Raw genomic sequence first — 57,165 nt, forward strand, 5'->3', positions numbered from 1 at the left:
GTCGGGGTTGTCGTAGGACGTGAACGCGGACTTCGAGCCGCCCTGCGGGTCGACGGCGAAGGACGTCCACTGGTCGGGGTCGGGGATGTCCATGGTCCACGCCGACAGCGTCATGTCGAAGTCGGAGGCCAGGCGCGCCTGCTTGTTGGCGGTCGGGTCGAGCTGCTTGATCTCCATCGTGATGCCGATGTCCTTCAGCTCCGACTGCATGATCTGCGCGACCGACGCCTGGTTGGGGTTCCCGGAGGCGATGAGCAGGGTGGTGGTGAAACCACCGGGCTCGGAGGACTGCGCGAGTTCGGCCTTCGCCTTGGCGACGTCGAACATCAGGCCGCCGGCCTTGGCGTCGTAGTACGGGGTGCCGGGCGAGAGCAGGGAGTTCGCGACCTCGCCGTTGCCGAACAGGACGGCCTTGACGAGCGACTGGCGGTCGATGGCGTAGGAGATCGCCCGGCGGACGTGGACGTCGTCGAACGGGGCGCGCGCCTGGTTGAAGGCGACGTAGTCGATCTGGGTCGAGGGGTAGGTCTCGGCCTTCACCCCGCCGGCGGCCTTGAGCGAGGCCAGGCTCGACCAGTCCGGGGTGTCGTCGATGTCGATCTGGCCGCCCTGGACCTGCAGCTTGCGGGTGTTGGCGTCGGGGACGACGTTCCACTGCACGCTGGACAGGTACGGCTTGCCCTTCTGCCAGTACTTGCCGTTGGCGGTCAGCTTGAGCGACTGACCCTTCTTCCAGCCCGACCAGACGAACGGGCCGGTGCCCACGGGCGCGGTGTAGAACTCCTCGGCGGTCTTGCCGCCGTAGTCCTTCGGGATGACGCCGTTGGAGAAGATGGACAGGTCCGCGATGAGCGGGGCCCACGGGTACTTGAGCTTGACGGTGACGGTGTGGTCGTCGGTGGCCTCGACGGAGTCGATGGCGGCGTTGACGAAGCCCCAGCCCGAGGCGCCGGTCTTGGTGTTCTCGTCGAGGGAGAACTTGACGTCCGCGGCGGTCATCGGGGTGCCGTCGGAGAACGTGACGTCCTGGCGCAGCGGGATCGTGTACGTGAGCTGGTCGTCGGAGATGGTGTAGCCCGTGGCCAGCCAGGGTTCGAGCTTCGTGCCGTCGGGGCTGGAGTGGAACAGGGGTTCCATGATCTGCTCCATCACGCGGATGGAGTTGTTGTCGAACGTCGTCGTCTTGTCCATGGCGATGATGTCCGCGGACCGCGCCATGGTCAGGTCGCCGCCCTTGACGGGTGCTCCTCCCGCGTCGGCGCTGTCGTCGCTGCCGGCCGCGCCGCACCCGCCGAGGGCCAGCGCCATCGTCAGGGCCAGTGCTCCGACCACTCCGAACCGTGTTCTCATCGGGAGCCTCACTCGTCTCTGCACCCGCGAGGGCGCCGGGGGTTTCGTGGTGGGACAGGGGGACGTGCACCACAGCTGCACCGCTGTAGCGATGGTTACAGTAGCCCCAGATTTTGTCCATCTTGTTACGTTCGGGATACGTCGGTGTCACGGTCGCGCCGCCCACCTCCCGTCCGGCCGGCTCGCCTGCGGGGCAGACTGCGCCCGTGGACCACGGACGACCGACCCGCCGAGCGCTGCTCGCCACCGGACTCGCCCTCGCGACCGCGGGCTGCACCGACGGCGGTGCGCAGAGCCCACCCACCCCGGGAGGCGGTCCCAGCAGCGGTCCCAGCAGCGGTCCCAGCACCCCACCGACGACACCCGGCTGGTCGGACCTGCAGGTCTCCGGCGGCCTCGCCCGCCCGGGCCAGGCCGGGTACGACCCCTCGACCCTGCTCTACAACCCGCGCTTCTCCCCCGCCCCGCAGGCGATCGCGCGCTGCCGCACCGCCGACGACGTCGCGGCGTGCGTGCGGTACGCGGGGCGGACCGGCACCGGACTGCGGCTGCGCGCGGGCGGGCACTCCTACGGGGGCTGGTCGGCCGGTGACGGTCTGGTCGCCGACCTGACCGGGATGGACGCGGTGGAACTCGCCGACGACGGCCGCAGCGCCCGGATCGGCGCCGGAGCGCGGCTCGTCGACGTCTACACCGCCCTCGGCGCGCGGGGGGTCGCGATCGGGGCGGGGTCCTGCCCGACGGTGGGTTTCAGCGGGCTCACCCTCGGCGGGGGCGTCGGGGTCCTGGCCCGCTCGTTCGGGCTGACGTGCGACCAGGTCCGCTCGATCGACGTCGTGACCGCCGACGGGACGTCCCGCACGGTCGACGCCGGGAACGACCCCGACCTGTTCTGGGCGCTGCGCGGCGGGGGTGGCGGGATCGCCGCCGTCACGTCGTGGACGGTCGCGGTGCGGCCCGCGCCGGAGGTGACCGTGTTCTTCCTGCGCTGGGACCTGTCGCAGGGGGCCGACGTCCTCGGGGCCTGGCAGCGGTGGTCGGCGCAGGCCCCCCGCGAACTGTGGTCGACGTGCAAGCTGCTCGTGAACCCCGCCGACGGGGACCGGGTGCAGGTCTCCGGGGCGTGGACGGGGTCCGCGGCGCTCGACCTGTCGGGCCTGCTCGCCGGCCTGCCGAAGCCCGCCGCGACCTCCCGCCGGGCCCTGGGCTACACCGACGCGATGCTCTACGAGGCCGGGTGCTCGGGGCTGGACGCGCAGGCGTGCACCGCGCGGGCGCTGGACGCGCAGCACCGGCAACCGTTCGCCGCGACCAGCTCGATGCTCGGCGCGCAACTGCCGCAGGCCGGGCTCGACGCGGCCCTCGCCGCGGTGCGGACGATCTCAGCGCCCGAGGGGACGGTCGAGGCGGGGATGTCGTTCGACGCCCTCGGCGGTGCCGTCACCGACGTCGCCCCGGACGCGACCGCGTTCCCCTGGCGCACGGCGCTGGCCACCGTCCAGCACACCGCCACCTGGACGGGGACGCGCACCCCGGAACCGTTCGACGCCGTCGTCGCCGGCACCCGGCGGGCGCTGGAACCCTGGACGGGGACCGCGGCGTACGTGAACTACGCCGACGCGGGGCTGCCCGACCGGGCCGCGGCCTGCTGGGGCGAGAACCGCGCGCGGTTGCGGCAGGTCGCGGCCGCGGTGGACCCGGACCGGGTGTTCGCGTTCCCCGGGTCGGTCACCGCGTGACGGTCGTGATCGTCGGGCACCCCGCCCCGGTGGGGTTCGTGTACTGCTCGGCGTCGGCGAACACGGCGTCGGACACGCTGGGCGTGCCCCCGACAACGACCACGAGGCAGGGCTGCAGGCGCTGGAGCTCGGCGCGGCTGGCGGCGGGCAGGCGGTCGCGCTCGGTGAGCAGGACCGGGCCGAGGCCGTTCGCCGAGGGCCCGACGGCCAGCGCGTCCGGCAGCGAGGTCCCCGACGCCAGGAAGACGACGGACGCGGTCCCGGGGCGCCACGTCAGGAAGGACACCTCGGCGGCCGTCTCGTAGCGGTCGCGACCGGAGACGCGGACGTTGCCCCTGGGCGACAGCGCGGACCGCGTGCCCGCCCCCGTCGTCGAGGACGCCTCGGCCGCCACGGCCGAGCGCAGCTGCCGCAGCGGCTCGGCGGCCCGGGCGCGGGTGCCGTCCGGCGCGGACGGGTCGTCGGCGGCGGAGGCCGAGCCCGCACCGGCGAGGACGGCGGTGGACAGGCCGACGGCGGCGAGGACGGCGACGGTCTTGGTGCGCACGGGGTCTCCGGACGGTTCGAGGGACGGGCCGGCGGTCGCCGTCCGTGCGACGAGGGTCGGGGAGCCGGCCACCGCACAGCCACGTCCCGGCTGCGCGCAGCGCCCGAACGAGGGGACGCGTCACCCGGCTCCGGGAACGCCCCGGGCGGAGCGTGGCGGCAGTTGACCGTCCGTGACTCCTCCGGGACCGTGCCGTCCACACCGCCGTGAGGCCGCCGCACCCCACCCCGGGGAGGATGCCCCCGTGAGCTCCAGGGAACTCGTCGTGCTCGGGACCGCCGGTCAGGCCCCCACCCGGACGCGGAACCACAACGGCTACCTGCTGCGCTGGGACGGCACCTCCGTGCTGTTCGACCCCGGCGAGGGGATCCAGCGGCAGATGCTGCACGCCGGGGTCTCCTCACCGCGCATCGAGCGCATCTGCGTCACCCACCGGCACAACGACCACTGCCTCGGGATCCCCGGGGTCCTGAACCGCATGGCGCAGGACGCCCCCGGGCGCTCCGTCACGCTGCACGGACCGGCCGACGCGGCCGTCCACCTGCGCAACCTCGCGATCGTGGCGCAGGCCCAGGTGCAGGTGGAGGTCGTCGGCGTCCCCGAGCTCGACGAGCTCGTCCCCGTCGCCGACGTCGCCGGCGCCCACCTGAGCGCCCGGGCCCTGGACCACCGCGTCCCGGCGATCGGATACCGGCTGGCCGAACCCCCCGGCACCACGTTCTCGGCCGCCGCGCTCGCGGCCGCCGGCATCAGCGGACCCGACGTCGGGCGCCTGCAGCGCGAGGGGGAACTGCGCGGCGTCCGGCTCGCCGACGTGAGCACCACCCGGCCCGGGCAGGTCTTCGCCTTCGTCATGGACACCCGCGTCTGCCCCGCGATCGGCGAGGTCGTCGCCGACGCCGACCTCGCCGTCCTGGAGTGCACCTACGCCCACCGCGACGTCGACCTCGCCCGCACCCGCGGTCACCTCACGGCCCGGCAGGCCGGCGAGATCGCCGCGCGCGCGGGCGTGCGGACCCTGCTGCTCACGCACTTCTCCCGGCGCTACGACACCGCCGAGCTCGGGCGGGAGGCGCGCGACGCCGTCGCCGCCCTCGGCGGCTCCACGCTCGTGCACGTCGCCCAGGACCTCGACGTCGTCCCGCTGCCCACCCGCGCGGCCCGGGGGTAGCGTCCCGGCATGAGCACCCACCCGTTCGACCCCGCCGACCCGCCCGTCCCCGAGCTGGAGGACGACGAGGACGTCCCTCCCCGCCCCGAGGAGGACGCCGCCGACGCCGCCCGGGACGACACCGGGGGACGGTGACGGCAGGCACCCGGACGGGGGACACCGCGTCAAGGCCCCCCGGGGCGCTCCCGAACCCCACAGGGAGGAGCGCGGCCACGGGGGCCGCCGGCAGCGGCGAGGTGGTCGGTCATGGACGAGCGGTGCACGGACCCGGCCGCCGAGGTCGAGCGGTTGCGCGCCCAGCTCGACGCCGAACGCCGGCAGGCCGCGAGCGAGCGCGCGAACCTCGTGACGCTCCTGGAGAACATCCCCACCGGCATCTGCGAGTTCTCCGACGAGAACTCCCTGGTCTGGGCCAACCGCGCCTTCCGGGACATGGTCGGCCTGGGGATGGACCGCCTCACCGGTGACGGCTGGCGGGCCACGGTCCACCCCGACGACGCCGGGATCCCCGCGCGGGCCGTCCGGACCCCCGGGGGTCTGCGCGCCGGCATCCGGCACGTCGACGTCGACGGCGGGATCCACCACTGCGACAGCACCGTCGTCCTGCTGACGTCCACCGACGCGCAGGGCCGCGAGGTCGTCCGCCCGCTGGTCAACGTCCACGAGGTCACCCCGATCCACCACGCCACCGAGGCCGCCCTCGCCGAGGAGCGCCGGTTCCGCGCCCTGTTCGACTCCTCCCCCATCGGCATCGCCGTCAGCGACGGCCAGGACGTCGTCAGCGACCTCAACCCCGCCTGGGCCCGCATGCTGCGCGTCGACCCGGCCCTCGTGCTCGGCCGGGTGTTCCAGGAGGTCCACCCCCCGTTCGCCGAGGCGCTCGACCGCGAGGCGATCCGCGCCGGCCTCGCCGCCGACGGCCGGTACGAGTGGCAGGGGTGGATGCCCCGGTTCGACGGGACCCGGTTCTGGGCGCACCTCGTCGTGTCGTACTCCGTCGACGCGCTCGGCAACCCGGTCGTCGTCTCCCAGGTCCAGGACCACGACGAGGTGCACCGGGGCCGCGAGGCGCTCGCCCACGCCGCCCGGCACGACATCCTCACCGACCTGCCGAACCGGGCGAGCATCCTGGAGACGTTGCAGGGCATGCTGACCCGCACCGCGGACGGCCCCGAGCAGGTCGGTGTCCTGTTCTGCGACCTCGACCGCTTCAAGGTCGTCAACGACTCGCTCGGGCACGCCGCCGGGGACGAGCTGCTCGTCGCCGTGGCCGACCGGCTGCGGGCGGGCCTGCGCGAGGGCGACCACGTCGGCCGGCTCGGCGGCGACGAGTTCGTCGTCCTGCTCGACGAGCTCACCGGCCCCCAGGACGCCGTCCGCGTCGCGGAGCGGCTGCGCGCCTCGCTCGAGGAGGACGTCGACCTCGCCGGGCACCCGGTGCGCTGCGGCATCAGCATCGGCATCGCCCTGTCGGACCCGGACGGGCCGCCCGCGACCGCGGCCGCGCTGCTGCGCGACGCCGACACCGCCATGTACCGGGCCAAGAACCGCAGCCGGGGTGGTTTCCAGCTCTTCGCCCCCGCGATGCACGAGGAGGCCGTCGCCCGCCTCGAGCTCGAGGACGACCTGCGGCGCGCCGTCGAGCAGGACGAGTTCGTCGTGCACTACCAGCCGATCGCCCGCCTGGAGGACGGGGCGCGGATGGCGTTCGAGGCGCTCGTGCGCTGGCAGCACCCCGAGCGCGGCACCCTCGGACCCGAGACGTTCCTCGACGCCGCGGTGGAGTGCGGGCTGACCCCGGCGATCGACTCCTCCGTGCTGAACCAGGTGGCCACGTTCCTGGTGACCCACCCCACCGAGATCGTCGCCGTCAACGTCTCCGCGCAGCGCCTCGACGGGACGTTCGGCGACGCCGTCGCCCGCGCCCTGGCCCGGGTCGGCGCCGCCGGGTACCGCCTCATGGTGGAACTGCGCGAGTCGGCGCTGCTGACCGACGACACCCAGCTCGCCGCGGAACTGCACGACCTGGAGTCCCTGGGCGTCACGGTCATCGTCGACGACTTCGGCACGGGCAGCAGCGTCCTCACGTCGCTGCACGAGCTGCCGGTCCGCGGGCTGAAGATGGGCACCGCGTTCACGGCGGGCCTGCCCGGCAACCGCCGGATGGTCGCGAGCATCCTCGGCCTGGCCGACGGGCTGGACGTGGAGTGCATCGCGACGGGCGTCGAGACGGCCGAGCAGGCCCAGTTCCTGCGCGAGGCCGGGTGGCACGCCGCGCAGGGCTGGTTCTTCGGCGGGGTGGCCCCGGAGAGCCACTGGTTCCCCGTCGTCCTGCCGCTGGACTGACCCCGCCCGCCCCCACGGCCCGCTCAACGCAGGCGGGCACCGTCCTCGGGGTCGAAGAGGTACACCCGCGCCGGCGGGGCCGTCAGCCGCACCGCGTCCCCGCGCCGGTAGTCGACCTCGGGTGAGGTCTGCACGACGACGGAGGAGTCCAGGCCCTCGACGCTGACGGTGGCGAGCCCGAACTCCAGCAGGTTCTCGAACACGACCACCTCACCGGGCACCGACGCCTCGTCGGCCCGCGCGATGCGGGCGTCCTGCGGGCGGACCCCGACCGTCACGGCCGTCCCCGCCGCGGCCCGCGACGCCGTGGGCAGGACGCCGTCGCGGCCCACCCGCACCGAACCCGCACGGTCCACGACCCCCTCGACGAGGTTGATCTTCGGTTCGCCCACGAAGTCGGCGACGAACCGGTTCGCGGGGTCGTCGAAGATCTCGTCGGCCGTCCCGAACTGCTGGATGACCCCGCCGTCCATGACGGCGAGCCGGTCGGCCAGGCTGAGCGCCTCGAGCTGGTCGTGGGTCACGACGATCGTCGTGTAGCCGAACTCGCGCTGCAGGACCTTCAGCTCGCGACGGACCCGTTGCCGCTGCGCGGCGTCGAGGTGGGACAGGGGTTCGTCGAGCAGCAGCACGGGCGGGTTGCGGACCAGCGCCCGGGCCAGGGCGACGCGCTGCTTCTGGCCGCTGGACAACCCCGCCGGCCGCAGGGGCAGCAGGTCGGTCATCTCCAGGCGCTCGGCGATGGCCCGCACGCGGGCGTCGGCGTCCTTCACCCCGCGCGCCTTCAGGCCGTACGACAGGTTCCCCTCGACGTCCAGCGGCGGGTAGAGCGCGTAGCTCTCGAACCCGACGCCGATGTCGCGCCTGCCCGGCGGCAGGTGCGGGATGGACCGGTCGCCGATGCGGATGTCGCCGGAGGTGACGGTCTCCAGGCCCGCGATCATCCGCAGCGTCGTCGTCTTCCCGCACCCCGAGGGCCCCAGGAGAGCGACGAGCTCACCGGGCTCGATGTGCAGGTCGATGCCCTTGACGGCGTGGAACGCCTCCCGGCCCCGGCTCTCGTACCGCTTGTGCAGGTTCTCCAGGACGAGCGCCTTGGCCGTCGTCTGCGTCAGGACGCTCATCGCGCCACCCTCTCCTCGACGGCCGACCCCAGCCGCACCGAGTCCTCCGGACCGGCGGCGGGGGCGAAGACGTGGACGTTCTCCAGCGGCAGGTGCAGGTCGACGACGTCACCCTCGCGGGCGCCGGCGTCGGAGTCGGCGACGACGATGACGTGCTCCGAACCCCCCGCGGGGCCGACGTCGACGCTGAACTCCATGAGCCGGCCCAGGCGCTCGGCCAGCGACACCCGGCCGCGCAGGGACAGCGCCCCCGCCCCGCCCGCACCCAGCTGCAGGTCGCGGGGCCGGATCCCGAGGCGGGCCCGCCCGGCGGGCAGGTCCAGGTGGTGCGGCACCGGGACGCTGAGGTCCCCCCCGGCGCCGCGCAGCACCCCCTGCTCGGCCACCACGTCGAACAGGTTGATCTCGGGCTGGCCGAGGGCCTTGGCGACGAACGTGTCCACCGGCCGGCGCCAGATGTCCTCCGGGGTGCCCACCTGGACGACGCGGCCCGCGCGCAGGACCGCGATGCGGTTCCCGAGCGCCAGGGCCTCCTGGTAGTCGTGGGTGACGTACAGGGAGGTCGTGTTCGACATCTCCCCGAGCTGCTTGAGCTCGGCGCGCATCTGGGCGCGCAGCTTCGCGTCGAGGTGCGAGAGGGGTTCGTCCAGCAGGTACACGTCGGCGGGCCGGACCAGCACCCGCCCGAGGGCGACGCGCTGGCGCTGGCCGTTCGACAGCTCCCGCGGGAACCTCTTGAGCAGGTGGGCGATCCCCAGCGTCGTGGTGACGGCCTCGATGCGCTGGCGCTGCTGCTCGGCCGTGTACTTCCCCGTGCGCCCGGACCGCAGCGGCGACGCGAGGTTGTCGAACACGGTCTTCTGCGGGTAGAGCGCGTAGCTCTCGAACGCCATGGCGACGTTGCGGTGGTAGGGCTCGACGCCCTCCATGGAGACACCCGCGATCTCGACGTCGCCGGCCGCGGTGTCGACGAGCCCGGCGACGCTCTTGAGCATCGTCGTCTTGCCGGCCCCCGACGGGCCGAGCACGACGAAGAACTCGCCGTCTCCGATGTCGAGGTCCACGTCGGTCAGGGCCTCGACGACGTTCTTGCCCGTGCCGTAGGTCGTGGACAGGTTCTGGATGCGCACGGTGGCCATCAGGCCTTCACCGCCCCGAACGACAGGCCCCGCACCAGGTACCGCTGGATGGTCAGCGCGAGGACGAGCGGCGGCAGGGCGCCCAGGAGGGCCGCGGCTGCCGTGAGGTTGTAGTACGCCTGCCCGCCGCCGCCGAGGTACTTGGTCACCGCGACGGTGACGGTCGTGGCCGCCGAGTCGGTGAGGATCAGCGGGAACAGGTAGTTGTTCCAGGCGAAGATGAACGCCAGCAGCGCGGCGGCCGCGATGCCCGGGCGCACCAGCGGCAGCGCGACGGTGAGGAAGGCGCGGGTGCGGGTGTACCCGTCCAGCAGGGCCGCCTGCTCCAGCTCGGGGGCGAGGTCGGTGAAGTAGGACCGAAGGATCCACACGACCAGCGGCATCGTCACCAGCTGCAGCACCCACACCATGCCGAGCTTGGTGTCGAAGATGTGCAGCGTGTTGTAGATGACGAAGAGCGGGACGATGACCATCAGCTCCGGCGCGAACCGGAACGACAGCATCTGGAACATGAGGTCCTCGGAGCCGCGGAACTTCCAGCGGCCCGCGGCGTAGGCGGCCGGGATGCCGACGACGAGGGAGACGAGGACGGCGCCCGCGCAGTTCAGGACGCTCGTGAGCAGGGCGTGCCCGAAGTCGACGCTCGTGAGGTCCTGACCGCGCTGGGACAGGACCGTCCCGAAGTTCGCGAGCGTCGGGGAGAACTGGAAGTACGTCGACGTCTGCTGCGCGTCGTTCTTGAGCGCCAGCAGGACCATCCACACCAGGGGGAACAGGGAGAACACGAACCACGCGAGGATCCCGAGGTCGGCGACCACCGAGCCCGGGGTCACCCGCTTCTGCCCGGGGGTCAGTTCCCGGGCGAACCGCGACGCCATCAGGCCCCCGCTCCCGCAGCACGACGCTGCGCCTTGCCCAGCACGCTCACGAGGTAGCGCGCGGTGATGAACACGATGATCCACAGCAGGAACATGTAGGTGCTGCCGCGGGAGTAGTTCAGGTTGGTGATCGAGTCCTCGAACGCGCCGATCTGCAGCGTGGTCGTCGTCACGCCGGGACCGCCGGCGGTGAGGACGTACACCGCGTCGAAGACCTTCAGGCAGTCCATGAACCGGAAGATGACGGCGACGAGGATGTAGGGCCACATCATCGGCAGCATGAGCCGGCGGAACATGTAGAACCAGTTCGCGCCGTCGACGTCGGAGGCCTCGAAGGGCTCCTTGGGCAGGGACCGGATGCCGGCCAGGACGAGGATCGCGACGAACGGCGTGTAGATCCACACGTCGACGAGGATCGTCGAGGCCAGCGCCCGGTCCTTGCTCAGCCAGTCGAACGTCGAGCCCAGCCCGAGGACGTGGTTCAAGACCCCGAACTGGGGGTTGAACATCAGCTTCCAGATCACGCCCGCGATGACGGGCGCGATCATCAGCGGGAGGATCAGGAGCCGTTCGAACGTCTTGCCGATGAGCGTGGACCGGTTGAGCAGCAGGGCGATGGCGACGCCCAGCACGGTCTCCAGCCCGGTGGCGGCCACCGCGTACAGCAGGGTCGTCCCGGCGCTGCGCCAGAACAGCGTGTCGCCCAGGACGCTGCGGTAGTTGTCGACCCCGATGAACGTCGGGGTCGGGTTCGTCGCCGCGTAGTTCAGCACCGTGTAGTACACGCCGTAGAAGAACGCGTACAGGATGCCGATGATCAGCAGGACCGCCGGCACCGACAGCAGGTACGGGCGCAGCTTGCGCCGCCAGGTGGGGACCCGGCGGACCGCGCCGGGACCCCGATCGGTCTCCTGCGAGGGCGTGCGGCCCCCGACGGTGGTCGCCACCGCTCCTCCTCTCCGATCCGCGGACCCGTGGGGGTCAGGCGTTGATCTTGGTGGTGTTGGCCTTGGCGAGCTCGTCCAGGCGCGACTTGGCGTCCGCACCGGAGTAGATGTCCTGCAGCGCGACCGCCCAGTCCTCGGTGGTCTCGAAGAACTTCGTCTGCGGCGTGAACTGGATCTTCGTGGAGTCGATGACCTTCTCGAAGGTCTCCAGGTAGCCGGGGAACCCGCCGAGGGTCTGCTTGAAGGACCCGTCGAACACCGAGGCGCGGACCGGGTCGGCGAACGTCGAGGCGGTCGCCTTGTTCATGGCGTCCTTGCCCGTGGCCCACTGCATGAACAACCAGGCGGCCTGCTTCTTCTTCGACGCCGCGTTCATGGCCAGCGACCACGTCCACAGGTTGGTGGCGTAGCTGCCGTCGGGACCGGCCGGGCCCGGGTACCAGGCGAGGTTGCCGGCCTGGGCGCTGGCCCCGGCCTTCTGCTTCGGGTACGTCGCGCTGTCCGCGTCGTAGACCATCATGGCGTTGCCGTTGCCGAGGTCACCGGTGCACTGCGGGTAGTCGTAGGTGGTCCAGGACGTCGGTCCGGCGTTCTTGGCGAGGTCGACCCACTTCTTGGTGAACTCCACGGCCTTGTCGGAGTTCATCGCCGCCGTGTAGGTGGTGCCCTCGGCGGTGTAGTCCTTGCCGCCCTCGCGGGTGAACTGGGTCATGAAGCCGGGGTGGATCGTCGCCCACGACTTCGACCCGCGGAACGCCACGCCGTAGCGGTTCTGCGACCGGTCGGTGAGGTCGGTGGCGAGCTGGATGAAGTCGTCGAACGTCTCCGGCAGCGCGATGCCGCGGGCGTCGAACTCCTTCTTGTTGTAGGCGACGACGTTCGTCTCGAACCCCCACGGGATCGCCCACTGACCGCCGGTGCCGAGGGCGGACCCCTTCTCGAAGTCCCAGCGGGTCGACGTGCGCAGGCCCTCGTAGATGTCCTCGAAGTCGTACTCGTCGTTGGTGGCGGACGAGTTCTTGATCCACGGGGTGAGGTCCTCCATCCAGCCGGGAGGGCCGTACTGCCAGATGAAGTAGGCGCCGGTCATGAAGACGTCGTGCGCCCCGGTCTTGCCCGCGAGCTCGGTGTTCAGCTTGGTGAAGTAGTCGGCCTCGGCGACGAGGTCGGCCTGGACCTCGATGCCCGTCAGCTCGGTGAAGTCCTTCAGCAGCGGCTGGAACGCCTGCTGGTACGGGTGCGGCGTCTGGAGGATCTTGATGCTCTGGCCCTTCAGCGCCTTCCAGTCGAAGGAACCGGTAACGGCCGACGCCCCGTTCTCGGGCGCCTTGCCGGCGTCGCCGCCGCCACCGCCGGTGCCGACCCCGCAGCCGTAGAGCATCGGGACCGTGGCGGCCCCGCCCATGGCGGCCAGCAGCGACCGGCGGGTGACCTTCTTCGTCGGGACGTGCAGTCCGCTCTCGGACCGCGTGAACTCGTTCATGGCTGACGCTCCATCGCGTGGGAGGGTAGGGTCCACCGTCCCGACGACCCTTCCGGTCCCGGGTGGTGTGGTTCGAGGGTCAGGGGATCAGGGGATCAGGGAGACCTTGACGGAGTTCGCGGAGTCGGCCACGAGGTCGAGCCCCTTCTGGAACTCGGCCAGCGGCAGCTGGTGGGAGCAGATCTCGTCCAGGGGCAGCCGGCCGGACTCGATGAGCCGCAGGGCCGCGGGCCAGGTGTTCTGCCCCAGGTGCGCACCGAGGACGTTGAGTTCCTTGTCGTCGGAGATGATCGACCAGTCGACGGTCACCGGGTCCTTGAAGACCGAGTACTCGACGAAGGTGCCGAGCTTGCGCAGCAGGTTCAGCCCCTGGGCGACCGCGGACGGGTGGCCGGTGCCCTCGATGTAGACGTCGGCGCCGTAGCCGTCGGTGAGCTTCTTGACCTCCTCGACGACGTCGACCTCGGTGATGTTGAACACGGTGTCGGCGCCGCACTTCTTCGCCAGTTCCAGCTTCTGCGGCAGCGCGTCGAGGGCGATGATGCGCTTGGGGAACTTCGCGGCGGCGCCGGCGATCATGCCCAGGCCGATGGGTCCGCACCCGGCGACCACGACCGTGTCGTCGAAGCGGATGCCGGCGCGCTCGACGGCGTGCAGCGCGCACGACAGCGGTTCGGCGTAGGCGACCTGCCACGGCGGGACGTCCTCGGGCGCCTTGTGGACCAGGGCCTCCTTCGGCAGCACGAGGTACTCGGCCATCGCCCCCGGCGTGCGGCGCTTGAAGCCGAACATGTCGTGCGGCTGGCACATGTGGTAGTCGCCGCGGTTGCAGTACCGGCAGTTCCAGCAGGGCACGATCTGCTCGGCGACGATCCGGTCGCCGACCTGCACGCCCCAGCGCTTCGCCGCCTCGTCGTCGATGGCCGCGATGCGCCCGGTGAACTCGTGCCCGGGCACGGTGTCGGTCTCGGCCCACGCCGGGCGGTTCTCGTCGCCCCAGAACTTCGCGGCGCCGTGGTAGCACTTGAGGTCGCTGGCGCAGATGCCGACGGCCTCGACCTTCAGCAGGGCCTCACCGGGGCCGGCGACGGGCACGGGGACCTCTTCGAGCCGGTAGTCGTGCGGTCCGTGGACGATCACGGCCTTCATCGTGTCTGCCATGAACTGCTCCTTCGCAGCGCTCCGGACGGGGGCCGGGCGGGGTGTGGGTGGTTCGGCTGTGGTCGACGGCTCGTCGGCGGGTCGTCGTGGTCCGGGCTCCGGTGGGGGTACCGGGTCCTCCGGAACCCTCTTCCGTGGTCTTCCGAACGCTAGGACCTGTGCGGCACACTTGTCCAGCACATGCGTGCAACGATCTGGTGACCGGCGCGACGACGGAGCTGCGCCGGCCCACGAGGCGAGGAGGGCACGGGTGCCGAACACGGAGCGGTTCCCGCTGGCGCTGGCGCACACCGCGGCGACGCTCTACTACCTGCAGGACGCCACCCAGGCCGAGATCGCCGAGCGGATCGGCACCTCCCGCGCCACCGTCAGCCGCCTGCTGCGCGAGGCCCGCGAGCGGGGGCTGGTCCGCATCGAGGTGCTGCCGCTGCCGGTCGAGGACCCCGGCGACCTCGCCGACCGGCTGCGCGAGGCCCTGGGGCTGGAGCAGGTGCGCCTGTGCCCGCCGACGACGGCCGCCCACGTCGCCGAGGCCGTCTCGCCCACGGTTTCCACCGTGCTCACCGAGGTCGGGCTGAGCGCCGGGGACGTGCTGCTGGTCTCCTCGGGCCGGACGGTGTACGAGATCGCCCAGCGGGAACTGCCCGCGCTGCCGGGGGTGCTCGTGGCCCCCATGGTCGGCGGCCAGGACGAACCCGAAGCCTGGTACCAGACCAACGAGATCACCCGGCGGATCGCCGCCGGGGTCGGGGGGAGTCCCCGGTTCTGCTACGCCCCCGCGTTCCCGGCCCGCGCCCTGCGCAGCAGCCTGGCCGCCGATCCCGGTTTCCGGCGGTTCACGCAGTTGTGGAGCGACGCCCGGTGCGCCCTCATGGGCGTCGGGGCCCCTCCGCTGCAGCGGGAGTCGATCCCCGGTTTCGTCCCCACCGGGGAGGAACCCCTGCAGACGGCCGTCGGCGACGTGGCCTCGCGGTTCTACGACGCGAACGGCACCGAGGTCTCCTACGAGGGCGCCGACCGTCTCGTCGCGATCCCCCTGGAGGTGCTGCGCGAGGTTCCCGTGCGCATCGCCGTCGCGTACGGTGCGGTCAAGGTCCCCAGCGTCGTCGCGGGCGCCCGCGGCGGGTACTTCACCCACCTCGTCACCGACCCGTCGACGGCGTCGGGTCTGCTCGCGTCCCTGGAGGAGGAACCGTGACCCCCCGCTCGATCCCGGAGTCCTTCGACCTGACCGGCCGCAGGGCCCTGGTCACCGGTGCGACCCAGGGACTGGGCACGGACGTCGTGCGCACCCTCGCCGCGGCCGGGTGCGACCTCGTGCTCTCCGCCCGCACCCACGAGGCGCTGCAGGCCCTGGCCGCCGCGGTGCGCGGCGACCACGGCGTCCGCGTCGAGGTCGTCGCCGCCGACCTGTCCGACGCGGCCGACACCGAGTCCCTGGCGTCGCGGGCGCTGGCCGCCTTCGACGGCCTCGACGTCCTGGTGAACAACGCGGGCGTCTCCTTCCCGCAGCGGGTCGTCGACGTCGACGCCGGCACGTGGGACCGCACGCTCGCCGTGAACCTGCGCGCACCCGCGCTGCTGGGCTCGCGCGTCGGCCGGGCCATGGCCGCGGCGGGCCGCGGCAGCATCGTCAACGTCTCGTCGGTCGCGGGGTCGCTGGCGCTGGCCGAGCACTTCGCCTACTCCTCCAGCAAGGCCGCGCTCGTGATGGCCACCAAGGTGCTCGCCCTGGAACTCGGACCCTCGGGGGTCCGGGCGAACTCGGTGAGCCCGACGGTGGTGATGACCGAGATGGGGCAACGGGTCTGGGGCGAGCAGGCGAAGGCGGCCCCGATGCTGGTACGCATCCCGCTGGGCCGCTTCGCCCAGCCGGGCGACGTGAGCGGCGCCGTGCTGTTCCTGGCCTCCGACGCCTCGGCGATGGTGAACGGCGTGGACCTGACCGTCGACGGGGGTTTCTCGGCGGCCTGATCAGCCCCGGCCCACGAAGGGCATGGTCGTCGCCATGACCGTCATCGACAGGACGTTCGCCGACGGGGGCAGGGACGCCATGTACCGCACGGCCTCGGCCACCTCGGCCAGTCCCATCGTGGGTTCGACGGCGAGCGATCCGTCGGCCTGCGGGACACCGGCGTCCGGCATCGCCAGCAGGTCGGTGCGGACGTTGCCTATGTCGATCTGACCGCAGGCGATACCGAAGGGGCGGCCGTCGAGAGCGGTCTGCCGGGTCAGCCCCGTGACGGCCGTCTTCGTCGCGGTGTAGGGCGCGGAGTTCGGGCGGGGGGCCATCGACGAGATCGACCCGTTGTTGATGATGCGCCCGCCGCCGGGGTCCTGGCGCTTCATCTGCCGGAACGCCGCGCGGGTGCACAGGAACGTGCCCGTGAGGTTCACCGCGACGACGTCGTGCCAGCGCTGGACGTCGAGCTCGTCGATGGGCACCTGCGGCGCGGAGGTCCCCGCGTTGTTGACCAGCAGGTCCAGCCGGCCGAAGCGGTCCACGACGGCCGCGAACAGGGCGTCCACCTCGTGCTCGTCGGACACGTCGGCCCGGTGCACGGAGGTGGTCCCGCCGATCTGCGCCGCGGCCTCGCGCAGGACGTCCTCGCGGCGACCGGCCAGGGCCACCGCGAAACCCGACTGCACGAGGGCCGCGGCGACGGCGCGGCCGATGCCGGTGCCCGCACCCGTCACCAGGGCGATCTTCTCCACGAGAGCATGCTCCCACCTCCCCCGCACGGTCCCGGGGACGCAGGACGGCCGGGCACCCCGCGGGGTGCCCGGCCGGTGCGTCGCGACGGGTCAGCGGGTGGTCGAGGACCGGTCGCGGCTGTGGCTGCGCAGGTCGAGGTCCACGTCGTCGTCGCCTTCGACCTCCTTGGCCAGCAGGCCCGAGCCGACGGCCCACAGGGCGGCACCGACGATGCCGATGAAGACGCCGATCGAGGCGGCGAGGTCGTCACCGCGCTCCAGGCCCCCCATGGGGTTGAGCGCGAAGGCGACGCACTGGATGGTCGCAGCGATCGCCACGGCCATCGACACGAGCGTCAGGCCGCGGTGCTGGCCGCGACGGGCCCGCTTGGCGGCGTAGGCCATCGCGAGGAGCAGACCGATGCCCAGGTAGGCGACGAAAGGTACGAGGGAGTCGGTCTCGTAGCCGGTGCGGTCGGTCTCGGTGCCCTCGAGGTGCACCCAGTTGAAGAACGGGGCGACGTTGAAGACGACGACGCCGACGGCGGTCAGGCCCAGACCGCCCTTGCCTGCGGTGCGGACGCGGTCGTGGGGCGTGGGGGTGGCGTTCGGTTCGGCCGTAGCCATGGGAGTTCCTTCGTTGGAGTGAGGACGGCGGTGCGCGCCGACCGTGACGGGGCCGGCGGAGATCGGTCTCCGCCGGAGTGGGACCACCGGTGGGCGGCTTCTCCACCCGGTGCGGCCCGGAACAGGCCCGTCTGGTTGCAGGCTCAGGGAGGTCGCCGTGCGAGGCGCCGCGTTCCCTGTGCGACAACTGAAGCACGGCGGTGCGGGGTGCGCGACCGGGAACCCGCCCCGGTGCGTACCGGAACGGTTCCGCGACCGTTCCGCGACCGTCACGGCCGGGGCGGCCACCCGGCGGGCGCGTCGGGACCGAGGTGGTCCAGGACGGCGGAGAACTGGACCGCGTCCAGGTAGGAGGGGTTGCTCCCGGCCGCCATCCGCACGACCTCGGCGGTGCGGAACCGGGGGTCGGCCACCAGGTCGGGTCGCGGGACCACGGTCGCCAGCACGAACAGTTCGACGTGCACCCCGGCGTCCGGCCCCTCCCCCTGCGCCGGGGAGGTCAGCCGTCCGACGGCCGCCACGCCGGGGTCGACGCGACCGCTGACCCACAGCACGCACGGCTGGCCGGGTCGCAGGAGGTCCAGCCGGTACGTCGGGCGCAGGCAGCGGCGCACCCGCACCGGGGTGTCCGGGTGGCGCGGCAGTTCCGCCGGCCAGCCCGCGGACTTCAGCAACCAGCACGCCACGTCCCGCTCCGACAGCCTCACCCGCCCATCGTGACCGGCGCTCGCCCGGTCGGCGCGGTGGCCCGCGGAACTCCCCGACGGGGCTCGCGTTCCCCGCGGGCCGTTGCGCCGCAGAGCGTCAGACGACGGGTTCGCGGGTGTCCTCGCGCACGGCCAGCACCGCGGCGACGGTGGTCGCGAACACCAGGGCGACGCAGAAGTCCGCGACGACGAGGTGCTTGATCAGGTCGGAAGCGCCGTCGGTCAGCAGCGCCACCCAGAACTGCCCGGCGGCGCCGACGGCCAGGAACACCCCGGCTCCGCCCGCCGCCCGCGCACGCGGGCTGTGCCGCGCCGTCCAGGCGAGCACGACGCACGCGGCGACCGCGAGCGCCAGGACGAGCAGGAGCACGTCGGGGGTCTCGTCGAAGGCGGTGGTCCAGACGGTCTGCAGGACGCAGACGCGGCACTCCTGCTGCTCGGGGCCCCGGCCGGCGTCCGCGGGGTAGGAGTACAGGTAGTCGGCCCGCAGGACGCCCATGGCCTCCAGCCCCCGGCCGGCCATCGACAGCAGCCGCTGGGGATCGCGGGCGTACACCCCGAGCCGGGAACCCAGCCCGGCGCGCTCGTCGAAGTCGGCGAAGGCCAGCGAGTTCGCGGCGCTGCCGGGGGCTCCGATCGGCACGCCGGAGGAGGCGGTCCACACCGCGGGCAGGCCGAGGGCCCGCAGGTCGGCCTCGGGGTCGGGGCTGTGCGGGAGCATCTCGACGAAGACGGCGGCGTAGTCGTTCTGGGTGGTGAACCGCTGCGGCTGCGCCTGCAGGTAGAGCCCCGACCCGAGCACGAGCGCGGCTGCGGTCACCAGGGCGGGCAACCGCGGCGCGAACCCGGCCCGGACCCGGCCCGGCAGTTCCCGCCAGCTGCGCCGGCGCCGCGGGAGCGGGGGGCCGGGGTCGGTGCCGACGGGCCGCAGCAGCAGCACGAGCAGGACGGCGGGCAGGAAGGCCGCGTTCTGGGTCTTGGTGGTCACGGTGAACATCGCCGCGGCGGCCAGCAGCAGGAGGTGCGGCACCCGGACGACGTCGGCGCGCAGGTGCAGGATCACCGCGACCAGCAGGGCGAGCACGCCGACGAAGGCGGCCGGTTCGGAGTAGGCCGAGGCGAAGTACCCCGCGAACGCCCCGTCCCCGACGACGAGCAGCAGAGCGGCCGTCACGAGGACGCGGGCGCCGGCGCCGCGCACCAGCAGCACGGCGAGACCGGCGACGAGGCAGCCCACCACGACGCTGAACAAGACGGCCATGACCCGCAGGTCGAGGCCGTCGACGGGGGTGAACAGGTGGGTGAGGCGGGTGGCGACCCACGCGAACCAGAGCTGGGTGGAGCGGTAGGGCTCGCCGTCGGCCCCGCAGTCCTCGCCGTACCAGGTGTGGCTCAACCACACCGGGTGGAGGTAGTCCCGGGTCGAGGTGTTGTAGGGGTGGTCCTGGGCGAGCCCGAGCTGGCACAGCAGCCGGGTGCCGTCGCCCTGGTCGCTCATGCCGACGAGACCGCCGCCGAGCATCCGCACGAGCAGGAACGTCGTCGACAGCGCCGCCAGCCCCGCGAGGGCGCGCCACGGGCTCGTCGGTCTCACCGGGCCACCAGCCCACCGCGCAGGGTGCCCGTTCGCGGGCCCTCCAGGGCCGTGAGCCAGCACTGGGCGGCGCCGTCGCGGTGGACGACGGTGGGCCGCCAGCCCTGCGGCGCGGCGCTGCGGGTGTAGGCGAGGCCGTTGGCGGTGCACGCCGCCTCCTCGCCGGCCGTGGCTCCGACGGGCACGTCCCCGGCCCGTTCGGCGGTGTGCGGCTGGTCGCAGGTGAGCAGTCGCTCGTCCCGCGAGCAGAGCCGGAACCGGGCGGAGTCGTCGTGGCGCAAGACGCCCTCCAGGGAGACGCCGAGGGTGGGGACGACGCCGACGGGAGCGTCGGCGACGAGGTCGCACACGACGGTCCGCTCCCCGCGCCGCCACTCGGCGCGGGTGGGGTACTTCGCGAAGACGCTGAGCCCCCACTGGCTGTCCAGGGGATCGGCCCCCAGGAAGTCGCGCACCGTCAGGGGGCAGACGTCGGCGTTGCGGGCCGTCAGGATCTCCGAGACGGGACGCTCGGGACCGAGGGCGGCGACGGCGGGGTCGAGTCGGCCGAGGGCGTACGCCTGGAAGGTGTGCGGGCTGCTGCAGGCGACGGCCGGTGAGGTGTCGCTGAGCGCCACCACCTCCTCGGCGGTGGTCTTGAGCTTGCACGTCCCGACCGCGACCGAGCCGGTGGGCAGTTCGGCCCCCGCGGAGGTGGCCGCGCCGCACCCCGTCAGCAGGGTGGTCAGCAGGCCGGTCAGCAGGCCGGTCAGCAGGGCGAGCGGGACCGCGGCCCGGGCGGGGGTGCCGCGGTGTGCGGTGACTCGTTCCACGCTGGCTCCTGACCTCGTCGACGGGTGTTCCCTCCATCGACGGACCAGCTAGTTGCCTTGAGAGGGTCAACTAGTTGATTCCCCACGGTTCGCGTCGGGCAGGTGCCCGGCCTGACGCGCTGCGGTGGCCGCGGCGGCGCTGCTGCGCAGCCCGTACTTGCGGCGGGCGCTGGACAGGTGCTGGGCGACGGTGTTCGTCGACAGCCCGAGCCGGGTGGCGATCTGCGCACCGTTCAGACCCGCCTCGACGAGCAGGAGGATCTCGGTCTCGCGGGCGGTCAGGATCGTGCGGGACGCCGGGCGGCCGGCACGGGCCTGCTCCTCGAGCCGCTGGACCTCGCGCTCGGAGATCAGGACGACGCGGCCACCGCTGGCCGACTCCAGGACCATGCGGTGCTCGCCCGAGGCGATCGCGTCCAGCAGGTGCGGCCACAGTTCCGCCGCCAGGTCCACCGTGCCGTCGGCCCGCATGCTTCGTGCTCCCTCCAGAGGTCCACCCCGGATCGCGGTGCTGGTCCAGCACCACCCGGTCACGTTCCGGACAATCATCGGGCACGGTGGGAGCACGCTTGAACCCCAGGGACCGGGTGACGCCAGAGCCGTTGCCCGGCAAAGCATCGATGGGCACCTCCATGACCGGACCACCGCCGGCCGGGGACGTGCGGACGCCACGCACGGAGTTGCCACCGGAACCCGCTCCCGATATACGTGGTCGTCCGAGGTCGAGCAGTGGCCAGTGGGCCCGAGCACGGGACGTGGCCGGAGGGGCGGTCCCGTGCACGAAGAACCGGTCGCCCCCCGCACGGGCGACGGGGGCGAGGACGTGCTGCGGCGCGCCCGTGCCGTCCGGTACGCGCTGGAGGCCCTGTGGGGCGACGAGCTGCCCCCCGGCGAGGACCCCGTCACCGCCGTGCTGGCCGACGCCGTGGTCGCCGACGACGAGGCCGGCCGCGAGACGGGGCACGTCGTGACCGGCGACCAGCTCGAGGTCTCAGCCCTGGCCGAGCTGATCGCCCTGCCGGGTGACGCGCGGGAGCGCGCGGCCCGGCTGCCCGGCGGCCTGCGCTCCCGCGTGGAGGCGCTGCTGGTCCCGCCCCCCACGGCTCCCCTCCTCGCGGTGGCGGAAGGTCGTTCCACCCCTCAACTAGCTGACTAATCAGACATGGTTAAGCATTTCCGGCTCCACGCCGAACAGTCCTGCAGGAACGGACAACGGCTCGGGGGACGGCATGCGGTGGAAGCGGTGGGCGGGTCAGCAGGTGCAGCACAGGGCCGTCGACGTCACCCGACCCCCGGTCCACGCCCCGGTCCCGGACCGTGGACCGGGGCAGGCGGCTGCTGCCGTGGCCCTCGCCGACGACCCTGCCGACGGGTCCGGCGACACGGTCGGCGTCGAGCAGCACCCCGGGGCCGGTGACCAGCTCGAGCTGTTCCCCCTCGAGGCCAGTGAGACCCCCGCGGCGCCGGAGCCGGCGGCGGACGTCGTCGACGCGCCGACGCCGACCTTCGCGGACGCGGCCGCCCAGACGCTGGAGGACCTCCGGGCCCGGCTGCCGCTGGGCACCTGGCTCGTCAGCCGCGTCGTCGAGCCGCACTACACCCTGCTCGCCGTGCGGTCCGAGGTCGCCGTGGCCGGGCAGACGATGCGCTGGGACGAGACGTTGTGCCGCACCATGGTCGGCCAGGGCGGTGCCCGCCTGGTCGCCGACGTCAGCGCGGTGCCGGACTACGCGGACCGGCGCATGGGCCGGGTCTTCGGCGTCCGCGGGTACACCGGCGTCCCGCTCCTGGGTCCCGGGGACCAGCTGCTCGGGACGGTGTGCGGGCTCTCGCGCGACCCCCTCGACACCGACGGCTTCGGGGTGCGGTCCTGGTTGCGCGTGATGGAGCAGCACGCCGGGTGGCTGTCCGGGCTCCTGAGCGCGGAACTGGCGGAGCTGCCGGCGCAGCGGACCGCCGACCACCGCGTCGCGCAGCAGCGCGGCGACGACCTCACCGGGCTCGCCGACCGGCGCGGCTGGGGCTTCCTGCTCCAGCGCGAGGAGCAGCGCGCCCACGCCTACGCCGCCCCCTCGGGCGTGCTGCTGCTGGACCTGGGGGCGACGCGCAGCGTCGGCCCGGTGCGCCGGGCCGCGGCCGCCGCCGCGTCCGCGCTGGCCGGCCGCGGCAGCGTCGTGCGGTTGGACGGCCGTCAGCTCGGGGTCCTGTGCACCGCCGACGACCAGCGCGAGCTGCGGGCCACGGCCGACGCCGTGCAGAGCGCCGTCCTGGCTTCCGGCTGCATGTTCACCTCCGGCTGGGCCGTGCGGGAGCCGGCCGACGGACTGCCCGGGGCGTGGCGGCAGGCCGAACGCCGGCTGATGTCCGTCCGCCGAGCCCCCGCCACGGCGTGAACGTGCGCGGGCGCCGCGGGGCTGCGCCGGCCGACGGCACCTCGGCCGAGTACGAGGCGCAGGCGCAGCGGGCCTTCGACGCCCTGGACCCGCGGTGGGTCGCCCCGGACCGGGCGGCCAGCCTGGACGTGGGTCTCGTGCGGCCGGTGCTGGCGCTCGGCAGCCTCGCGGTGCTCGTCGCGCTGTTCGTCCTGGCCCACCGGGTGCAGGAGACCGAGGCGGCCGTCTCGGCCGCGCTGGCCCGGGCGGCCGGCCTGTCCGACGCCCACCACCTGGGCAGCGTCGTCCTCTTCAGCGTCCAGGGGAACTGGACCGGGTACCAGGTCACCCTGGGCTGCACCGTGGCGTTCCTCATCGTCCCGTTCTTCGCGGGCACCGCCGTCCTCGTGAGCATCCGGCGGGTCCCCGTCCTGCGCGCCCTGGCGGGTCTGACCACGGCGATCACCACGGTCGTGGCCTTCAACCAGCTGCGGCTGCTCACCATCGCCCTCGGCATGGCCACCTGGGGACCCGACGCCGGGTACTCCTACACCCACGTGTTCGTGGGCACGACCATCAGCACCTTCGGGGTCGTCCTGGCCGGTGTCGCCTACCTCGGCGTCCTGTTGCGCGGCACCTTCACCCGGGCGGGAGCTCACCATGAATGACCCCCGCTGGTACCTGGCGCTGCTGAACACCGGCGCGTTCCTGCTGTGCGTGAGCTTCCTGGTCTACGTCCTGTGCATCCTGCGGCCCTTCGTGCGCCGCCGCGACACCCTGCCCGGCGACCCCGACGAGTACGACCTGCACTTCGTGGTGCCGTGCCTGAACGAGGAAGCCGTCATCACCGGCACCGTCCGCCACCTGGTGACGACCTTCCCCCGGGCCCGGCTGTGGTGCGTCGACGACGCCTCGACCGACGCGACCCCCCGGCTGCTCGCCGCCCTCGAGGAGGAGTTCGCGGCCGTGCGGGTCCTGACCCGCCGCCACCCCGACGCCCAGCAGGGCAAGGGACCGGCCCTCAACCACGCGTGGCGGGCCATCGACGCGGAACTGCCGCCGGGCACCGACCGGTCCCGGGTCCTCGTGGGCATCCTCGACGCCGACGCCCGGCTGGACCGCCTGTGCCCGGACCTCATCAGCGGCCCAGCGATGTTCGGGGACCCCGACGTGGCCGCCGTCCAGGTGCAGGTGCGCGTCACCTGCGACGTCGACGCCCTCGTCAGCACCGACCTCGACGACCTGAGCAGCGTGTTCGACCCCGCCACCGTCCACGCCCCACCGCGCCGCGACCCCCTGCTGATCCAGCTGCAGGACCTGGAGTTCACCGGCCCGATCGCCGCGATGCAGGTCCTGCGGCGGCGCACGGGCAGCGTCGGGATGGGCGGCAACGGCCAGTTCACCCGCATGGCGGCCCTGGACCGCATCGCGCTCGAGCACGGCACGCCCTGGCACGGGGCGCTGCTGGAGGACTTCGAGCTGGGGCTGCACGTCCTGCTCACCGGCGGCCGCACGGAGTACTGCGACGACACCTACGTCTCGCAGGTCGGGCTGACGGCCCTGCGTCCCCTCATCCGCCAGCGCAGCCGGTGGGCCCAGGGCGGGATGCAGTGCATGCGCTACCTGTGGCGCGTCCTCAGCTCGCCGAACGTGCCGCTGCCGGCGGCGCTGGAGATCGCCTACTACCTGTGCGTGCCGTGGTCGCAGATCACCGGCAGCGTCGTCTTCCCGCTCGCCCTGGGCCTGGACGTCCACTACGCCGCCACCACCGGCGGCGGTCCCACGGCCTGGTGGGTCGCCGGCGCCTGGGGCGTGCTGCCGCTGGCCGTCCTCTTCGGCGCGCTGCCGCACGCGGTGTGGGGACCGCTGTACCGGATGCGCACCCGCAGCGGCATCAGCCACGGCCGCGCGGTCCGGCTGGGCGTGGCCAACATCCTCTACGGCTACCTGCTGCAGCTGGCCGTGTGGTGGGCCCTCGTCCGCGTCCTGCGCGGGCGCCACGACTGGAAGAAGACCGCCCACGACGCCGGCCACGCCGGCACGGAGGTCACGACGCACGACGGGGCACCGGTCCTCGTCGGGGCGGGGGACACGCACGAGACGCACGCCGAGGGGCGGGAGGACGCACGATGATCAGGACGACCTGCGCCGCACGGGGATCGACCTGGATCGGACGCGGCCTCGTGGGCGTCGGGGCCGCGCTCGGGCTGCTGCTCGGCGTGACCGGCCCGGCCGCGGCCGGCGCGTGGAGCACCCTGTCCTCGGCCACCGCAGCCTCGCTGACGCTGGCCGGCAGCTCGGCCACGTCGGGCACGGCCACGGCCGCCTACGACGGGACCACCGACCAGACGAGCGGCAACCCCGTGACGCCGGTGCTGGCCGTCGACCCGACGCAGCCGAACGTCAAGGCCGGGGTGCTCGTGCAGCAGGCCAAGGCCTTCGCCGACGGCACCGCCGCGGCCTGCGCCGGGGTCGTCGGTGCGGGGGGCGCCGTGAGCATCGGGCCGACGGGCGCCTGCACGGTCACCCCCGGCGCCGGTGGCGTGGTCGTCGAGGTGCCCGGTGCGCTGCGGATCAGGGCCACCGCCATCACCGCCCGGTGCACCGCCGGGCCGAACGGGGCCCGCAGCGCCGGCGCGTCGCTCGTCGGGGCCAGCGTCTACACCCTCGGTGTGCTCGGAGCCGAGACGAAGCTCGCCGACCTGAGCGCGACCCCGACGGTGAACTCCAGCCTCGACGTGCTGAGCCTGGTGCGTCTCGGGACGAACCTGCAGACCACGCCCGCGAACGGGGCGATCACCTCGAGCGCGCTCGAACTCACCGTCCTGGGCCCTGCCGTCAGCCTGAAGCTGGGGCTCGTGGACTGCGGCCCCACCAAACCCACCCCCGCCGTACCCGTCCACGGCATCCCGCTGGCCGCCGGGATGCTCGGCGTCATCGGCTGGGCGGTGTTCCGGAATCGCGAACGACTCCTCGACGGCCTGACGGACGGACGGTGAACCGCATGAGCGACCGGGAGGACCTGCGCGTCGACGTGGTCCTGGGCACCCGCCCCGAGATCGTCAAACTGGCCCCCGTCGTGCACGCCCTGGGCGCGTCGGCGGGCACCGTCTTCACGGCCCAGCACTACGACCCCGAACTCAGCGACGTGTTCTTCGCCGCCACCGGGCTCCCCCGCCCGGCCGCGGTGCTGGACGGCGTCGGGGGCCGGTCCCGCGCGGCGCAGCTCACGACGATGCTGGACGCCCTCACCGGCCTCCTCGACGAACGGCGCCCCGACGCCGTCGTCGTCCAGGGCGACACGAACAGCGCGAACGCCGGCGCCCAGGCCGCGCACTACCTGGGCATCCCCGTCGTGCACGTGGAGGCCGGACTGCGCAGCCACGACCGCGCGATGCCCGAGGAGGTCAACCGGCTCGTCATCGGCGCGGTGGCCGACGTGCACTGCTGCCCGACGCCGCAGAACGTCGAGAACCTCCTGCGGGCCGGGGCGGACCCCACGGCCGTGCACCTGACGGGGAACCCCGTGGTGGAGGCGACGACCCGGGCCCTGCCGACCGCCGCCGAGCGGGCCGCGCTGCTCGCCGACCTCGGGGTGGAGGCCGGGCGGTTCGTGCTCGCGACCGTCCACCGCCCCGAGAACACCGACACCGAGGAGCGGTTGCGGGGTCTGCTGACCGGCCTGGGGTCCCTGGGGCTACCCGTCCTGCTGCCGCTGCACCCGCGCACCCGGTCGCGGTTGCGGTCCTTCGGGATCGAGGTCCCCGCCGGGGTGCGCGCCCTGGCGCCCACCGACCACGCGACGTTCCTCGCCCTGGCCGCCGAGGCGCTCGTGCTGGTGTCCGACTCCGGGGGCGTGCAGGAGGAGGTCACCGTCCTGGGCAAACCCCTCGTCGTGGTGCGCCGCAGCACCGAGCGCCCCGAGAGCGTCGAGGCGGGTTTCGCGGTCCTCACCGACGTCGACGGCATCGCCGGGGCCCTGGCCCGGCAGACCCGTCCCGGCTGGCCCGGACGGCTGGCGACGCTGCCGTCCCCCTACGGCGACGGCCGCGCGGCCCAGCGCATCGCGCACCTCACCCTGGCGGCCGCGCGCAGCTCGGCCGGTCCTGGACCGCGGTCTCAGGTCCTGGACCGGTCCGTCGATGGAGCCTCGACCCGCCCCGTGTCGTGAGGAGTTCCCCGGATGTCCCGTCGCCGTGGCCCGGCCGCCCAGAGCCCCCTGCGCGTCCCGCGCGACGTGGAGGCCCTGGAGCAGGTGCTCATCGCCTTCGACGGCGGGGTGGCCGACGCGCAGGACGCACGGGTCAAGCTGACCGACGCGATGGTCGGCGCCCTGGAACTGGCCTACGGGGCCCGCTGGGTGCCGGACGCCTCCGGGCGCCTGTCGCTGGCGTACGAGACGGGGCCGATCGGGACCGTGGTGGACGCCGCGCTGAGCGGGTCCACCACCCTGGGGCCCGGCAGCGCCCGGCACACCCTCGTCGAGCAGGCCGCCACCAGCCAGCGACCGGTCATCGTCGAGGCGTCCGAGCGCGACGCCGACGGGCGGACGTGCGCCCGGTGGCAGGCCGCGCAGCGCGCCGGGATGGTCGCGGGCGCGGCCGTGCCGATGATGGACGAGGGTGACGTCGTCGGCGTCATGGAGTTCTACAGCGACCACGGCCTGCCGCGGTTCGGCGACGACAAGTGGCGGGCCATCGGCCGCATCGCGACCCTCGCCCGCCGGCAGGCGCTGGCCGGTTCCGCCGCGCAGGAGATGCTGGGTGACCGGCAGGCCGTCACCACCGTCGTCACCGAGATCGGGCGGGCCGCCGACGAGGCGGCTGCGGTCCGCACCGCGCTGGAGACGGTCCGCACGGCGTTCGGCTGGGCCTACGGATCCTTCTGGGGCCGCGACGAGACCGACGACGTGCTGCGCTTCAGCCTCGAGTCCGGCTCGGCGGGCGAGGAGTTCCGCCGGGTCACGCTCGCGGCCTCCTTCGCCGAGGGCGTCGGGTTGTCGGGGCGGGCCTGGCGGGCGCGCGACCTCGTGTTCGTGCGCGACCTCGCCGAGGTGACCGACTGCGTCCGGGCCCCCGCGGCGCAGCGGGCCGGTGTCCGTTCGGGCGTGTGCTTCCCGATCCTCGACGGCGACCACGTCGTGGGCACGATGGACTTCTTCACCACCGACACCATCGAGCTGTCGGACTCGCGCGCCGAGGCCCTGCGCAACGTGGCCCAGCTGGTGTCGCAGCGGATGTCGGTGCTGCGCCGCACCGCGTCGGACGCCCGCAACGCGCAGCTGCTGCTGGACACCGTGGCGCAGCTGCGGGAGGCCACGTTCGACGCGGGGCGCGTCGCGCAGGAGGCGACCGAGCGCTCGGCCGCGATGATCTCGGACGTGGCGCAGCTCGGGAGCGCGTCCAGCGCCGTGGGTGACGTCATCGGGATCATCTCGAAGATCGCGGGCCAGACGAACCTGCTGGCCCTCAACGCCACGATCGAGGCGGCGCGCGCCGGCGAACTCGGCCGGGGTTTCGCGGTCGTCGCCGACGAGGTCAAGGAGCTGGCCCGCGAGACCGCCGCAGCCACCCAGCAGGTGGTCGAGCACATCTCCGGGATCCAGACCAGCAGCGAGTCCGTGAGCACGGGGATCCACGCCACCAGCGACATCATCGGCCAGCTGGACACGGTGCAGGCGCAGATCAACGACGTGCTGGAGAAGCAGGTCCACATGGCGGAACTCTTCGAGCGCCGCTGAGGCGCCGGTTCAGCGGGTGCGCCGCTCCAGCGCCGACAACTGGTGCTGCAGTTCCGCGGTCGCCTCGTGCAACCGCCGGTACGTCGGGTACAGCTCGGCGTAGACCTCGGCGGCGACCGGGTCCGGTTCGGTCGCGGACTCGACGCGGTTCCACGTCGCGTCGACGTCGACGACCCCCAGGGCCACGGCCGCGAACTTCGCGTCGCCCAGCGAGGCGCCGATGCGCTCGGCGGGCAGTTCCTGCCGCAGGCCCGTCACGTCGGAGACGATCTGCGGCCACAACGCCGACCCCGTCCCGCCACCGACGGCGACGACGCGGCGGACGTCGACCCCGGCGGCGCGGATCTCGTCGAGGTTGTGCCGCACCCCGAAGGCGGTCGCCTCCAGCAGCGCGCGGTCCACCTCACCGCGGGTGCTGCGCAACGTCAGCCCCAGCAGCGCGCCGCGGGCGTCGGCGTCGGCGAACGGCGTGCGTTCCCCGGCGAAGTAGGGCAGCGCCACGAGCCCGTTGGCCCCGGGCGGCGCGGCGGCGGCCTCGGCGACGAGTTCGGCGACGTCGGGGGACCCGATGGTCTCGCGCCACCACTCCACGGCGCTGCCCGAGCTCGCCATGCCCGCGGCCAGGGTGTTCTGCCCCGGCCTGACCCCGGCCGTTCCCCACAACGACGGGTGGAACCGCGGGCCGTCGGTGACGGCGATGAAGAACGTCGTCGACCCGTACATGACCATCAGGTCCCCGGGCCGCCCCACGTCGACGCTCTCGGCCTCGGCCCACGCGTCGCACGTCCCCGCCGCGACGGGGGTCCCGGCGGGGATGCCGGTCTGCGCCGCCGCCTCGGCCGTCACCGCGCCGACGCGTTCGGAGGGCCACACGAGCCGCGGCATCGGCAGGCCCGGGGCGATCTCGGCGCACCGGTCCTCGATCCACGCGGCGGTGTGCCGGTCGTACAGCGGTGTGCTCTGGCTGGCCGAGTGCTGGTCGAGGACGTACTCCCCCGTCAGCCGGAAGGCGAGGTAGGAGTTGGCCATGAAGAAGTGGCGGGCGCGGGCGAACACGTCGGGTTCGTGGCGGCGCAGCCACTCCAGCTTCCCGCCGGCGGCCTGCGTGGACATCGTCGAACCGCACCGGCGCAGGAGGTCGTCGGCGCCGTAGCGCGCTTCGAGCTCGGCGGCCTCGGCGACCGAGCGGGTGTCGACCCCGTAGAGGACCGCCGGCCGCAGCGGCCGGCCGTGCCCGTCGGCGAGCAGCACGGTCGGCCCGATGCCGCTGGCGCCGACGGCGACGACGCGGCCGTGGGCGGCGTCGTCCGGGTCGCCGGCGCGGTCGGTGAGCTCACGCGCGATGGCGCAGAAGTCCGCCCACCAGACGGCGTCGGCGTCGTGCTCGACGTAGCCCGGGCGGGGGTTGTCGGTCCGGTGCCTGCGGGAGGCGCGGGCCAGGACCCTGCCGTCGAGGGTCGTCAGGACCCCCTTGCTGCTCCCGGTGCCGATGTCGACGCCGAGCAACAGCTCCCGAACCCCACCCACGCCCGCCTCCTCGCGCCGATCCTGCGCCGCATCCTGTCACGGGCGCAGGACCGGTCCAGCAAGGGTCCGTCGCAGGGGTTCAGCAGGAGGACGCGGAGGTCTCCCCGTCCGTGGCGGCGGTCTCGTACCCGGTGATGGCGTCGACCTTGGCCGCCGACGCGGACGTCTCGTCGAACGTGTAGCCCAAGAACTCCTTCGCCAGCCGACGGGCCAGCTCCTTGCCGATGACGCGCTCACCCAACGTCAGCACCTGGCCGTTGTTCGACAGGACCAGCCGCTCCACCGAGAACGAGTCGTGCGCCACCGACGCCCGGATGCCCGGCACCTTGTTCGCCGCGATCGCCACCCCCATGCCCGTCCCGCACACGAAGATCCCCCGGTCGGCCTCCCCCGCGGCGATCTTGCGCGCCCCGGCCACCGCCACGTGCGGGTAGGCCGTCTTGTCGGTGTCGGAGTTCACCCCGACGTCCAGGACCTCCTTGACCCGCGGGTCCTTCAGCAGGTCCGCCTTGATCGCATCCTTGTACGAGACACCGGCCTCGTCGGCGGCCAGCACCACGCGCCACTGCAGATCAGTCATGTTCGAGCCTCTCGGAGCTGTTCGGCGATGGTCCGGGTGACCAGGGCCAGGGAGATCGCGCCCACGGTCGGGGTGACCAGGTGGCCTTCGCGGTGGAGGCGGCGGCAGCCCGTCGGCTCACGCTCGACCCCTCACCCGCGCCCACCCGGGCGCTCACCTCCCCTGCACGGGGTTCAACGCGTCGAGCGACGTCTTGTTCCCGCGCCGCGCTCCACCGGGCCCTGATCCGTCGTCGCCCAGGGCCGCCGCCCGCGCGAGGAGAGCAGGGTCCTCCACACCCCTCGCGCAGTCGCGCGCGAGGTCCCGCCGGTCCCGGTCCCCGGCCTCCACCTGGTGGACGAGGGCCCAGGCGACGAACTCCGGCAGGTCCGCGCGGACGGCCTGCTCCTCCAGCCGGCGCGCCGCGACGAGCACCGCCCCGCGCCCGCCGGCCGCGGCGACCTCCACCTCGGCCAGGCCGACGTAGGCCGACACCCAGACGTAGCGGTCCGGCACCCGGTCGCAGCGCCGGCGGGCGTCGGCCACCCAGGACGCCGCGAGCTCGTGCTGTCCGCGGTGCAGGGCCGCGACCCCCAGCGCCCGGGCCGCCATCCCCTCCCAGCACGGGTCCCCCAGCGAGCAGGCCGCGGCGAAGGCCTCCTCGAGCTCCTCCCCCACGGCCGCCCAGCCCTGGATCGCCGCCACGGCCTGCGCGGCGATGACCTGGGGCCAGGGGACGAACGCCGTCCACGACTGGCGGCGGGCCAGGTGCAGGCTGGTGCGCGCCGCCCGGCGGGCCTGCTCGGCGTCGCCCGACAGCAGTGCCGAGCGCGCGAGGACCCCCAGGGACCACGACCGCTGACGGTCGTCACCGACGGTCGCGGCCAGCCGCGCGGACTCCCGCAGGAGGTCGACCGCCTGCCGGTGCCGTCCCTGGTCGGCGGAGTTCATCCCCTGCATGGCGAGGACCGCCGCGCGCCGGCCGTCGTCGCCGGCCTGCCGCAGCGCCCGCGCCAGTGCGCGCGCCGCCGACCGGTGCCGCCCGGCCTGCACGTCGACGAAACCGCTCTCCCGCAGGACGTCCGAGGCCAGGTCGGGGCGCCCGGCGGTCGCGGCCGCCCGCAGCGCCTGGTGCAGGACGAGAGCACCCTCCCCGTCGGCACCCCGCACGGCGTGGACGAGGGCCCGTCCGAGCTCGAGCAGGGCCCCGGCCTGCAACCCCGCGTCGCCGGAACCCCGGGCCTCGGCGAGAGCCTGCCGCAGCGTCCCCACCCCCGCGTCGGGGGCGCCGGCCCCGCACGCGGCCACCCCCGCGGCGAGCAGGGCCCGTGCTGCCGCGGCCGAGCGCACCGCCGGGCGCACCGGCACGGCGGTGCGGGCCGCGTCCCGCAGCGCCGGCGACGGGGTGATCCCCGCGCGGACGAGCCGGGCCTCGCAGGCCCCGAGGTGGGCCAGCGCCTGCGCGGGCAGGCCGGCGGCGACCAGGGCGCGCACGAGGAGTTCCTGCGCCTCCTCGTCGAGGACGTCCAGCGCCGCGGCCCGGGTCGCCAACGGCAGCGCCGCGTCCACGTCGTCGCGGCCGAGCGCCGCGACGGCGCGCGAGTGCAGTTCCTCCCGGGTCCGGGCGGCGCACCGGGCGCGGGCCAGGAGCAGCCAGGCGTCGAACCCGGGGCAGTCGCGGACCTCCACCCCCTCCAGCAGCGTCCCGCCGAGGTCGTCGTCGGGCAGCGTCCCGGCGTCGAGGTCGGCGGCGTCGCACGCCAGGTCGGGCGGCACCCCGGGCGGGTCGCCGCGCAGGGCGTCCGGTGCCTCCAGGGCCCGGCGCAGTTCGGCCAGCGACCAGCGCAGGGCGGCCAGCGGGTCGTCGGCGGTGCCGAACAACTCCTCCGCCAGGTCCCGCCGCGACGGGGGCCGGTCGCCGACGAGGACCCGGGCCAGCACCGCCCACGACTTCCGGCTCACCGGGTGCGGACCCGGCCGCGCGCCCGGCGTCAGCGACGGCGGGCCGAGCAACCTGATCCGCACCACGGTCTCCCGGTTCTCAGTGCGGGACCGGGACGCGGCCCTGCAACGACTGGACGTCGGTCGTCGTGAGCCCCGTTCCCCCGATCCCCCAGAGGCCGCTGTCGACCTCCTCCACGAGGACCCAGGTGACGGGGCGCAGGGCCTCGCCCTCGACGTCCACCACCGCGTCGGTGATGCGCGAGATCATCTCCTTCTTCTGCTCGGTCGTGAAGACCCCTTCGACGACCTTGACGGTGACGAGCGGCACGGTTCCTCCTCGGTCGGTCCGGTACTGGTGAGGACGAGCGTGCGGGGCCGCCGTGTGAACGGGCGTGTGAACTCCGGTCACGGCACGTTCCGGCCGCGCAGCAGGAACTCCAGCGCCTCACGCGGCTCGCGGGGCACGTGCAGGGCGATCCCGAACAGGTCCCCACCCACCCGGCGGCCCCAGCCGATCCGCGTCACACCCCCCTCGAACCGCTGCACGCCGATCCGGGTGCCGCCGACGCTCACCCCCGTGTGCCCACCGGCGGCGCTCGTGAAGTCCGTCGTGCGGTCCTCCGGTTCGTCCCGCTGCCGCCACGGCGTCCAGCTGAGGTAGCCCTGCACGTACCCGTCCTGCGGGGCGTGGTGCAGGACGAGGTGGTCCAGGTCCACGTCCGGCGCCACCCAGAGCAGGTCGACGTGGACCTGGAGGGGTTCGCCGTCGGGCAGGGTGGTCCCGCGCCGCGGCAGCGGGCCGGGCTCGAGGGTGAAGCAGCGCAGCACGGCGGGAACCAGGTCGTCGAACTCCGGCAACGGGGCGCCCAGCCACTCCTCGACGTCGGCCACGGGCAGCTCGTGGCGGGTCGCCCGGACCCCGGGGTCGTCCGGCCAGCGCATCCGGGCCAGGCCCGCACCGCGCATGCCCGCGACGTCCGCCGGCCTCAGGTGCCGCAGGACCCGCAGCACGTGGTCGTCCAGGGGCAGGCCCACCTCCGGGTAGGGGTTCGCGAGCGCCGCGGCCAGCGCGGCGGTCTCCTCCTCGGCGGCCGGCCAGAGCGACAGGGTTCCCTGGCCGGGGGCGGGTCCGGGAGGTGTCTCGGGCCACGGGAACAGCGGCGGGCGGAACACCGTGCCCGACCAGCCCGACGGTCTGCCGTCCGGGAGCAGCCGCTCGTAGCTGTCGTAGTGCGACTGCGTGGAGGCGCCGATCGCCGCGAGCACGAGCGCCGTGGTGGGCCGGTCGAGCATGTTCAGTTCGGTGTGCAGGTCGATCTGGAGCACCCCCAGGAGGCTGAGCGCGATCCGCACCACGGACTCGTCGCGCCGGCGCCCGTGCGGCCCGGTGAACCGTCCGCCGCGTTCCACCCCGGCCACGACCTCGGGCCAGTCGATGCGCGCGCGGGGGTTGTGGTCCGGGTCCTCCGGGTGCGGCGGCAGGACCTGCACGAGCCCGGCGGCGTCGATCTCCGCGAGCAGGGTGCTCGCCCGGTGCAGGAGCCGGATCCCGGCGTCCTTGCCGATCTCCACGTGCGCGCGTTCGAGGACGTCGGCCAGTTCCTCGCGCGACAACCCGGAACTCACGGCGCGTCCCGGCCGCGCAGCAGGAACTCCAGGGCCTGCCGGGGTTCGTGCGGGACGTGCAGGGCGACCGTGAACTCGTCGTCGCCGACGTCGCGTCCCCAGGCGATGCGGGTGAGTTCCGGGTCGACGCGTTGGACGCCGACCTGCGTGCCCCCGACGGTGACGGACGTGTGGCCGCCGGCGGGGTTCGTGAAGTGGGTCGTGAGCACCCGGTGGTCCGGCCTGGACCGGCCGGGCTGCCAGTTCACCGTGCCCTGCAGGAGCCCGTCCCCGCGCCGCAGGACGAGGCGGTCCAGGTCGACGTCGGGCGCGACCCACAGCAGGGCGACGCGGACGCAGAAGGGTTCCCCGTTGGGCATCAGGGACCCCCTGCGCGGCAGCGGACCCGGTTCTCGGCGCAGGCACACCAGGCGGGCCGGGGCCAGGTCGGGGAACTCGGGGAGCGCGAACCCCAGCCAGGCCTCGACGTCCGCGCGCGGCAGTTCGTGCGCTGTGGCGCCGACGCTCGGCGCGTCGGGCCGTTCCCGGCGGCGACGTCCGAGCGTGGCCGGCCGCAGGTGCCGCAGGACGCGCAGCACGTGCTCGTCGAGGGGCAGAGCCACCTCGGGGTGCGGGTTCGCCAGGGCCGCGGCCAGGGTGTCGGCCTCCTCCTCGGCCTGCGGCCGCAGCGCGAGGGTCCCCTGGTCGCCGGGAGGAGCGGGGGGTTCCTCGGGCCGGGGGTGCAGCGGCCCCTGCCGGGTCATCGCCGCCCGGCCCGACGGCCCGCCGTGCGGCAGGAGCGGTTCGGAGAACAGGGTGTGCGCCTGCGTCGAGTCGCCGACCGCGGCGAGCACGAACGCCGTCGTCCGCCGGTCGAGCTGCCCGAGGGCCGTGCGCAGGTCGACCTCGACCGCGCCCGCCAGGCTCGCCGCCAGCGGCAGCAGGTGCCGGTCGCGTCCCCAGCCGAAGCGGTCGTGGTCGGCCGGGGCCGCCGCCCGGTCGACGCGGGCGCGCGGGTTCTGCTCCGGGTCGCCCGGGTGCGGGGGCAGGAGCTCGATCCACCCCGCCTCGTCGAGCGTCTGCAGGACGGTGCCCGTCTCGTGCAGGAGCCGGACCGCGGGCGTGGTCCCCCCTCGGACGTGGCCCTGCGCAGGACCTCGGACAACTCCTCGCGGGACAGCCCGGACCCCATGCGTCCTCCCTCCGTCGCGGACGCCGGAGGTCGAACGTACCCGTGCCCCGGACGGTCGACCAGCCCCCGTCGAGGGGTGCGGGAACGGTCGGGCCGGGGACGTTCGCCGCCGGTCAGGTATGGTCAGCCTGCCCTCAGTCCGTGCGGGCTGGCCTGACCCCGATCGGAGACCGACGTGCCCCTCCCGTCCCGCCGCGCCCTGCTCACCGGCACGATCGTCGCCGGCGTCGGCGCCGTCCTCACCGCCTGCAGCGGTTCCGACGACGGCTCCGCCGGGGCGGGAGGGACCGCGTCCGCGTCCGGCGCGACGATCGACACCCTCTTCGGGGAGGTCCAGGTCCCCGCGGACCCGCGCACCCTCATCGCCCTCGGCTGGGGCGACGCGGAAACCGTTTTGGCCCTCGGCGGCCAGGTCGTCGCGACGTCCGACTGGCTGGGTTTCGGCGGCGACGGGGTCGGTCCGTGGGCGCAGGACCTCGTGACGCGCGAACCCGAGCAGCTCGGGACCCAGGAACTCAGCTACGAGAAGATCGCGGCGCTGGAACCCGACGTCATCCTCAACACCCGGCAGTCCAACGCCGAGGCCGTGCAGGCGGAACTGACGAAGATCGCCCCGACCGTGGGCCCGCCGCCCGGGCTGAAGACCAGCTACGGCACCCCGTGGCGCGACCAGGTGCACCTCGTCGCCGCCGCCCTCGGGAAGCAGGACGAGGGCGCGAAGCTCGTCTCCGACCTGGAGGCGGAGTTCACGCGGGTGGCCGCGGCGAACCCGGCCTTCGCCGGCAGGACGGTGGCGGTCGCGGCGTTCTACTCCGGGAAGTTCGGGGCCTACGTCACGGGTGACGGCCGCGTGGACTTCATGACCGAACTCGGTTTCACGCAGAGCCCGAAGGTGCAGGCGCTGGCCAAGGACGACAGCTTCTACGTGGAGCTGTCGGACGAGCAGCTCGACCAGCTCGACGCCGACCTCGTCGTGGTGTTCCCCATCGGGGCCACCGCGGCCGAGATCACCGCGAACCCGGGCATCCAGAACCTGCCGGCGACGAAGGACGGGCGCATCGTGGTCTTCGACGACACCACGCTGAGCAACGCCTTCTCGTCCGGCACGACCCTCGGCCTGGGGTACGCCCTCGACCACGCGGTGCCGTTGTTCGCCCAGGCCCTCGCCTGACGGGGCCGCTCAGCGCGACCGCGTCCGCCGGGGCAGGACGGGGGCGTCCGAGCCCCACGCCGTGACGGCGGCCTCGAACACGGCCGCCGCCCCGTTCGTGCTCAGCAGCGTCGCGGCGGACCCGTCGAGCGGCTGCCGCCACAGCTGCGTGTCCTGGTACGCCCCGTCCGCGGAGGGCAGCGAGCGGCCCGCGACGACCACGGACGCCCGGTCGGTGGAGGCGACGAGCTGCTCGACGAACTCCGGTGGTGCGCCGAGGTCGCGCACGACGTTCGCGGTCCGGTCCAGCATGACCAGCCGGCGGTCGGTGGCGGTGGTCCGCACGGCCGCGAGGTCGGTCCCGTCGCCGACGAACACGGCGGACGTCTCCCCCGCCGCGTCGGTCACGACCTGCCGCGCGGTGCGGGCGGCGAGGTCGACGAGGACGACGTCCCCGCCCTCGGGGGTCGCCCGGGTCACGGCGAGCGCGGTGGAGTCCGGGGAGAACGCCAGCCCCGTCGTGTCCTGCGCCCCCGCCACGACGGTCCGTCGGCCGCTGGCGACGTCGGCGACGACGAGCTCGCCGGGCGCCTGGGCGCACACGTCCGGGCCGCTCTCGCGCCACACGACGGTCGTGCCGTCGGGCGAGAACGTCAGGTCGCTCGCCGTGGGCGCCACGTCGCCCAGCGCGCGGCGCGCGCCGTCCGGGGTCTGCAGCACGAACGCGGGGCGGACCAGCCGGTCGTCGGTGGTGCAGTCGGTCGGGGCCCAGGCCGAGCGGTGGAACCACGCGAGCGTGCCGCGGCTGCTCCAGGCCAGGGACCGCGAGTCCCCGTCCCCGTCGACCTGGCGGCGGTCGCTGCCGTCGGCGGCCGCGACCTGGACGTGGCCGAGGTCGTCCGCGTCGTAGGCGATCCAGGCGAGGCGGGAACCGTCCGGGGACCAGCTCGCGTCGACGGCCAGCCCGTCCGCGACGTGCCACTGCCGGCCCGTGCCGCTGTCGACGGCGTACAGGCCCCACGCGTGGTCCGCGCTCACGCCGGAGTAGGCCACGACGGGCCCGCCCGGGGCGGCGGACGCCGACCCCGCCAGCAGACCGGTGGCCAGCACGGCCACCCCCAGCGTCCCCGCCGCGCTGCGCACTGCCCTGGTCCCCACCCGAAACCCCCTCGGTCCTGCTCGGTCCCCCCGGAGCGAGCACCTCCATCCCACCAGGTCCCGGCCCCGTCCGCGGGGATTCGGCCGATCAGCCGCCGATCGCGTCCTGGAACAGCGGGCGGTTGGCCTGCACGTGCGCGACGTCGGAGCGGTACAGCGCGTCGTGGCCGTCGGCGATGTGCGAGGCGAACGCCGCGACGCCCGCGGCGGCCTGCTCGTGCATGTGGCGGACGAGACCGTCCAGGTGCTCGATGACGGCGTCGAGGAGCCCGGCCCGGTCCGCGTCGTCGAGGCCGTAGGCGGCGCAGAACCGGGCGAGCCGGGCCGCCTGCTCCTGCGTCGCGGGCACACCCGGGTTCCGGGGGTCGGACACCTGCGCCCACCGGTACACCGCTCCCCCGAGGTCGGTGAGCCGCGGACCGGGCCGGGCGGTGTCGAAGTCGATGAGCGCCACGACGCGCTCGCCGTCGAGGACGCAGTTGTGGGGGGCGTAGTCGCCGTGGCAGACGACCTCGACGGGGTCGGCGACGGGGAACATCCACCCGTCCCGGGGCAGTTCCCGCGCGAACCCCGCGGTGGCGTCGTGGAACCGGCGCAGGAACTCCGCCGCGCTCACCAGGGCCGTCACCGAGGCGGCGGCGGGGGTCAGCGGGTAGTTCGACACCTGCCCCGGCAGGAAGTCGAGGACCTCGACACCCGCTGCAGCCGAGTGCACCCGCGGGATCCCGGCGAACCCCTCGAGCCGGCGCAGGAGGTCGTGCACGCGCGGGGAGTGCGGGCCGGTGGGCCGGCGCACGGTGGCCCCGACGCGCACGACCTCGTTGACGCCCCCGCCGGTCAGGATCTCCTCGTCCACCCCTGCAGCCTGCCGGGCCGGCGGGCGCGCGGCCAGCGGTTTCCGCGGGCGCCCGGGCTCACGACGAGGCTCACGACGAGGCTCACAGGGGCACGACGCAGGCCGGCGACCCGATCTCGGCGACGGACCGGTCGACGACCGTGAGGTCGTCGTCGAGGGCCAGGTGCACGACCCGGTCGGAGTCCTGCGCCGAGACGTAGAGGTGGCGGCCGACGACCGCGACGTGGCGGGGGTTCACCCCGCCGATCTCCAGGTCGCGCACCGGGCGGGCGATCCCGTCGACGACCTCGTGCACCGTGACGACCTCGGCGCGCCGGTTCGCGACGACGAGCCCCCAGGGGGCGACGGCGATCTCGGAGGGGTACACGCGCCGGTCGGCGGGGACGGCGGTCGCGGACGCCACGACGGGGTCGAGGAGGTCGTCGCCGTGGACGGCGAAGGAGGTGACGGTGGCGTCCAGCTCGGCCGCGACGAAGAACCGGTCCCCGACGGTGACGGCGTGCCGCGGTCCCGTCCCCGGCGCCAGCGCGACCGTCCGCAGGGGTTCGGCGCTCAGCCCGCCGCTCGTGGTCGCGTGGACGCGGATCTCGTCGGTGCCGAGGTCCAGCACCGCCAGGTGGTCCCCGAACCGCCGGGTCGAGTGCGGGTGCGAGGACTCCTGCCGGTCCGGGTCGGGGCCGGACCCGGTGCCGCGCAGCGTCTGCCGCAGCTGCGACACGGCACCCCCGGCGAGCTCGACGACCCCGACCCCGCCGCCGTAGTTCGCGACGACGAGGAACCCCGGCAGGACGGTGAGGTGGCAGGGCGACGAACCGCCGCTGGGGGCCTCCCCGAGCAGTTCCCAGCCGCCGGCACCCGGGCGGCGGGAGGAGACGAACCCCTCGTCGACCTCGTGGGCGGCGTGGACGACACCCCCCTCGCCGACCGCGAGGAACGACGGGGAGGGGCAGTCCGCGACGGCCCCGACCGCCCCGAGGCGGCCGGTGGCCGGGTCCCGGTCGACGAGCGCGATCCCGGGGCCGCGACCCCCGGTCGCGGCGGTGTAGGAACCGACGGCGAGCACGTGTGCGTCCACGTCCCGATCAGACCACGGGGGTCAGCCGCCGGCCCACCACGGTCACGACCGCGACCCCGAGGGCCAGCACGGACAGGACGGCGAACGCGGTCGTGAAGCCGGACTCGACGGGGACCCCGGAGGCCTGCACGTGGGCGGTGACGATGCTCGTGGTGAGGACGGCGCCCAGGGCCCCGCCGATGGTGCGGGTGTTGGCGTTGACGCCGCTGGCCGCACCGGTCTGGTGGGCGGGGACGGCCCGGACGACGATGTTCGTCATGGCCGCGTAGGCCAGGCCCACGCCGATCCCGAACGCGCCGCCCTCGAGGGCGACGACCCAGGTGCTGGTGTGGTCCAGGGCGAGGGCCACCGCGGCGACCGCGCAGACGACGGCGCCGGCGAGCAGTTGCGCGGCGGCGGGGAACCTCGCCTCGAGACGGCCCCCGACGACGCCGGCGGCGAACATGGCGACGGGCAGCGGGAGCATGAGCAGCCCGGCGCCGGTGGCGTCCAGGCCGAACCCGTACCCGGCGGCGGTCGGGACCTGCGCGAGCTGAGGCAGGTAGATGAAGACCCCGAACATCGCGGCCCCGAACAGCAGCGCCGCGAGGTGGGTCGTCCAGACGGCCGGGACGCGCAGCGTGCTCATGTCGACCAGCGGTGCGGCCGAACGGTTCTCGACCCGGACCCAGGCCACGGCGGCGAGCACCGCGACGGCCAGGGGGACGATCGTGGCCGGGCTGGACCAGCCCCAGACCGCGGCCTGGCTGACGGGGACGAGGAGCCCGACGAGGGCGACGGCGAGCAGTCCGGCGGCCAGCGGGTTCACGCGGGCGGGTTCGCGGGTGGCGGCGCGGGGCAGGACGCGCAGCGCGGCCGCGGCGGCCACCAGGACGGGCAGGGCCGGCAGCCCGAGCAGGACGTGGGTGCCGAACGTGGACATCACCGGGCCCGCGACGACGACGCCGAGCCCGCTGCCGGCGGCCACGAGCGCGGAGACGGTGCCGATCGCCGGGGCGAGCCGGTGCGGCGGCAGGGTCTCGCGCAGGATGCCGAAGGCGAGCGGGAGCGCGGCACCGCCGACGCCCTGCACGACGCGGGCGAACAGCAGGAACTCGACGTTCGGGGCGAGCGCGGCCAGCAGGCAGCCGACGCCGAGCGCGGTCATCACCGCGACGAACACGGGCCGGCGTCCGACGGCGTCGCCGACGCGGCCCAGCACGGGGGTGAAGACGGCCGCCGAGAGCAGGTACGCCGTCAGGACCCACGTGATCGACGTCGAACCGGCGTGCAGCTCGCGCTGCAGGGTCGACAGGGCCGGGGAGTAGAGCGACTGCAGCAGGGAGAAGCTGGCGGCGGCGACGGACAGCACGAGCAGGACACCGCGGGTGGCCGGCGGGGCCGCCACGTGGCGCGCGGACGGTCGCCGCGGGGCGGGCAGGTGCGTGACGGAGCGGAGGGTGGGCACGACGGAACTCCTCGAGACGAGGACGAGTGGTGGGGCGCTGGCCTCCCGCGACGTGTCGTCGTAGAGTGGAGGCTGCCTCCGGTACGTTAGCGGAGGCAGCCTCCACTTCGCAAGGGGACGTCATGACCGGGTCGGTGCTCCGACGCGAACCGCCCAGGCGGGCCGACGCGCGCCGCAACTACGAGGCGATCCTCGCGGCCGCGCGCGAGGCCTTCACGCAGGACGCTCCCCCGACGCTGGAAGACGTCGCCCGCACCGCCGGGGTCGGCATCGGCACCCTCTACCGCAACTTCCCCGACCGGTCCGCGCTGCTCGAGGCGGTCTACCTCGACGAGGTCCAGACGCTGTGCGACGTCGGCCGGGACCTGGCCGCCGCGCGCCCGCCGTGGGAGGCCCTGGCCGGCTGGCTGCACCGGTACGTGCAGTACCTCGCGACCAAGCGCTCCCTCGCCGAGGAACTGCGCTCGGCGTTCGGCGCCGGCAACCCCGTCTTCGCGTCCTGCCGCACCGCCATCACCGAGGCCGGTGACCCGCTGCTGCGGGCCGCGCAGTCCGCGGGTGACGCGCGCGCCGACGTCGGGATCGACGACGTCGTCCGGCTCGTCTCGTCCATCTCCACGGGCAGCTACTCCACGCCCGACCAGCTCGACCGCGTGCTCGGGATGGCGATCGACGGCCTGCGCGCCCGCTGATCAGAGCAGCCGGAACTCGTTGCCGCTCGGGTCGAGCAGGTCGGATCCGTCGGCGCGCGCCCCGAGCGCGAGCAGCCGGTCGAGCTCGGCCCGCCGGTCGCCGCGCGCCCGCAGGTCCAGCCGCCAGCGGTTGCGCCCCCTCTTCGGCTCGACGGGGTCACCGCCCCAGGTGAACTTCGGCCCGCCGGCCGGTGACTGAACGGCCGTCTCGGTGCCCTCGCCCCACACCAGCGGCCAGCCCAGGGCGTCGCGCCAGAAGTACCCCGCGGCCTGCGACCCGTCGCCCGACAACGCCCCGATCGGCCCGCACCCGGCCAGGAACCGGTTCTCGGGCTCGATGACGCAGAACTCGTTCCCCTCCGGGTCGGCCAGCACCATGTGCCGTTCCTCCGGGAGCTGGCCCACGTCGAAGGGTCGCCCACCGGCGGCCAGCGCCCGGGCCACGATCGCGTCCTGGTCCTCCTGCGACGTGCTCGTCAGGTCCAGGTGGATCCGGTTGCGCCCCGACCCCGGCACCGTCGTCGGGACGAACCGGAGCCGGAACCCGGGGTCGTCGGCCGGGTCCAGGAAGGACCCGCCCTCCGGGTCGGGGACGACCGCTCCCCCGAGGACCACCGACCAGAACCGCGCGAGACGTTCGGGGTCGAGGGCGTCGACGCACAGCGCCGCCACGTCGCAGGGCATGGACCACGGTAACGCGCCCACCCGCCCCGGGGCAGCCCCCGGCGCCGGCCTCACGCCGTCGTGGACGCCCCCAGGACGGACAGCAGTTCCAGCTTCTCCTGGTCCTCGGTCCCGGGGACCGCGGTGTAGACCAGCAGCAGGTGGTTCTGCTGCGGATCCAGCAACGTCTGGCAGTGCAGCTCGATCCGGCCCACCGCCGGGTGCACGAACCGCTTGACCTCCTGCGGGCGCAGTCCGACCTCGTGCAGTTCCCACAACCGGCGCAGTTCCTCCGAGTTCGCCAGCGCCAGCTCGGCCAGTTCCGCGGCCCGCGACCCCGGCCCGCGCCGGGTGACGACTTCGCGCAGGCCCGAGGCGTACACCCGGGACAGGAACCCGTGGTCCTCCGGCGCGTACCCCGCCCGGGCCGCGGGGTCGGTGAACCAGCGGTACCCCAGGCTGCGGGCCGGCCCCGTCCACCGGTCGGCGGGGCCGGTCAGCGCGACGCCCACCGGCGTCTGGCGCAACGTCACCCCGAGTTCGGTGACGATCTCGGCGGGCGTGTCGACCAGCCGGTCCAGGATCCGCAGCAGGCCGGGGCCGACGTGCTCGCTGAGGGCACCCCGCGCCGGCGGTTGGTGCCCGGCCAGTCGGAACAGGTGGTCGCGCTCGTCCAGCCCCAGGTGCAGGCCCTGGGCGAGGGAGGCGATCATCTGCTCCGAGGGCCGGGGCCCGCGCTCGCGTTCCAGCCGTGCGTAGTAGTCGGTCGACATGTGGGCCAGGGCGGCGACCTCCTCGCGCCGCAACCCGGCGGTGCGCCGCCGCTGCCCCCGGGGCAGGCCGACGTCCTGGGGCTGCAGGGCCTCGCGTCGTCGCCGCAGGAACTGCGCCAGTCCCGCCCTGTCGATGTCCATCGTCCTCCCCCGCCGTGGTCCCCCCTTCCTACCGCCTGCGGTCGGGACGGACCACGGCCTGGCGATCCCCCCTTCCGGCGGGGACCCCCAGGGGCGGATCGACGGGCCCTGGTTCGGAGCGCGGTCCCGGTCGAGGCTGGGGCCACCACCCCGACCCAGGAGGAACGTCGTGCCCCGAACCCCTCAGCTGTCCCTGCCCGACCTGTCCGGCCGGCGCGCCCTGGTCACCGGAGCCAGCGACGGCATCGGCCTCGGCATCGCCGCCCGGCTGGCCGCCGCCGGGGCCCAGGTGCTCCTGCCGGTCCGCAACCGCACCAAGGGGCAGGCGGCGCTGGACCGTCTGCGCGCCCGGCACCCCGGGGCCCAGGTGGTCCTGCACGACCTGGACCTGTCCTCGCTGTCCTCGGTCGCCGCCCTCGGGCAGCGGCTGCGGGACGAGGGTGACCCGATCCACCTGCTCGTCGCCAACGCGGGGGTGATGACCCCGCCGCACCGGCAGACCACCGCCGACGGGCTGGAACTGCAGCTGGGCACCAACCACCTCGGCCACGTCGCCCTGGTGGCCCACCTGCTGCCCCTGCTGCGCGCCGGCCGGGCCCGGGTCACCTCCCAGATCAGCGTCGCGGCCCGCAGCGGTGCGGTGCACTGGGCCGACCTGAACTGGGAAAGCAGTTACCACGGCATGCGGGCCTACGGCTCCTCCAAGGTCGCCCTCGGCCTGTTCGGCCTCGAACTGGACCGCCGCAGCCGCGCCGGGGGGTGGGGCATCACCAGCAACCTGTCCCACCCCGGGGTCGCCCCCACCAGCCTGCTCGCCGCCCGCCCCGAACTGGAGCGTGAACGGAACACCCCCCAGATCACCCTCATCCGCGCCCTCTCGCGCGCGGGCCTCCTGGTCGGCACCGCTGAGAGCGCCGCGCTGCCCGCGCTGCACGCGGTCGCCGACCCGAAGGCCGAGGGCGGACGGCTGTACGGGCCCACCGGGCCCGGTCACCTGGGGGGCGGCGCGGGTGAGCAGCCGCTGTACCGCCCGCTGCGCGACGAGGCCGAGGCGGCCCGGGTGTGGGAGGTGTCCCAGGAACTGGCCGGGGTGTCGTTCAGCGCCGTCGCCGCGGCCTGAGCCCCTCGTGCACCCACCGGCCGGGGCCGGTGGGCGCACGGGTCACTTCAGGCCGGTGGCCGCGATCCCCTGGATGAAGTAGCGCTGCAGGAAGAGGAACAGCACGAGGACGGGCACGAGGATCGTCACCGACCCGGCGAGCAGCACGCCGTAGTCGGTGGTGTTCGCCGCGGCCGACGCCACCGACAGCCCGACCGGCAGCGTGTACGTGTCGGTGGACTGGGCGACGACGAGCGGCCAGAGGAAGTAGTTCCAGCTGTTGAGGAACGTGAAGATCGCCACGGTGGCGACCGCCGGTCCCAGCAGCGGCAGGACGACGCGGACGAAGACGCCCACGTCGCTGGCCCCGTCGAGGCGCGCCGCCTCCAGCAGCTCGTCCGGGACGGAGGTCGCGAACTGCCGCATGATGAAGACCGCGATGGGCATGACCAGCATCGGCAGGACGATCCCGGCCAGGGTGTCCACCAGCCCCAGCTGCACGACGATCACGAACTGCGGGACGAAGACGGCCACGTAGGGGATGGTCATGGCCAGGACGACGGCGCCGAAGACCAGGCTGCGGCCGCGGAAGGGCACCTTGGCCAGCGCGTACCCGGCCATCGCGCTGAACAGGACGTTGGTCACGACCGTGACCCCCGACACGATCGCGCTGTTGAGGAAGTAGCGCCCGAAACCCTTCTCGGTGAACAGCACGACGAAGTTGTGCACGTTGGTGAAGGAGTCCGGCAGCCACCCGCCGGGGTCCGAGGTGAACTCCCCCTGCGTCTTGAACGCGCCGAACACCACGAGGGCGAACGGGGCGAGCATGAGGAGGGACACCACGACGAGCAGCACGTACACGGCGACGGCCGCGGCCGGCCGCGTGCCGCCGGGCCCGGTCGGCGTGACCGTCACGGCGGTGGGGGTGGGGGTGGGGGTCTGGACGCTCAATGCTTCGACCTCAGCAGACGCACCTGGGCGGTGCTCACGACGAGCACCACGACGAGAAGGACCATCGAGCCGGCCATCGAGTCGGCGATCCGGCCGTAGCCGAACTGGTCGTAGACCCACTTCGCCACCGAGGTGGTCGCGCTCAGCGGCCCCCCGTTCGTCACGAGGTACGGCTCGTCGAAGATGTTGAGGAACGACACGCTCATGAGGACCGACACCAGCAACGTCGTGGGCCGCAGCAGCGGGACCGTCATCGCGGTGACCCGGCGCCAGTAGCCGGCCCCGTCCAGCGCGGCGGCCTCGTGCACCTCCTCGGGCACCGACTGCAGACCGGCGAGGAACAGCACCATGCAGGTGCCGATGTTGCGCCACACGGTCAGCAGCAGCACCGCGACGACCGCCCACCCGGGCCGGCCCAGCCAGTTGGGTCCGTCGACACCGAGGGCGCCGAGGAACCCGTTGACCGGTCCCTGCTGGGTGAAGGCGTACTGCCACAGCACCGCCGCGGCGACCACGTTGGCGATGACGGGGACGTAGACGATCGCGCGGAAGACGCTGCGCATCCGCCGGATGCCGGAGTCCAGAGCGAGGGCCAGCACGAAACCCGCCCCCATGGTGACGGGGACGCCGACCACCACGAAAAGCGCGGTGTTCAGCATCGCCCGCTGGAAGTCCTCGCTGCCCAGGATGCTCGCGTAGTTCCCCAGCCCGACCACGTCCACCGCGAAGGGGCTGGTGAGGTCGCGGATCCCGATGTCGGTGAGGCTGAGGAACAGGGCCATGGCCGCGGGCACGACGCTGAAGACCACGAAGACGACCACGAAGGGCAGGACGAAGCCCCAGCCCATGACGTCCAGGGAGGCGCGCCGTCCCCGCCCGGCTCGGCGCGGCGCAGGCCCGCGGGTCGTGCTCGGGGCGGGACCCGCCGTGGGGACCGACGCGGAGCTCGAGGTGGAGCTCGAGGTGGTGGGAGCCACGGTCAGGCCCCGGTCCCCAGCGCCTCGGCCTGCTTCTGCGCCTCGTCCAGCGCCGCCTGAGCCGTCGACCCGCCCCGCACGACCTGCTCCATCTGCTTGCCGATGACGTCGGCGACCTGGCTCCAGGTGGCCGCCGTCGGAGCGCCGAAGGCGGTCGGGATGGCGTCGCGCACCGGGGCCAGCAGTTCGTCGTCGGCGATCGCCGGGTCGTCCCAGGCGGACTGGACGGCGGGCAGGTTGCCGAAGGTCTGGTACCACTGCACCTGCACCTGGGGCCGGGACAGGTACTCCACGAGCTTCCAGGCGGCCTGGGCGTTGCCGCCGCGGTCGAGGACGCCGAGGCTGCCGCCGCCCAGGGCGGCGGCCTTGGCCCCACCGGGACCGGCCGGTTGCGCGTAGACGCCGATGTTCTTCGCCACGTACCCCTCGCCGGCCGCCTCGTCGATCCAGCCCGGCAGCCACGGGCCGTTGGAGACGTTCACGACGTTCTTCCCGGACGTCAACCACGGGACGACGTCGAGGAAGGCCGGGCCGTCCGGGGAGGAGTACCCGGCGGTGAACAGCGAGGCGAAGTACTCCAGCGCCTGCACGTTGGCGGCGGCGTTGATCGCCCACCCCTTGCCGTCCTCGGTGGTGAGGGACGAGCCGTTCTGGTGCACGTACTCCGACAGCGCCTCCGCGGAGTACTCGTCCCACGCCACCGCCATGCCCAGAGGGATGGAGTGCCCCGCGGCCACGAGCTGCCGGCAGAAGGCCTCGTTCTCCTCCCAGGTGGTCGGCGGGGTCAGGCCCAGACCGTCCACGACGTCCTTGCGGTAGTAGTTCACCCGGGCGTAGGCGTACCACGGCACGGCCTTGTGCGCTCCGTCCGCGGTCGTGACCCCGGCCAGCGCGGGCTCGAAGAACGAACCCAGGTCCACCAGCCCCTCGGGCACGGTCTGGAACGCCCCGGTCGCCAGGATCGACGACTGGGTCTGCGAGTACAGGGACACGAGGTCGGGCACCCGGCCGGAGGCGATGGCCGCGGTGAGCTTGGTGTCGAACTCCGACGACGGGATCGTGGTGACGTTCACCGTGACGTCCGGGTTCTCCTTCTTGAACGCCGCGATGAAGGGGGGCAGCGAGTCGCCGTCCGGGGCCCCGGCCCAGAACTCGACGGTCCCGGTCGCCGGGCCGTCGGTGACGCTGATGGGTGCCGACGCGCGGGAGTCACCGGTACCGCTGCGCCCGCACGCGGCCAGACCCGCGGTCAGGGCGGCCGCGGACGCGCCGGCGAGGACCGTGCGGCGGGACGTGGACCGGTCAGGACGGACGAGCATGGTGGCCCCCTAGGGTCGGGTGGAGTGGGAGGAACGAGGGTGGAGCCGTTCGCTGGTGCTCACCGGACGGGAGCGACCGGGGGGCCGTGGTGACCCGACCCGGTGCACGCGATCGCTTCTGCGACAACGGTACAAGAGTTTCCCGCAGTTTCCGTCGATCCCTGGAACTGTTTACCGGGACGAAACGCGGTGGTGCTCAGAGGGCGAGGGCACCCACCTCCTGCTCGAGGTGTTCCAGGGTTCCACGGGCCGCCCGGACGGCGGTGACCATCGCGGTGAGCGTGGAGTTCGCGGTCACCGGGGTCGGGACCACCGAACCCCCGGCGAGGTGCAGGTTGGAGAAACCCCACACCCGCCCCGACGGGTCGCACACGCAGGTCCCGTCGTCGGACCGGCCGCTGCGGGTGGTCCCCGTCCAGTGCAACGAGGAACCCGGCGCCAGCAGGGCCGAGTCGCGGTCCGGGTCGAAGTCGCCCAGGGCCTCGCACAGCCGCCGCTGGGTGGCGCGGCCCTCCGCGATGCGGGCGAGGTCGCCGGCCGTGTACCGGTACTCCACGCGCAACCGGGGCAGGCCCGCGGCGTCGACCTCGTCCTCGTCGAACACCAGCCGGTTGGCCGGGTCGACGTCCGTCGGGACGTACAGCGAGGCACCCGTCGAGTACGCCAGCCGCTCGCCGGCCGCGTCGACGAACAGGCGGTCCATGATCTGGCCGTGGAAGGGTTGCGCGGGGCCGCTGTGCGGCAGCCAGTGCGAACCGACGACCCACTCCCCCTCCAGCGGCAGCGGGACCGATCCCAGGTCCACCCCCAGTCGCGGCAGGTCGACGAGGACCTGCCCGGTGAGGAAGGCGTGCTCGTTGAGGTGGGCGCCCAGGGCGGTCGGCCGGATGCCGGAGGCGAACAGCAGTTGCGGGGTGCGGAAGGTGTCGGCCGCGACGACGACGGCGGCGGCGGCCACCGTGCGCTCCTCGCCGGTGCGGGTGTCGCGGACCTCGACCCCGGCGACCCGGGTGCCGTCGTGCACCAGGCGCAGGGCGACCGTCCCGGTGAGCACCTCGAAGTCGTCGCCGGGACCCTCCAGCAGGCGGGGCAGGACCACGGTGGGGCCGGTGCGCGCCAGCGGCCCGGTCCGGCCCGGGGCCACCGCCATGGGCATGGGCTGCGGGTGCCGGCCCGGGGCGCTGACGGGTCCGAACAGCCCGTCCAGCACCCGCAGGAGGCGGTCGCCGACCTCGGTGGGGGCGAACGGCCGGGCCTGCACGCGCAGCAACCGCTGCGCGGTCGCCAGGTCGGCGGCGAAGGCCTCGGCGTCGTCGTCGAAGACCTCCGAACCCCACGGCCACGGCGTCGCCGCCGTCCAGTGCACGCCCATGCCCCCGGCGTTGAGCCCGACGGCCGCGGCCGGCATGGCGGCGGCGTCGGAGCCGAAGGCGGACACGTTGTACATGCCCGGACGGGCGTCGCGGATGCTGCCCCCCAGGGAGGGCGTCGGGTCCGCGCCGAGGTACAGGGACTGCACGCCCGGTTCGACCCGCTGCAGGTAGGTCTCACGCACGTCGGGTTCGGCGGAGTCGTGCAGGTGGGCGCCCGCGACCGTCCCGATCGGGCGGCCGGCGTCGACGATCACGATCCGCGTCCCGGGACGTGCCGCCCGGGCCTGCGCCGCGACCGCGGCCCCCATGAGTCCACCGCCGACGACGAGCAGGTCGGCGGGAGCGGTGTGCGAGTCCATCGGGCGGCCTCCAATGTGCGATGAAGTAGCACAATAAGCGCGGCGCGCCCGTCCGGTCTAGGACTTGGCCCGGAGCAGCTCGTCGTCGACACTGGCCCGCGCCTCGTGCAGGGCCCCCAGCAGCACGGCGTCCCCACCGAGGGAGGTGGCCCGGATGGGTACCGCCGGCGCGCCCTCGGCGGCCAGGGCGGTCTCCAGCCGCGGCACGAGGACGTCGGCGGCCACCTCCAGACCGCCCCCGAGCACGACCAGCGGCGGCGCGATCGTCCACACCAGGGTGACCAGCACCCGGGCCAGCGGGGCGGTGAACTCGTCGAGCAGGTCGGCGGCGTCACGGTCCCCGGAGCGGACCCGCTCGACGATCCGCTCGGCGCGTGCCCGCTCCTGCGGGTCGGGGTGGGTCAGGCCGCCGAGCGGGTGCTCGTGCAGTTCGGACATCCCCACCGCCGGGGCGCGCACGATCTCGCCCGCCGAACTGCGGAAACCCCGGTGGACCTCACCGCGGATGACGATCCCCGCACCGTTGCGGGCCCCCGCCAGCAACCACGTGAAACTGTCCAGGCCCTGCGCAGCGCCCTTCCACCGCTCCCCCACGGCCGCGAGGTTCGCGTCGTTGTCCCCGACGAAGGGGAACGGGAACGCTTGCGCCAGAACGGCTGAAGGCCGAACTCCCGTCCAGGTCGGGGCGTCGACCAGTCCGAGCACCAGTCCCTCGTCGTCGATCAGACCGGGCATCGCGACCGCCCCCGCCCGCACGACGCCCACCGGGCGCCCGGAGGCGACCAGCGCGGCGTTCAACGCGTCCACGGCCTGCTCCAGCGTCGTCGCCGGGTCGTAGTAGTCGCTCAGGACCCTGCGCTCGGACGAGAGCAACCGCCCGTGCGTGTCCGCGACGCCGGCGCGCACCGAGTGCGTGTCCACCTGGACCGCGGCGAACAGGGCGTTGTCCGGCTGGAACGCGAACGCCCGGGGCGGTCGCCCCACCCCGGTGGAACCGACCGCCACCTCCCGCACCCACCCGTCGGCGAGGAGGTCGGCGAGGATGAGCTCGACGGTCCGCCGGGACAGTTCCGTGCCCCGCGTGAGCTGGGCCATCGTCAGCGGGGCGTCCGCCTCGCGCAGGAGGCGGAACGTCAGGGCGGCGTTGAGGCGCCGCATGACGGCGGGGTCCACGGGTGGCACAGCGGAAGCCTAGAGGGCCGCCCACCCGCCCCACGTCCCCGAGGTCTCCCGCTCACGGCGCCGTCGGGCTAATCTGCGGGGATGTCGCACATTGAATCCGAGCCGCAGTACGGCGTCGACCTCGTGACCTTCTACCACCCCGGTTTCTGGGGCGTGTCCACCGCGGAGGAGATGGTCGCCTGGTGCGCCGAGCACCCCCGCGAGATGTGGGACCGCATGCTCGACGCGCTCGCCGAGGCCGACGTGCCGTGGATCGAGCTGACCTTCCCGCCGTTGGACTTCCGCAGCGCGCTCGCCGCGTTCGGCTCCGTCGACGGGGTGCTGGAGGCGTTCGCCGCCCGGGGTGTGCGGGTCCTGTCGGGCTTCTGCAACGGCACGCACTGGGGCGGGCTCAGCCCGCAGGAGGCGGTGGCGGAGATGGCCGAGTACGCGGCCTTCCTGCGCGGCACCGGGGCGGGGATCCTCGTCCTGGGCACCCCGATGCTGGCCGGCGGCCCGGACGCGCCCGTGCAGGCGCTGTCCGCGGACGAGCACCGGCGGCTGCTGGAGCACCTCGCCCGGGTGTGCGACGCGGTCGGCGCCTCGCTGGCCGACACCGGGATCCGACTGGCGGTGCACACCGAGTCGCACTCGATCACCGTGGCCGCCGAGGACGTCCGGACGCTGATGGGGCTGACCGACCCCGCGCTGGTGGGTCTGTGCCCGGACTCGGCGCACATCACGCTGTCCGGCGGGGACCCGGTGGCCCTGGCCCGGGAGTTCGCCGACCGGGTGCTCGTCTCGCACTGGAAGGACGCCGCCGGCCCCTTCCCCGCCGACCTGGTCCTCGACGAGGACGTCCACGCGGTGCACCGGCGCTTCATGCGTCCCATGGGCGACGGCGTCGTGGACTGGCCGGCCTGGGCCGCCGTCATGGCCGGCACGCCGACGGCCGGGGTGCGGCTGCTGGAGCTGGACGCGGCGCCGGACCCGGTGGCCGAGCTGCGCGCGGCGCGGGCCGTGGCCGACGGGCTCGTGCCGGCCGCCGGCTGACGCGACGTCACCCCGCCGCGCCCGGCCGCGGCGGGGTGGCCCCCTCAGCGGGCGGCGCGCCGCATCCGGACGGCCAGCGCGGCGACGTGGGCCCCGGCCCGGGCGCGGGCCGCCGCCACGTCCCCGGCCGCGACGGCCGCGACGATGCCGCGGTGCTCGGCGACGGCGAGTTCCCGGTGGCGCTGGTCGGCCCACAGGCCCGCGCCGAACAGGTGGGCGCGGACCTCCAGGCGACGCAGCGTCTCGGCGAGCGTGGCGTTGCCGGACAGTTCGCGCAGCAGCGCGTGGAAGCGCAGGTCCAGCGCGGCGTCGCCGGCCGGGTCGACGGGTCCGCGCACCGCCCGCTCCCCCGCGTCCAGGAGTTCCTCCAGGCGGGTCAGGCCGTCGGCGTCGACGACCGCGGTCGCCTCCGCGGCGGCGAGGCCGTCGAGCACCTCCCGCACCCGCAGCACCTCGTCGAGGTCGGCCAGGCTCACCGTCGCCACCCGGGCCCCGGTGTGCGCAACCGTCACCGCGACACCCTCGGCGACCAGGCGCTGGACCGATTCGCGCACCGGGCTGCGGCTGACGCCGAGTTCGAGGGCGAGCGCCGGGACGCTGAGCGCCGAACCCGGCGCGAGCCGGCCGTCGACGATCCGGTCGAGCAACGTGGCGTAGACGCTGTCGACGAGGAGTTCGACCTCGGTCACCGGGCTCAGCCCTTCGGAGTGCCGTAGTTCGCGCGGATCCGCTCGGCGAGGTAGTCGGCCGCGGTGATCGGCGGGTAGGTCCCCCGTGGCGTCTCGATGAGCACCTCGCGGTTGGCCTGGGCGAAGAACGGCATGCTGTACCGCGCCCCGGTGTACTCCCCCTCACCGGGCATCCGCACGCGGTGGAAGTTCGACAGGAGCTGGTCGTCGCTCCAGCGCATGAGCATGTCGCCGATGTTGCACGTGATGGCGTCGTCGGAGGGGACGACCGAGGTCCACTCCGGCGCCTCGAGGTCGCGGCCCGGGCAGACCTGCAGACCGCCCTGCCCCGTGCGCTGGAAGAGCAGCGTGAGGCAGTCGAAGTCGGTGTGCGCCCCGGCCCGCCACACCCCCGGCTGGGCCGCGACGTCCGCCGGGAGCTCGGGGTAGTGCAGGATCCGCAGGGTCGACTGGTAGGTGTCGGAGGCCGGGTCGTGCGCGCGGGCGAAGAAGTGGCGGTCGAAACCCAGCCGGTCGGCGAAGCAGGACAGGACCCGCATCGCCAGTTCCCAGCAGCGCGTCTCGAAACCGAGCATGAACTCGGCGAAGTCCGGCAACTGCTCCTGCGAGGGCAGCAGGCCGGACATGTGCGGGCGGGTGAGCTGGTAGGACTCCTTGCGGTCGGGGGTGCCGACCGAGGGGCGCACCTGGGTGCCCGACTCCCACCCGGAGTTCTTCGGCTTGTCCAGCGGGAACCGCTGCTTGACCTCGACGGGCAGGTCGAAGAACGCCTTCGCCATGGCGAAGGCGCGGTCGACCTCGGCGGCCGGGATGCCGTGGTTGACGATCTGGAAGAACCCGACCTCGGTGGCGGCCGACCACAGCGCCTCGGTGATCTCGGCCCGGCGGGTCTCGAAGTCGGACAGGTCGATCTGCGGGATCTCGCGGTCGCGTTCGGCACCGAGCCCGCCCATGCGGGACTCGCGCTGCAACTCGGTCATCGGAGGGGTGGTTGTCATGGCTCCATCGTGGTGTTGCATGCGATCGGTGCCAAGACCTGCCGTGTGAACACTGTGTTGCATGTAGTCGGGGGGTCTTGTGCCGGTGACGGGGACTGGGGAGAGTGCCGAGGTGCCGACCCTGCGACTGACCGCCGACAGCCCCGCCGCTCCACCGCCGCCGGCCGTCCTCGACGTGTCCGTGTGGACGGGATCGGGCTGGAGCGACCACCAGGACGTCCTGGTCGAGGACGGGACCGTCACCGCGGTCCGGGACCACCGCCCCGGTTCACCCGGTCTCGACGGCTCCGGCGCCCACCTCCTGCCGGGGTTCGTCAACACCCACACGCACCTGCTGCAGGCGACCTGCCGCGGGGTGGGCGAGGGCCAGCCGCTGCTGGCCTGGCTGCTGTCGGTGGGTGAGCACATGGCGTCCGTGACCCCGGAGTCGGCGTACCTGGCGACCGTCGCCGGCGCGCTGGAGGGGTTGCGCAGCGGGACGACGACCCTCGTGGAACACCTGTGGCCCCACCCCTCGCGGGAGGTGCACGACGCCGTCCTGCAGGGGCTGGCGGACGTGGGGGTGCGGGCCCTGGTCGGGCGCGGGATCGCCGACCGGCCCGACCCCACCCGCCGCTGGGGTTTCGACCCGCGCCTCATGGAACCGCTGGACGACGTCCTGGCCCACGTCGACGACCTCGTCGCGCGCACGCGCGGTTCGCTCACCACACCCGCCCTGGCCGTGCCCAACCCCCGCAGCCTCACCCCCGACGGGCTGCGCACCGTCGCCGCGTTCGCCGCCGAGCGGGACCTGCGCACCTCGATCCACCTGCTGGAGACCGAGACCGACGACGTCATGTGCCGCGAGCACACCGGCCGCGGCGCCGTGCAGTACCTGGACGAGGCCGGTTTCCTCAGCGACCGGGTCCTGGCCGTGCACGGGGTGGCGCTGGGCGAGGAGGACATCCGCGTGCTCGCCGACCGCGGTGTCGCGCTCTCCCACAACCCGGTCTCGAACATGCGGCTGGGCTCCGGGGTCGCGCCGGTCCCCGCGCTGCTCGCGGCGGGCGTGCCGGTGGGGCTGGGGGTCGACGGGGCCGCCTCCAACGACCGGCAGGACATGCTGGAGACGCTGCGCACCACGGCCTACGTGCAGCGCGCGACGCACCGCCGCGCCGACCTGCTGGGTTTCTCCGAGGTGGTGGCGATGGCCGTCGACGGGGCCGCCGGCGTCCTGGGACTGCCCCGCCGTCCCCGGGGCGGGGTCACGGTCGGCACCCCGGCGGACCTGACGCTGATCCGCTTCGACCGCGACTTCGGCTGCCTGCCGGTGCACGAACCCGGCGCCGCCCTGCTGACCACGGGCACCCCGCGCGTCGTCGACACCGTCCTGGTCGCCGGTGAGGTCGTGGTGCGCGACGGCCGCAGCACGCGCGTCGACGAGGACCGGCTGGTCGCGGCCCTGCGCGGCTGACCGTCCTGTCGTCCCGTCGTCCCGGGGTCGCAGGACCCCGGGACGCGCGCTCACTCGCCGATGTCCTCGAGCCACAGCTCGGGGCTGCGGGCGATGAACTCCGTCATGAGGTCGCGGCAGCGGGCGTCGTCGAGCACGGTGACGACCGTCCCGTGCTCGGCCAGCCAGTCGTGCCCCCCGGTGAACGTCGTGCTCTCCCCGATCACCAGGTGCCCGATCCGGAACTGGCGGGCCAGGCCGCTGCAGTACCAGCACGGCGACAACGTGGTGACCATGACGGTGTCGCGGTAGTGCCGTCGGCGCCCGGCGGCGCGGAACGCGTCGGTCTCGGCGTGCACCGAGGGGTCCTGCTGCTGCACCCGGCGGTTGCGGCCGGCGCCCAGCAGTTCCCCCTCGAGCGTGAACAGCGCCGCGCCGATCGGCACCCCGCCCTCGTCGCGCCCGGCGACCGCCTGTTCCAGCGCCGTCTCCAGCACCGTCCGCGGGTCGTAGCGCGTACTGTTCCCCATGCTCGCCACCTTCTCTCGTCGTGCCGGGACCGGGCGGCACCCGGGCGCGCAGCGGGTTCCGGGAACCCTACCCGACGCCCCGGCCCGGCCCGGCCCGGGGAACTCCCCGCGACCCTCCGCGGGTTCAGGTCACCGCGCCGGAGCGCAACCCCCGGTCGACGAACTCCACCGCCCACGTGAAGCTGTCGTCGACGTCGGTGCTGAACTGGAAACCCCCGCCGGCCTCGAGCGTCGCGAAACCGTGCAGGGCGCTGCGCACCATCCGCAGGGCGTGGACCTCCTCGTGCGCCGCGACCCCGTACCCGCGCAGCACGACGGCGAGCGATTCCAGGACGCGGGCGGTGGCGGCGGCGTAGGCGTCGTCCGGTCCGGTGGGGCGGGCCCCCAGGGTGGCGGCGTACCGGCCGGGGTGGGCGACGACGTAGCCGCGGAACGTGCGGGCGGCGGCGTGCAGGGCGTCGCGGCCGGACAGTCCCTGCAGGGCGTCGCGCAGGGCGTCGCCGAGTTCGACGGCGGCCAGCACGGCGATCCGCTGGGCGAGGTCGGCGAGGTTCTGCACGTGCTTGTACAGGGAGGGCGTCCGCACCCCGAGGCGTTCGGCGACCAGCCCCATGCTCAGCTGCTCGAACCCGAGGTCGTCGGCGAGGTCGGCCCCGGCGGCCGTGACGGTGGCGGCGTCGAGCCCGGCCCTAGGCACGCGCGGAGGTCTTCGCGAGGAACGGCAGGACGAGGGCGAGGAGTTCGTCGGGGGTCTGGGTGTGCGGGTAGTGGCCCGCGCCCTCGATGACGGCGAGCTCCCCGAGCCCGGCGGGCAGGTCGGCGACGACGCGTTCGCCCTCGGCCCGCGGGTCGGCCCAGTCCGGGTCGAGGGACCCCTCGACGACGAGGACCGGGCAGCGCACGTCCCCGAGCCGCGCACCGGCGTCCTTCGGGGAGGAGTTCCCCATGCGCTGCAGCACCTTCATCCGCCCCGGCTCACGCAGGGTCCGCTCGATGCGGGCCAGTTCGGCGCCCCAGTCGGCGGGTTTGGCCGGGACGGCGAGGTCGAGGTAGCGCGTCCAGGCGCCCACGTCGCCGAAGGCCGCGGTCCGCCCGAGCCGGACCATCGCCTGTCGGTGCCGCTTCACCCGCAGCAACCCCCGCAGGTCGACGGACTGCGCGCGGGTGAAGGGCGCGAGTTCCACCAGACCCGTCACGAGGTCGGGGGCGGTGGCGGCGGCGATGGTCGCCGCTCCCCCGCTGATGGACTGCCCGACGACGACGGCGGGACCGCCGAGGTGGCGGACCAGCGCGAGGAGGTCACCGGCGATGTCGGTGCGGCTGTACCCGTCCCACCCCGTGCTGGACTCGCCGCAGCCGCGCAGGTCGGCGTTCGCGACGCGGTACCCGGCGGCCACCAGGGCGGGGACGACGAACCGGTAGGAGTGCCGGCTGTCGCCCATGCCGTGGGCCAGGACGACGAGCGGGCCGTCGCCGGCCACGTCGTAGGCGACGGTACCCCCGTCGATGTTCAGGTGCTCGGTCATGACGACCCCTCTCGGCTAATGGCGTTAGCTAAAAGCTAAGGCCATTAGCCGAACGCGTCAAGACCCGGGCCGACGCGCTCGTCGAGCAGGCGGCGCAGCCACTGCGCCGGGGCGTCCCGGAACTGCTCCGGCGGGTCGGCCCAGCCGGCCAGCGCGCGGTCCCAGCTGTCGGTGCGCGTGACGATCCCCAACCGCACCCCCAGGTCCACGGCGCGCCGGGGAACCGTGGGCCACCGGGCCAGGTAGGCGGCCAGGGGTCCGGCCGAGCCGTCCCAGCCGATCAGCAGGCTCGTGAGGGGGTGGGCGACGCACGCGTCGCCCCAGTCGAAGACGCGGCCGTCGCGGGCGAAGACGTTCCCGTCGTGCAGGTCGTCGTGCTGGATCGTGGGCGCCGGACCCAGCTCGGAGAGTTCTGCGGCCTCGTCGGCGAGGCGGCCCAGCAGCGGCAGGACGTCCGGAGCCCAGCGCCGGGCCAGCCGCTCGAA

The 57,165-nt window shown here is 74.1% G+C and carries 55 protein-coding genes (2 of these 55 running past the window's edge); 18 read left to right on the forward strand and 37 right to left on the reverse strand.

The genetic code is table 11. The annotated features are described in order from the left end of the window. On the reverse strand, window positions 1-1,350 hold the 5' portion of the coding sequence (locus tag CLV37_RS08475; RefSeq protein WP_106209122.1) for an ABC transporter substrate-binding protein. The gene continues 213 nt to the left of window position 1, outside the view; only the first 1,350 of its 1,563 coding nucleotides appear in the window; the start codon lies at window positions 1,348-1,350; the stop codon falls past the left edge of the window. 206 nt (window positions 1,351-1,556) lie between these two features. Here CLV37_RS08475 and CLV37_RS08480 point away from each other — a divergent pair, with 206 nt between their 5' ends. Next, entirely contained in the window at window positions 1,557-3,089 is a 1,533-nt protein-coding gene (locus CLV37_RS08480) for an FAD-binding oxidoreductase (protein ID WP_146149337.1), read from the forward strand. Here the strand turns inward: CLV37_RS08480 and CLV37_RS08485 are convergent. Beyond that, window positions 3,079-3,636 (reverse strand): cell wall-binding repeat-containing protein, encoded by a 558-nt coding sequence (locus CLV37_RS08485; protein ID WP_170127121.1) that lies wholly within the window; start codon window positions 3,634-3,636, stop codon window positions 3,079-3,081. The genes CLV37_RS08480 and CLV37_RS08485 overlap by 11 nt on opposite strands. 244 nt (window positions 3,637-3,880) lie before the next feature. On the opposite strand from CLV37_RS08485, the gene CLV37_RS08490 reads away from it, so the two are divergent. From CLV37_RS08490 to CLV37_RS08495, 3 genes are all read left to right on the forward strand, one after another. Then, window positions 3,881-4,807, forward strand: a complete 927-nt coding sequence (locus CLV37_RS08490) for a ribonuclease Z (protein WP_106209128.1) — start codon at window positions 3,881-3,883, stop codon at window positions 4,805-4,807. Window positions 4,808-4,816: 9 nt separating this feature from the next. Next, the gene (locus CLV37_RS28820) at window positions 4,817-4,942 is read left to right on the forward strand and encodes a hypothetical protein (RefSeq protein ID WP_281260519.1); all 126 of its coding nucleotides are present in this window, start codon (window positions 4,817-4,819) and stop codon (window positions 4,940-4,942) included. 111 nt (window positions 4,943-5,053) lie between these two features. Then, a complete protein-coding gene (locus tag CLV37_RS08495; RefSeq protein ID WP_106209130.1) occupies window positions 5,054-7,153 on the forward strand; it encodes a putative bifunctional diguanylate cyclase/phosphodiesterase in 2,100 nt (699 codons plus the stop codon). Window positions 7,154-7,176: 23 nt separating this feature from the next. Here the strand turns inward: CLV37_RS08495 and CLV37_RS08500 are convergent, their stop codons facing one another. The 6 genes from CLV37_RS08500 to CLV37_RS08525 all read right to left on the reverse strand — a co-directional run bounded on the left by CLV37_RS08500 (window position 7,177) and on the right by CLV37_RS08525 (window position 13,885). Further along, window positions 7,177-8,277, reverse strand: coding sequence for an ABC transporter ATP-binding protein (locus CLV37_RS08500; RefSeq protein ID WP_106209132.1), 1,101 nt, complete (start codon window positions 8,275-8,277; stop codon window positions 7,177-7,179). Then, window positions 8,274-9,416, reverse strand: a complete 1,143-nt coding sequence (locus CLV37_RS08505) for an ABC transporter ATP-binding protein (protein WP_106209134.1) — start codon at window positions 9,414-9,416, stop codon at window positions 8,274-8,276. The genes CLV37_RS08500 and CLV37_RS08505 overlap by 4 nt, the downstream gene beginning before the upstream one ends. Beyond that, window positions 9,416-10,294: a carbohydrate ABC transporter permease gene (locus CLV37_RS08510; RefSeq protein ID WP_106209136.1), complete on the reverse strand. Its 879-nt coding sequence runs from the start codon at window positions 10,292-10,294 to the stop codon at window positions 9,416-9,418. Before CLV37_RS08510 ends, CLV37_RS08505 begins: the two co-directional genes overlap by 1 nt. Then, window positions 10,294-11,151: a carbohydrate ABC transporter permease gene (locus tag CLV37_RS08515; RefSeq protein ID WP_211298513.1), complete on the reverse strand. Its 858-nt coding sequence runs from the start codon at window positions 11,149-11,151 to the stop codon at window positions 10,294-10,296. Before CLV37_RS08515 ends, CLV37_RS08510 begins: the two co-directional genes overlap by 1 nt. 124 nt (window positions 11,152-11,275) lie before the next feature. Further along, complete coding sequence (locus CLV37_RS08520) at window positions 11,276-12,724, reverse strand: ABC transporter substrate-binding protein (RefSeq protein ID WP_106209140.1); 1,449 nt, start codon at window positions 12,722-12,724, stop codon at window positions 11,276-11,278. Window positions 12,725-12,811: 87 nt separating this feature from the next. After that, the gene (locus CLV37_RS08525; RefSeq protein ID WP_106209142.1) at window positions 12,812-13,885 is read right to left on the reverse strand and encodes a zinc-binding dehydrogenase; all 1,074 of its coding nucleotides are present in this window, start codon (window positions 13,883-13,885) and stop codon (window positions 12,812-12,814) included. Window positions 13,886-14,135: 250 nt separating this feature from the next. On the opposite strand from CLV37_RS08525, the gene CLV37_RS08530 reads away from it, so the two are divergent. Then, complete coding sequence (locus CLV37_RS08530; RefSeq protein ID WP_106209144.1) at window positions 14,136-15,083, forward strand: sugar-binding transcriptional regulator; 948 nt, start codon at window positions 14,136-14,138, stop codon at window positions 15,081-15,083. Continuing rightward, window positions 15,080-15,859: an SDR family NAD(P)-dependent oxidoreductase gene (locus tag CLV37_RS08535; RefSeq protein ID WP_106209146.1), complete on the forward strand. Its 780-nt coding sequence runs from the start codon at window positions 15,080-15,082 to the stop codon at window positions 15,857-15,859. Before CLV37_RS08530 ends, CLV37_RS08535 begins: the two co-directional genes overlap by 4 nt. Here CLV37_RS08535 and CLV37_RS08540 read toward each other — a convergent pair whose 3' ends face one another. The 6 genes from CLV37_RS08540 to CLV37_RS08565 form a co-directional block, all read right to left on the reverse strand. Beyond that, a complete protein-coding gene (locus CLV37_RS08540; RefSeq protein WP_170127122.1) occupies window positions 15,860-16,600 on the reverse strand; it encodes an SDR family oxidoreductase in 741 nt (246 codons plus the stop codon). A 90-nt stretch (window positions 16,601-16,690) separates the two neighbouring features. Further along, window positions 16,691-17,206 (reverse strand): hypothetical protein, encoded by a 516-nt coding sequence (locus CLV37_RS08545; protein ID WP_106209150.1) that lies wholly within the window; start codon window positions 17,204-17,206, stop codon window positions 16,691-16,693. Between the two features lie 269 nt (window positions 17,207-17,475). After that, window positions 17,476-17,913 (reverse strand): hypothetical protein, encoded by a 438-nt coding sequence (locus tag CLV37_RS08550; protein ID WP_106209152.1) that lies wholly within the window; start codon window positions 17,911-17,913, stop codon window positions 17,476-17,478. 97 nt (window positions 17,914-18,010) lie between these two features. Further along, a complete protein-coding gene (gene wsfD, locus CLV37_RS08555; protein ID WP_106209154.1) occupies window positions 18,011-19,507 on the reverse strand; it encodes a glycan biosynthesis hexose transferase WsfD in 1,497 nt (498 codons plus the stop codon). Next, the gene (locus CLV37_RS08560) at window positions 19,504-20,319 is read right to left on the reverse strand and encodes a septum formation family protein (RefSeq protein ID WP_146149338.1); all 816 of its coding nucleotides are present in this window, start codon (window positions 20,317-20,319) and stop codon (window positions 19,504-19,506) included. Before CLV37_RS08560 ends, wsfD begins: the two co-directional genes overlap by 4 nt. Before the next feature lie 66 nt (window positions 20,320-20,385). Then, window positions 20,386-20,790, reverse strand: a complete 405-nt coding sequence (locus tag CLV37_RS08565; RefSeq protein WP_170127123.1) for a response regulator transcription factor — start codon at window positions 20,788-20,790, stop codon at window positions 20,386-20,388. A 304-nt stretch (window positions 20,791-21,094) separates the two neighbouring features. Here CLV37_RS08565 and CLV37_RS08570 point away from each other — a divergent pair, with 304 nt between their 5' ends. The 7 genes from CLV37_RS08570 (at window position 21,095) to CLV37_RS08600 (ending at window position 28,431) form a co-directional block, all read left to right on the forward strand. Continuing rightward, window positions 21,095-21,475, forward strand: coding sequence for a hypothetical protein (locus CLV37_RS08570; protein ID WP_106209160.1), 381 nt, complete (start codon window positions 21,095-21,097; stop codon window positions 21,473-21,475). A gap of 187 nt (window positions 21,476-21,662) precedes the next feature. Continuing rightward, window positions 21,663-22,712: a hypothetical protein gene (locus CLV37_RS08575; protein WP_146149339.1), complete on the forward strand. Its 1,050-nt coding sequence runs from the start codon at window positions 21,663-21,665 to the stop codon at window positions 22,710-22,712. A gap of 2 nt (window positions 22,713-22,714) precedes the next feature. After that, window positions 22,715-23,359 (forward strand): exosortase/archaeosortase family protein, encoded by a 645-nt coding sequence (locus CLV37_RS08580; protein ID WP_146149340.1) that lies wholly within the window; start codon window positions 22,715-22,717, stop codon window positions 23,357-23,359. Further along, window positions 23,352-24,824, forward strand: coding sequence for a glycosyltransferase (locus CLV37_RS08585; protein ID WP_106209167.1), 1,473 nt, complete (start codon window positions 23,352-23,354; stop codon window positions 24,822-24,824). Before CLV37_RS08580 ends, CLV37_RS08585 begins: the two co-directional genes overlap by 8 nt. Then, on the forward strand, window positions 24,821-25,690 hold the full coding sequence (locus CLV37_RS08590) for a hypothetical protein (protein ID WP_106209169.1): 870 nt from the start codon (window positions 24,821-24,823) through the stop codon (window positions 25,688-25,690). The genes CLV37_RS08585 and CLV37_RS08590 overlap by 4 nt, the downstream gene beginning before the upstream one ends. Before the next feature lie 5 nt (window positions 25,691-25,695). After that, window positions 25,696-26,862 carry a non-hydrolyzing UDP-N-acetylglucosamine 2-epimerase gene (wecB, locus tag CLV37_RS08595; protein WP_106209447.1) on the forward strand — a complete coding sequence of 389 codons (1,167 nt, stop codon included), beginning with the start codon at window positions 25,696-25,698 and terminating at the stop codon, window positions 26,860-26,862. Window positions 26,863-26,874: 12 nt separating this feature from the next. After that, on the forward strand, window positions 26,875-28,431 hold the full coding sequence (locus CLV37_RS08600) for a methyl-accepting chemotaxis protein (RefSeq protein WP_106209171.1): 1,557 nt from the start codon (window positions 26,875-26,877) through the stop codon (window positions 28,429-28,431). A gap of 9 nt (window positions 28,432-28,440) precedes the next feature. On the opposite strand, the gene CLV37_RS08605 is transcribed toward CLV37_RS08600, so the two are convergent. The 6 genes from CLV37_RS08605 to CLV37_RS08630 form a co-directional block, all read right to left on the reverse strand. Continuing rightward, window positions 28,441-29,958, reverse strand: a complete 1,518-nt coding sequence (locus CLV37_RS08605) for an FGGY-family carbohydrate kinase (RefSeq protein WP_106209173.1) — start codon at window positions 29,956-29,958, stop codon at window positions 28,441-28,443. A gap of 79 nt (window positions 29,959-30,037) precedes the next feature. Continuing rightward, entirely contained in the window at window positions 30,038-30,538 is a 501-nt protein-coding gene (locus CLV37_RS08610; protein WP_106209175.1) for a ribose-5-phosphate isomerase, read from the reverse strand. Window positions 30,539-30,691: 153 nt separating this feature from the next. Further along, window positions 30,692-32,479, reverse strand: coding sequence for an AfsR/SARP family transcriptional regulator (locus tag CLV37_RS08615; RefSeq protein ID WP_170127124.1), 1,788 nt, complete (start codon window positions 32,477-32,479; stop codon window positions 30,692-30,694). A gap of 79 nt (window positions 32,480-32,558) precedes the next feature. After that, window positions 32,559-32,789, reverse strand: a complete 231-nt coding sequence (locus CLV37_RS08620; protein WP_106209179.1) for a tautomerase family protein — start codon at window positions 32,787-32,789, stop codon at window positions 32,559-32,561. Between the two features lie 77 nt (window positions 32,790-32,866). Continuing rightward, window positions 32,867-34,087: a hypothetical protein gene (locus CLV37_RS08625; protein ID WP_106209181.1), complete on the reverse strand. Its 1,221-nt coding sequence runs from the start codon at window positions 34,085-34,087 to the stop codon at window positions 32,867-32,869. Then, window positions 34,084-34,920: a hypothetical protein gene (locus CLV37_RS08630; RefSeq protein ID WP_106209183.1), complete on the reverse strand. Its 837-nt coding sequence runs from the start codon at window positions 34,918-34,920 to the stop codon at window positions 34,084-34,086. Before CLV37_RS08630 ends, CLV37_RS08625 begins: the two co-directional genes overlap by 4 nt. A 513-nt stretch (window positions 34,921-35,433) precedes the next feature. On the opposite strand from CLV37_RS08630, the gene CLV37_RS08635 reads away from it, so the two are divergent. Then, a complete protein-coding gene (locus CLV37_RS08635) occupies window positions 35,434-36,429 on the forward strand; it encodes an iron-siderophore ABC transporter substrate-binding protein (RefSeq protein ID WP_106209185.1) in 996 nt (331 codons plus the stop codon). Window positions 36,430-36,438: 9 nt separating this feature from the next. Here CLV37_RS08635 and CLV37_RS08640 read toward each other — a convergent pair whose 3' ends face one another. The 4 genes from CLV37_RS08640 to CLV37_RS08655 all read right to left on the reverse strand — a co-directional run bounded on the left by CLV37_RS08640 (window position 36,439) and on the right by CLV37_RS08655 (window position 40,944). Then, on the reverse strand, window positions 36,439-37,566 hold the full coding sequence (locus CLV37_RS08640; protein ID WP_146149341.1) for a TolB-like translocation protein: 1,128 nt from the start codon (window positions 37,564-37,566) through the stop codon (window positions 36,439-36,441). Between the two features lie 88 nt (window positions 37,567-37,654). After that, entirely contained in the window at window positions 37,655-38,422 is a 768-nt protein-coding gene (locus CLV37_RS08645; RefSeq protein ID WP_170127125.1) for a phosphotransferase enzyme family protein, read from the reverse strand. Between the two features lie 82 nt (window positions 38,423-38,504). Continuing rightward, the gene (locus CLV37_RS08650; protein ID WP_106209191.1) at window positions 38,505-39,497 is read right to left on the reverse strand and encodes a lactonase family protein; all 993 of its coding nucleotides are present in this window, start codon (window positions 39,495-39,497) and stop codon (window positions 38,505-38,507) included. 7 nt (window positions 39,498-39,504) lie between these two features. After that, the gene (locus CLV37_RS08655; RefSeq protein WP_211298492.1) at window positions 39,505-40,944 is read right to left on the reverse strand and encodes an MFS transporter; all 1,440 of its coding nucleotides are present in this window, start codon (window positions 40,942-40,944) and stop codon (window positions 39,505-39,507) included. A gap of 122 nt (window positions 40,945-41,066) precedes the next feature. Here CLV37_RS08655 and CLV37_RS08660 point away from each other — a divergent pair, with 122 nt between their 5' ends. After that, entirely contained in the window at window positions 41,067-41,636 is a 570-nt protein-coding gene (locus CLV37_RS08660; protein ID WP_106209193.1) for a TetR/AcrR family transcriptional regulator, read from the forward strand. Here CLV37_RS08660 and CLV37_RS08665 read toward each other — a convergent pair whose 3' ends face one another. Both CLV37_RS08665 and CLV37_RS08670 read right to left on the reverse strand, forming a co-directional pair. Then, window positions 41,637-42,320, reverse strand: a complete 684-nt coding sequence (locus tag CLV37_RS08665) for a VOC family protein (protein WP_106209195.1) — start codon at window positions 42,318-42,320, stop codon at window positions 41,637-41,639. 50 nt (window positions 42,321-42,370) lie between these two features. Further along, the gene (locus tag CLV37_RS08670) at window positions 42,371-43,213 is read right to left on the reverse strand and encodes a helix-turn-helix transcriptional regulator (protein ID WP_106209197.1); all 843 of its coding nucleotides are present in this window, start codon (window positions 43,211-43,213) and stop codon (window positions 42,371-42,373) included. Window positions 43,214-43,382: 169 nt separating this feature from the next. Here CLV37_RS08670 and CLV37_RS08675 point away from each other — a divergent pair, with 169 nt between their 5' ends. Next, window positions 43,383-44,333: an SDR family oxidoreductase gene (locus tag CLV37_RS08675; protein ID WP_106209199.1), complete on the forward strand. Its 951-nt coding sequence runs from the start codon at window positions 43,383-43,385 to the stop codon at window positions 44,331-44,333. 42 nt (window positions 44,334-44,375) lie between these two features. Here the strand turns inward: CLV37_RS08675 and CLV37_RS08680 are convergent, their stop codons facing one another. From CLV37_RS08680 to CLV37_RS08700, 5 genes are all read right to left on the reverse strand, one after another. Further along, entirely contained in the window at window positions 44,376-45,263 is an 888-nt protein-coding gene (locus CLV37_RS08680) for a carbohydrate ABC transporter permease (protein WP_211298493.1), read from the reverse strand. Next, window positions 45,260-46,240 (reverse strand): carbohydrate ABC transporter permease, encoded by a 981-nt coding sequence (locus CLV37_RS08685; RefSeq protein ID WP_211298494.1) that lies wholly within the window; start codon window positions 46,238-46,240, stop codon window positions 45,260-45,262. The genes CLV37_RS08680 and CLV37_RS08685 overlap by 4 nt, the downstream gene beginning before the upstream one ends. 2 nt (window positions 46,241-46,242) lie before the next feature. After that, window positions 46,243-47,559 carry an extracellular solute-binding protein gene (locus tag CLV37_RS08690; protein ID WP_106209203.1) on the reverse strand — a complete coding sequence of 439 codons (1,317 nt, stop codon included), beginning with the start codon at window positions 47,557-47,559 and terminating at the stop codon, window positions 46,243-46,245. A 196-nt stretch (window positions 47,560-47,755) separates the two neighbouring features. Beyond that, the gene (locus CLV37_RS08695) at window positions 47,756-49,291 is read right to left on the reverse strand and encodes a GMC oxidoreductase (RefSeq protein ID WP_106209205.1); all 1,536 of its coding nucleotides are present in this window, start codon (window positions 49,289-49,291) and stop codon (window positions 47,756-47,758) included. A gap of 57 nt (window positions 49,292-49,348) precedes the next feature. Next, on the reverse strand, window positions 49,349-50,473 hold the full coding sequence (locus CLV37_RS08700; RefSeq protein ID WP_146149342.1) for an ROK family protein: 1,125 nt from the start codon (window positions 50,471-50,473) through the stop codon (window positions 49,349-49,351). A gap of 81 nt (window positions 50,474-50,554) precedes the next feature. Here CLV37_RS08700 and CLV37_RS08705 point away from each other — a divergent pair, with 81 nt between their 5' ends. Continuing rightward, window positions 50,555-51,505, forward strand: a complete 951-nt coding sequence (locus CLV37_RS08705; protein WP_106209209.1) for a sugar phosphate isomerase/epimerase family protein — start codon at window positions 50,555-50,557, stop codon at window positions 51,503-51,505. Between the two features lie 44 nt (window positions 51,506-51,549). Here the strand turns inward: CLV37_RS08705 and CLV37_RS08710 are convergent, their stop codons facing one another. Both CLV37_RS08710 and CLV37_RS08715 read right to left on the reverse strand, forming a co-directional pair. Next, on the reverse strand, window positions 51,550-52,194 hold the full coding sequence (locus CLV37_RS08710; protein ID WP_146149343.1) for a GntR family transcriptional regulator: 645 nt from the start codon (window positions 52,192-52,194) through the stop codon (window positions 51,550-51,552). Window positions 52,195-52,199: 5 nt separating this feature from the next. Then, a complete protein-coding gene (locus tag CLV37_RS08715) occupies window positions 52,200-53,192 on the reverse strand; it encodes an isopenicillin N synthase family dioxygenase (RefSeq protein WP_106209213.1) in 993 nt (330 codons plus the stop codon). 112 nt (window positions 53,193-53,304) lie between these two features. On the opposite strand from CLV37_RS08715, the gene CLV37_RS08720 reads away from it, so the two are divergent. Further along, window positions 53,305-54,645: an amidohydrolase family protein gene (locus CLV37_RS08720; protein WP_211298495.1), complete on the forward strand. Its 1,341-nt coding sequence runs from the start codon at window positions 53,305-53,307 to the stop codon at window positions 54,643-54,645. Between the two features lie 50 nt (window positions 54,646-54,695). Here CLV37_RS08720 and CLV37_RS08725 read toward each other — a convergent pair whose 3' ends face one another. The 4 genes from CLV37_RS08725 to CLV37_RS08740 all read right to left on the reverse strand — a co-directional run. Next, window positions 54,696-55,154 (reverse strand): nucleoside deaminase, encoded by a 459-nt coding sequence (locus CLV37_RS08725; protein WP_106209455.1) that lies wholly within the window; start codon window positions 55,152-55,154, stop codon window positions 54,696-54,698. A 124-nt stretch (window positions 55,155-55,278) separates the two neighbouring features. Further along, a complete protein-coding gene (locus CLV37_RS08730; protein ID WP_106209215.1) occupies window positions 55,279-55,851 on the reverse strand; it encodes a TetR/AcrR family transcriptional regulator in 573 nt (190 codons plus the stop codon). After that, window positions 55,844-56,680 carry an alpha/beta fold hydrolase gene (locus tag CLV37_RS08735; RefSeq protein ID WP_106209217.1) on the reverse strand — a complete coding sequence of 279 codons (837 nt, stop codon included), beginning with the start codon at window positions 56,678-56,680 and terminating at the stop codon, window positions 55,844-55,846. The genes CLV37_RS08730 and CLV37_RS08735 overlap by 8 nt, the downstream gene beginning before the upstream one ends. A gap of 44 nt (window positions 56,681-56,724) precedes the next feature. Continuing rightward, window positions 56,725-57,165, reverse strand: partial view of a phosphotransferase family protein gene (locus tag CLV37_RS08740; RefSeq protein ID WP_170127126.1) — the 3' portion only. The gene runs 387 nt beyond the window's last position; 441 of the gene's 828 nt are visible here — the last part of the coding sequence; the start codon falls outside the window, past its right edge; it ends in the stop codon at window positions 56,725-56,727.

The organism is Kineococcus rhizosphaerae (assembly GCF_003002055.1).
Classification (GTDB): Bacteria; Actinomycetota; Actinomycetes; order Actinomycetales; family Kineococcaceae; genus Kineococcus; species Kineococcus rhizosphaerae.

Coding starts and splice junctions, on each gene's coding strand:
- CLV37_RS28820 (WP_281260519.1), top strand. CDS start 4,817: ATGAGCACCCACCCGTTCGACCCCGCCGACCCGCCCGTCCCCGAGCTG.
- CLV37_RS08585 (WP_106209167.1), top strand. CDS start 23,352: ATGAATGACCCCCGCTGGTACCTGGCGCTGCTGAACACCGGCGCGTTC.
- CLV37_RS08735 (WP_106209217.1), bottom strand. CDS start 56,680: ATGACCGAGCACCTGAACATCGACGGGGGTACCGTCGCCTACGACGTG.
- CLV37_RS08525 (WP_106209142.1), bottom strand. CDS start 13,885: ATGGCAGACACGATGAAGGCCGTGATCGTCCACGGACCGCACGACTAC.
- CLV37_RS08565 (WP_170127123.1), bottom strand. CDS start 20,790: ATGCGGGCCGACGGCACGGTGGACCTGGCGGCGGAACTGTGGCCGCAC.
- CLV37_RS08495 (WP_106209130.1), top strand. CDS start 5,054: ATGGACGAGCGGTGCACGGACCCGGCCGCCGAGGTCGAGCGGTTGCGC.
- CLV37_RS08505 (WP_106209134.1), bottom strand. CDS start 9,416: ATGGCCACCGTGCGCATCCAGAACCTGTCCACGACCTACGGCACGGGC.
- CLV37_RS08590 (WP_106209169.1), top strand. CDS start 24,821: ATGATCAGGACGACCTGCGCCGCACGGGGATCGACCTGGATCGGACGC.
- CLV37_RS08725 (WP_106209455.1), bottom strand. CDS start 55,154: ATGGGGAACAGTACGCGCTACGACCCGCGGACGGTGCTGGAGACGGCG.
- CLV37_RS08665 (WP_106209195.1), bottom strand. CDS start 42,320: ATGCCCTGCGACGTGGCGGCGCTGTGCGTCGACGCCCTCGACCCCGAA.
- CLV37_RS08715 (WP_106209213.1), bottom strand. CDS start 53,192: ATGACAACCACCCCTCCGATGACCGAGTTGCAGCGCGAGTCCCGCATG.
- CLV37_RS08545 (WP_106209150.1), bottom strand. CDS start 17,206: ATGGCTACGGCCGAACCGAACGCCACCCCCACGCCCCACGACCGCGTC.
- CLV37_RS08600 (WP_106209171.1), top strand. CDS start 26,875: ATGTCCCGTCGCCGTGGCCCGGCCGCCCAGAGCCCCCTGCGCGTCCCG.
- CLV37_RS08670 (WP_106209197.1), bottom strand. CDS start 43,213: ATGGACATCGACAGGGCGGGACTGGCGCAGTTCCTGCGGCGACGACGC.
- CLV37_RS08510 (WP_106209136.1), bottom strand. CDS start 10,294: ATGGCGTCGCGGTTCGCCCGGGAACTGACCCCCGGGCAGAAGCGGGTG.
- wecB (WP_106209447.1), top strand. CDS start 25,696: ATGAGCGACCGGGAGGACCTGCGCGTCGACGTGGTCCTGGGCACCCGC.
- CLV37_RS08690 (WP_106209203.1), bottom strand. CDS start 47,559: ATGCTCGTCCGTCCTGACCGGTCCACGTCCCGCCGCACGGTCCTCGCC.
- CLV37_RS08610 (WP_106209175.1), bottom strand. CDS start 30,538: ATGACTGATCTGCAGTGGCGCGTGGTGCTGGCCGCCGACGAGGCCGGT.
- CLV37_RS08520 (WP_106209140.1), bottom strand. CDS start 12,724: ATGAACGAGTTCACGCGGTCCGAGAGCGGACTGCACGTCCCGACGAAG.
- CLV37_RS08500 (WP_106209132.1), bottom strand. CDS start 8,277: ATGAGCGTCCTGACGCAGACGACGGCCAAGGCGCTCGTCCTGGAGAAC.
- CLV37_RS08660 (WP_106209193.1), top strand. CDS start 41,067: ATGACCGGGTCGGTGCTCCGACGCGAACCGCCCAGGCGGGCCGACGCG.
- CLV37_RS08705 (WP_106209209.1), top strand. CDS start 50,555: ATGTCGCACATTGAATCCGAGCCGCAGTACGGCGTCGACCTCGTGACC.
- CLV37_RS08695 (WP_106209205.1), bottom strand. CDS start 49,291: ATGGACTCGCACACCGCTCCCGCCGACCTGCTCGTCGTCGGCGGTGGA.